At 47.2% G+C, this 52,349-nt stretch carries 38 protein-coding genes; 21 read left to right on the forward strand and 17 right to left on the reverse strand.

Annotation, left to right across the window (positions count from 1 at the left end; genetic code table 11):
* From QUB77_RS00005 to tilS, 4 genes are all read left to right on the forward strand, one after another.
* Positions 1 to 1,620: CHAT domain-containing protein (locus tag QUB77_RS00005; protein ID WP_333169311.1), on the forward strand; the 1,620-nt coding region annotated here is incomplete at its 5' end.
* A 144-nt stretch (positions 1,621 to 1,764) separates the two neighbouring features.
* Positions 1,765 to 2,835, forward strand: coding sequence for a c-type cytochrome biogenesis protein CcsB (gene ccsB, locus QUB77_RS00010; protein ID WP_333169313.1), 1,071 nt, complete (start codon positions 1,765 to 1,767; stop codon positions 2,833 to 2,835).
* 289 nt (positions 2,836 to 3,124) lie between these two features.
* Positions 3,125 to 3,550 (forward strand): KGK domain-containing protein, encoded by a 426-nt coding sequence (locus QUB77_RS00015; protein ID WP_333169315.1) that lies wholly within the window; start codon positions 3,125 to 3,127, stop codon positions 3,548 to 3,550.
* A gap of 127 nt (positions 3,551 to 3,677) precedes the next feature.
* On the forward strand, positions 3,678 to 4,823 hold the full coding sequence (gene tilS, locus QUB77_RS00020) for a tRNA lysidine(34) synthetase TilS (RefSeq protein ID WP_333169317.1): 1,146 nt from the start codon (positions 3,678 to 3,680) through the stop codon (positions 4,821 to 4,823).
* On the opposite strand, the gene hmpF is transcribed toward tilS, so the two are convergent.
* Positions 4,820 to 6,565 carry a pilus motility taxis protein HmpF gene (hmpF, locus tag QUB77_RS00025; RefSeq protein WP_333169318.1) on the reverse strand — a complete coding sequence of 582 codons (1,746 nt, stop codon included), beginning with the start codon at positions 6,563 to 6,565 and terminating at the stop codon, positions 4,820 to 4,822. The two genes, tilS and hmpF, sit on opposite strands and share 4 nt — an antisense overlap.
* Before the next feature lie 1,287 nt (positions 6,566 to 7,852).
* Here hmpF and QUB77_RS00030 point away from each other — a divergent pair.
* The 9 genes from QUB77_RS00030 to QUB77_RS00070 all read left to right on the forward strand — a co-directional run bounded on the left by QUB77_RS00030 (position 7,853) and on the right by QUB77_RS00070 (position 22,051).
* On the forward strand, positions 7,853 to 8,062 hold the full coding sequence (locus tag QUB77_RS00030) for a hypothetical protein (RefSeq protein ID WP_333322770.1): 210 nt from the start codon (positions 7,853 to 7,855) through the stop codon (positions 8,060 to 8,062).
* Positions 8,050 to 8,292: a hypothetical protein gene (locus tag QUB77_RS00035; protein WP_333169322.1), complete on the forward strand. Its 243-nt coding sequence runs from the start codon at positions 8,050 to 8,052 to the stop codon at positions 8,290 to 8,292. Before QUB77_RS00030 ends, QUB77_RS00035 begins: the two co-directional genes overlap by 13 nt.
* Before the next feature lie 206 nt (positions 8,293 to 8,498).
* On the forward strand, positions 8,499 to 9,722 hold the full coding sequence (locus QUB77_RS00040) for a response regulator (protein ID WP_333169325.1): 1,224 nt from the start codon (positions 8,499 to 8,501) through the stop codon (positions 9,720 to 9,722).
* Positions 9,723 to 10,226: 504 nt separating this feature from the next.
* Complete coding sequence (locus tag QUB77_RS00045) at positions 10,227 to 10,412, forward strand: hypothetical protein (protein WP_333137133.1); 186 nt, start codon at positions 10,227 to 10,229, stop codon at positions 10,410 to 10,412.
* 22 nt (positions 10,413 to 10,434) lie between these two features.
* Positions 10,435 to 10,968 (forward strand): chemotaxis protein CheW, encoded by a 534-nt coding sequence (locus tag QUB77_RS00050; RefSeq protein ID WP_190661936.1) that lies wholly within the window; start codon positions 10,435 to 10,437, stop codon positions 10,966 to 10,968.
* A 147-nt stretch (positions 10,969 to 11,115) separates the two neighbouring features.
* Entirely contained in the window at positions 11,116 to 14,211 is a 3,096-nt protein-coding gene (locus QUB77_RS00055; RefSeq protein WP_333169327.1) for a methyl-accepting chemotaxis protein, read from the forward strand.
* A gap of 57 nt (positions 14,212 to 14,268) precedes the next feature.
* The gene (locus QUB77_RS00060; protein ID WP_333169329.1) at positions 14,269 to 15,171 is read left to right on the forward strand and encodes an HNH endonuclease; all 903 of its coding nucleotides are present in this window, start codon (positions 14,269 to 14,271) and stop codon (positions 15,169 to 15,171) included.
* A 51-nt stretch (positions 15,172 to 15,222) separates the two neighbouring features.
* On the forward strand, positions 15,223 to 20,535 hold the full coding sequence (locus QUB77_RS00065) for a response regulator (protein WP_333169331.1): 5,313 nt from the start codon (positions 15,223 to 15,225) through the stop codon (positions 20,533 to 20,535).
* A 172-nt stretch (positions 20,536 to 20,707) separates the two neighbouring features.
* On the forward strand, positions 20,708 to 22,051 hold the full coding sequence (locus QUB77_RS00070; RefSeq protein WP_333169332.1) for a Rid family detoxifying hydrolase: 1,344 nt from the start codon (positions 20,708 to 20,710) through the stop codon (positions 22,049 to 22,051).
* Positions 22,052 to 22,410: 359 nt separating this feature from the next.
* On the opposite strand, the gene QUB77_RS00075 is transcribed toward QUB77_RS00070, so the two are convergent.
* On the reverse strand, positions 22,411 to 24,564 hold the full coding sequence (locus QUB77_RS00075) for a polyribonucleotide nucleotidyltransferase (RefSeq protein ID WP_333097397.1): 2,154 nt from the start codon (positions 24,562 to 24,564) through the stop codon (positions 22,411 to 22,413).
* 459 nt (positions 24,565 to 25,023) lie between these two features.
* Between QUB77_RS00075 and QUB77_RS00080 the strand changes: the two genes are divergently transcribed.
* From QUB77_RS00080 to QUB77_RS00090, 3 genes are all read left to right on the forward strand, one after another.
* Positions 25,024 to 29,946, forward strand: coding sequence for an SNF2-related protein (locus tag QUB77_RS00080; protein WP_333169335.1), 4,923 nt, complete (start codon positions 25,024 to 25,026; stop codon positions 29,944 to 29,946).
* Positions 29,947 to 30,216: 270 nt separating this feature from the next.
* Positions 30,217 to 30,387, forward strand: coding sequence for a hypothetical protein (locus QUB77_RS00085; RefSeq protein WP_333169337.1), 171 nt, complete (start codon positions 30,217 to 30,219; stop codon positions 30,385 to 30,387).
* 20 nt (positions 30,388 to 30,407) lie between these two features.
* Positions 30,408 to 31,235: an SWIM zinc finger family protein gene (locus QUB77_RS00090; protein ID WP_333169338.1), complete on the forward strand. Its 828-nt coding sequence runs from the start codon at positions 30,408 to 30,410 to the stop codon at positions 31,233 to 31,235.
* A gap of 151 nt (positions 31,236 to 31,386) precedes the next feature.
* Here the strand turns inward: QUB77_RS00090 and QUB77_RS00095 are convergent, their stop codons facing one another.
* On the reverse strand, positions 31,387 to 32,025 hold the full coding sequence (locus QUB77_RS00095; protein ID WP_333169340.1) for an HAD-IA family hydrolase: 639 nt from the start codon (positions 32,023 to 32,025) through the stop codon (positions 31,387 to 31,389).
* Between the two features lie 254 nt (positions 32,026 to 32,279).
* Complete coding sequence (queG, locus tag QUB77_RS00100) at positions 32,280 to 33,245, reverse strand: tRNA epoxyqueuosine(34) reductase QueG (RefSeq protein WP_333169343.1); 966 nt, start codon at positions 33,243 to 33,245, stop codon at positions 32,280 to 32,282.
* A 275-nt stretch (positions 33,246 to 33,520) separates the two neighbouring features.
* Here queG and QUB77_RS00105 point away from each other — a divergent pair, with 275 nt between their 5' ends.
* Positions 33,521 to 34,483: an orange carotenoid protein N-terminal domain-containing protein gene (locus QUB77_RS00105; RefSeq protein WP_333169344.1), complete on the forward strand. Its 963-nt coding sequence runs from the start codon at positions 33,521 to 33,523 to the stop codon at positions 34,481 to 34,483.
* Positions 34,484 to 34,970: 487 nt separating this feature from the next.
* Positions 34,971 to 35,405: a nuclear transport factor 2 family protein gene (locus QUB77_RS00110; protein ID WP_333169346.1), complete on the forward strand. Its 435-nt coding sequence runs from the start codon at positions 34,971 to 34,973 to the stop codon at positions 35,403 to 35,405.
* 345 nt (positions 35,406 to 35,750) lie between these two features.
* Here the strand turns inward: QUB77_RS00110 and QUB77_RS00115 are convergent, their stop codons facing one another.
* From QUB77_RS00115 to rsmH, 3 genes are all read right to left on the reverse strand, one after another.
* Positions 35,751 to 36,173: an ATP-binding protein gene (locus QUB77_RS00115; protein ID WP_015177027.1), complete on the reverse strand. Its 423-nt coding sequence runs from the start codon at positions 36,171 to 36,173 to the stop codon at positions 35,751 to 35,753.
* A gap of 492 nt (positions 36,174 to 36,665) precedes the next feature.
* Positions 36,666 to 38,339 carry a SpoIIE family protein phosphatase gene (locus tag QUB77_RS00120; protein ID WP_333169350.1) on the reverse strand — a complete coding sequence of 558 codons (1,674 nt, stop codon included), beginning with the start codon at positions 38,337 to 38,339 and terminating at the stop codon, positions 36,666 to 36,668.
* 565 nt (positions 38,340 to 38,904) lie between these two features.
* A complete protein-coding gene (gene rsmH, locus QUB77_RS00125; RefSeq protein ID WP_333169353.1) occupies positions 38,905 to 39,756 on the reverse strand; it encodes a 16S rRNA (cytosine(1402)-N(4))-methyltransferase RsmH in 852 nt (283 codons plus the stop codon).
* Between the two features lie 108 nt (positions 39,757 to 39,864).
* On the opposite strand from rsmH, the gene QUB77_RS00130 reads away from it, so the two are divergent.
* Both QUB77_RS00130 and QUB77_RS00135 read left to right on the forward strand, forming a co-directional pair.
* Complete coding sequence (locus tag QUB77_RS00130) at positions 39,865 to 41,049, forward strand: NAD(P)H-quinone oxidoreductase subunit H (RefSeq protein WP_333169356.1); 1,185 nt, start codon at positions 39,865 to 39,867, stop codon at positions 41,047 to 41,049.
* A gap of 243 nt (positions 41,050 to 41,292) precedes the next feature.
* On the forward strand, positions 41,293 to 42,525 hold the full coding sequence (locus QUB77_RS00135) for a class I SAM-dependent methyltransferase (protein WP_333169359.1): 1,233 nt from the start codon (positions 41,293 to 41,295) through the stop codon (positions 42,523 to 42,525).
* A gap of 51 nt (positions 42,526 to 42,576) precedes the next feature.
* On the opposite strand, the gene QUB77_RS00140 is transcribed toward QUB77_RS00135, so the two are convergent.
* From QUB77_RS00140 to QUB77_RS00170, 7 genes are all read right to left on the reverse strand, one after another.
* Positions 42,577 to 43,224 (reverse strand): hypothetical protein, encoded by a 648-nt coding sequence (locus QUB77_RS00140; RefSeq protein ID WP_333169362.1) that lies wholly within the window; start codon positions 43,222 to 43,224, stop codon positions 42,577 to 42,579.
* Positions 43,225 to 43,279: 55 nt separating this feature from the next.
* A complete protein-coding gene (locus QUB77_RS00145; protein ID WP_333066370.1) occupies positions 43,280 to 43,693 on the reverse strand; it encodes a hypothetical protein in 414 nt (137 codons plus the stop codon).
* 40 nt (positions 43,694 to 43,733) lie between these two features.
* Entirely contained in the window at positions 43,734 to 44,888 is a 1,155-nt protein-coding gene (locus tag QUB77_RS00150) for a DNA cytosine methyltransferase (RefSeq protein WP_333169365.1), read from the reverse strand.
* Between the two features lie 96 nt (positions 44,889 to 44,984).
* Entirely contained in the window at positions 44,985 to 45,776 is a 792-nt protein-coding gene (locus QUB77_RS00155; protein ID WP_333169367.1) for a Uma2 family endonuclease, read from the reverse strand.
* A gap of 269 nt (positions 45,777 to 46,045) precedes the next feature.
* Positions 46,046 to 47,323 (reverse strand): histidine--tRNA ligase, encoded by a 1,278-nt coding sequence (gene hisS, locus QUB77_RS00160; RefSeq protein WP_333169369.1) that lies wholly within the window; start codon positions 47,321 to 47,323, stop codon positions 46,046 to 46,048.
* Between the two features lie 102 nt (positions 47,324 to 47,425).
* Positions 47,426 to 47,707: a hypothetical protein gene (locus tag QUB77_RS00165; protein ID WP_333169941.1), complete on the reverse strand. Its 282-nt coding sequence runs from the start codon at positions 47,705 to 47,707 to the stop codon at positions 47,426 to 47,428.
* A gap of 34 nt (positions 47,708 to 47,741) precedes the next feature.
* Positions 47,742 to 48,017: a photosynthetic electron transport-dependent transcriptional regulator PedR gene (locus tag QUB77_RS00170; protein ID WP_006633901.1), complete on the reverse strand. Its 276-nt coding sequence runs from the start codon at positions 48,015 to 48,017 to the stop codon at positions 47,742 to 47,744.
* 443 nt (positions 48,018 to 48,460) lie between these two features.
* On the opposite strand from QUB77_RS00170, the gene QUB77_RS00175 reads away from it, so the two are divergent.
* Positions 48,461 to 49,438 carry a carbohydrate kinase gene (locus QUB77_RS00175; protein WP_333169371.1) on the forward strand — a complete coding sequence of 326 codons (978 nt, stop codon included), beginning with the start codon at positions 48,461 to 48,463 and terminating at the stop codon, positions 49,436 to 49,438.
* A gap of 334 nt (positions 49,439 to 49,772) precedes the next feature.
* On the opposite strand, the gene QUB77_RS00180 is transcribed toward QUB77_RS00175, so the two are convergent.
* The 3 genes from QUB77_RS00180 to QUB77_RS00190 form a co-directional block, all read right to left on the reverse strand.
* Positions 49,773 to 50,261, reverse strand: a complete 489-nt coding sequence (locus tag QUB77_RS00180; protein WP_333169942.1) for a gluconokinase — start codon at positions 50,259 to 50,261, stop codon at positions 49,773 to 49,775.
* Positions 50,262 to 50,483: 222 nt separating this feature from the next.
* Positions 50,484 to 51,245: a DNA-binding protein gene (locus QUB77_RS00185; RefSeq protein ID WP_333169374.1), complete on the reverse strand. Its 762-nt coding sequence runs from the start codon at positions 51,243 to 51,245 to the stop codon at positions 50,484 to 50,486.
* A 438-nt stretch (positions 51,246 to 51,683) separates the two neighbouring features.
* Positions 51,684 to 52,058, reverse strand: coding sequence for an REP-associated tyrosine transposase (locus QUB77_RS00190; RefSeq protein ID WP_333169376.1), 375 nt, complete (start codon positions 52,056 to 52,058; stop codon positions 51,684 to 51,686).
* Positions 52,059 to 52,349: the final 291 nt, after the last annotated feature.

A 52,349-nucleotide genomic window follows, 5' to 3' on the forward strand; every position in this document is an offset into this window, starting at 1 on the left:
GCCCCCGGCTCAAATTTGCCGATCGCACAACCGATTACTCAAAATCCAGCCCCCGGCTCAAATTTGCCGATCGCACAACCGATTACTCAAAATCCAGCCCCCGGCTCAAATTTGCCGATCGCACAGCCGATTACTCAAAATCCAGTGGTTGCGCCTGCTGCAGCGCCCATAAATCTCGCACCGATACCGACACCGGAGCTCGCAGCCAACCAGCCACCCGGCATCAATCGTTTATTTTCCCCCAGCTTGCAACAGCAAAACCAGATATCTAATTCATTGCAACAGCGCAATTCACCTCCGGCGTCTGGGAATCTTGACGCTTCCAAGTTGCCACCTAACCTCGGCGCCGTTATTTTTCCCGTCGAGGAGAGATTTACCAACGAGTTTGTCGATTACCTAAATTTGCCATCAACAAATGCGATCGCCACCCTAGAAGATGCCCAAAATACCCTTCGCAGTGTCCAACAAGCCACAGGCATCAAACCAGCTCTCATTTATATCAGCTTTGTACCCAGGGGTTCTACAGTCGATCGGCCTTACAGCAGTTCCCCCGTTTTGCGCGTAGAAAAGCAAATTCAAGCCTCTGACGAACTGGAAATGATGGTGATCACCCCGGAAGGTGTGCCCGTTCGCCAGCGCGTCCCTGGAACCTCTCGCGCCCAGGTAATGGAAGCGGTTGGGAAATTTCGCGATGAACTGACTAATCCGGTAAAGCGCAACACTAAAAGTTATTTGCCCTTGGCTCAGCAACTCTACCAGTGGATGATAGCGCCGCTCGAAGCAGAACTGCAAGCCAAAGGCATTGAGAATTTATCTTTTATCTCAGATGTGGGGTTGCGATCGATACCGATGGGCGCCCTGCACGACGGCAAAGGCTTTCTGGTAGAGCGTTACAGTGTTGGATCGATGCCGAGTCTGAGTTTGACGGATACCAGCCCCGCCAATTTCAAAAATACCCAAGTTCTGGCAATGGGGGCGTCGCAATTTCCAGAGATGAGTCCTTTACCTGCGGTGGAAATAGAAGTATCGACAATCACCCCGCAGCAGTGGCCGGGTAAGTCTTTCTTGAATGAAGCTTTCACCCTGGCCAATTTGAAATCGCAGCGCCAGCAGCAGCCTTTTGGGATGATTCACTTGGCTACTCACGCCGAATTTCGATCGGGAGATCCCAGCGAATCCTTTATTCAGTTGTGGGATACTAAATTGCGTTTGGATCAGTTGCGGCAAATGAATTGGCACAGCCCGCAAGTTGAAATGTTAGTTTTGAGTGCTTGCAAGACTGCTGTGGGCGATCGAGAAGCCGAGTTAGGCTTTGGCGGGTTAGCCGTGCAAGCCGGGGTTAAATCGGCTATGGCGACTCTTTGGTATGTCAGCGACGAGGGCAGTTTAGGATTGATGGCGGAGTTTTACGGGCAGTTAAAAACTGCTCCGATTAAAGCAGAAGCACTCCGGCAAGCGCAATTAGCGATGTTGCGCCAAGAGGTGCGAATTGAAGGGGGGATGCTACACACTTCTGTTGGCAATCTGCCCCTACCCCCGGAATTGGCAAACGTGCGGAGTCAGAATTTCTCTCATCCTTATTATTGGTCTGCTTTTAGAATGATTGGCAATCCTTGGTGAGTCGATCCCCCACTCGCACATAAACAACCGCCAACCACTCATAATTGCCACAAAAATTCAAAATCCCAAACCCAAAACTGCCCAACCCCAGTACGATCGATCTAGTTAGCAAAAATAAGTAAAAACACTACCGGAGTAATTTTTATGGATCTGGTCGTACTCCAGAACTGGCTGGACAACATCTCCTTTGCCGTTTTGTTCTCCACAATGCTCATTTACTGGTTTGGCGCAGCATTCCCCGGCATTCCCTATCTGTCGGCCCTAGGCACCGCAGGAATGGCCGTCGCCAACCTATCCATCGCCGCTTTACTCGGTTCTCGATGGATAGAAGCCGGCTACTTCCCCTTAAGCAATCTCTACGAATCCCTATTTTTCCTAGTTTGGGGAATCACCGCCATCCACCTAGTCGCGGAAAACATGAGTCGTTCCCGCTTGGTAGGAGTAGCCACATCCCCCGTAGCAATGGCAATATCCGCCTTTGCAGCCCTGACTCTGCCCGCCACCATGCAATCTGCAGAGCCCCTAGTACCCGCCCTCAAATCAAACTGGCTGATGATGCACGTTAGCGTCATGATGCTCAGTTACTCAACTTTAATGGTAGGAGCGTTACTGGCGATCGCCTTTTTAATCGTCACCCGCGGCCAAAAAATCGAACTCACCGGTAGTTCCTTCGGCACCAACAGCAACCGCAACGGCAACTACCGCCTCCAACGCCCTCAAAACCCCGAACCTCAAATTGCAGAAACCACCGCCGACAGCGCATTAGCTTTCAGCGAACCCTCTTTCAACTCCAACAATAACGGTTTGGGCACCACCGCAGTGCTCGAATTAGCCACCGTTCAAACCCCATCAACAGCCCCAACTCAAACCGCAGAACTTCTCTCGCCCCAGCGATTGAATCTAGCAGAAACTCTTGATAACATTAGCTATCGCATCATCGGTTTAGGATTCCCCTTACTGACAGTTGGCATTATTGCCGGTGCAGTTTGGGCTAACGAAGCTTGGGGATCATACTGGAGTTGGGACCCGAAAGAAACTTGGGCGCTAATTACTTGGTTGGTATTTGCTGCTTACCTGCACGCCCGCATTACTCGTGGCTGGCAGGGAAGACGCCCAGCAATTTTAGCCGCTACAGGTTTTGTGGTAGTTTGGATTTGCTATCTAGGCGTTAATCTGTTAGGCAAAGGTTTACATTCCTACGGTTGGTTTTTCTAATTCCAGATCCACCAATGGGCCACAGAAGAACAGGATAAGTCAAAGAATCGGGATTAATATCATCTCCGGTTGTAGGGTGGGCAATTCCCACCTTACTCAACCAGCGACATTCTAATAATTAACTCCCTCTTCCTTCTTCCCTTTTTTATCCGAGAAGGTTCGCCGAAGGCCCTTCTTCCTTCTTATAACTTCGGTCTTCCTGACCTCCGTTACATCCGTTACATCCGTTACATCCGTTACAAAATCAGTTGCCGAACTGCCCTCATTCATTAAAATAAGGACAATTAATATGGACGAATCGCCAATAGTTCCCCAAGAAAACGATGTTGTGTCTGCCCCTACCAGCGCTTTGATGTATCAATGTACATTCAAAGTCAGCGAATTTATGGCAATTATGCAGGCGAAATTGGTAGACGAAAAATTATTCTCAGAGGGCCTGGATTGCGAGTTATTAAGTGCTGGCAAAGACTGGACTAAAGGAAAACTTAGAATGCGTCTGGAGTTCATTCCGCTCGAACCTGAAATCAAAGAGCAAAAAGCCCTTCCTGCCGCTGCCGAAAGATCGGACACCGTGCAAAACTACGCCGTAGATAGCTCTAATCAAACCGATATAGATGAGCCATTAAATCAATGTGACTCAACAGAAATAAGTAATCATTTTCCTATTTCTAGGTATCCAGACCGCGACCCCCAAAGTATAGGAATGTGGAGCTAGGAAGGCAAAGACTGAGAGATTGCGAGAGGGGGAGACTCCCCCTTATTTACTCAAAATCCATCGGTTAAATCCCGAACACTACTCGTTGTCTAACTTCCTTATTTTTGCTTAAATAAAAACTGCTCTCATGCCTGAATCTTCCAATTGGACGCACCTGCACGCTCTAGTTCACAGGACGCTGCTGTACAGACAAATATTGCCATCTAATCAGCGCTTGCTAGTAGCAGTATCCGGCGGACAAGATTCTCTGTGTTTAATTAAATTACTGCTAGATTTGCAGCCAAAATGGGGGTGGAACCTAGCGATCGCACACTGCGATCACCGTTGGCGTTCTGACTCGCAAGCGTCCGCCAATCATGTAGAACAATTAGCTAAAAACTGGGGAATATCCTACTCTTTGAAAACAGCCTCGGACATTCCCAAAACAGAAGCAGCGGCCAGAAAGTGGCGATATCAAGCTTTAACCGACATTGCGATCGCCCACAACTACCCCTACATTGTTACAGGCCACACCGCCAGCGATCGCGCCGAAACACTCCTCTACAACCTGATTCGCGGCAGTGGCGCCGACGGACTTTCTGCCCTCACCTGGACGCGACCCCTGCTCGATTTTCGATTGCCGATTGCCGATTTTAGATTGGGGAATTCCGGCGAAAATCACAACTCCAAAATATCTGCCGATTTTAGATTGGAACATCAGGATGAAAATTCCCAATCGAAAATACAAAATCTAAAATCTAAAATCTATTTAGTTCGTCCCTTGCTGGAAATAACTCGATCGCAAACAGGTCAATTTTGTCAAGAGCAAAAACTACCTATTTGGGAAGATTACACAAATCAAGACTTGCAATATAGTCGCAACCGCATTCGATCGGAATTATTGCCTTATTTGGAAACTCATTTCAACCCAAAAGCCCAACAAGCGCTAGCTCAAACAGCCGAACTCCTCCGCGCCGACGTAGAATATCTGGAACTTGCAGCCAGCGACTTGCTACACCGAGCAATGTCTCCAATTGCAGACAGCCCGCAGGTGAATTTTCAACTTCCCGTCAAGTTAAATCGCCCGATTTTGCGGGAAGCACCCCTGGCCTTGCAGCGACGGGCAATGCGGCAAATACTGCAACAAATATTGCCCTCGGCGCCGAGTTTTGAAAGCGTAGAAAAACTAACCCGCTTAATCGTAGCGCCCAACCGATCGCAAACCGATCCATTTCCTGGAGGAGCGATCGGTCGAGTCGAACACCCTTGGATAATTTTAGATATTAAATTTTAACCTGTTATCAAACCCGAAAGGACTTGCCGCAAATCAGAAACTACCCGATCTTGCTCGTCTCCCGTCTGCTGCACGCGATCGAGTTCCGTCGCCACAGCTTCGAGCTTTTGGCGTAGCGCATTCAAATTGTCCTGCACCGGCTGCAACATTTCTTGATAAACATTAATCCTGCCCCAGAGTTGTGCCACTGCACCTTTCTGGTTGAACAAATTCTGCTCTAACTGCTTGAGTTCGTAGCGTTTCGCCTCACTTTCCCCATTTTTGCGGTTGACATTGGCCTCAATTTGGGATATAGCTTCCCGCACCTGCTGAATTTCGTTTTCCAGTCTTTGCAATTCTTGGCTTTGCTGCTGCCGCTGAGTATTGAGCTGTGCCACAATCGGCCCCAAATCAATATCTCCTCGCTCTTGTTTGGGAGCATTAGCAGTACCCAGCCGCCGCCACAGCACCGCCTGATGCTGCTTCAAAACATCTTCCCGTTCCTGCAACCGGAGGCGCTGTCCCACCAGAGTTTCGTTTAACATCTGATAACTTTCGAGTTCATCTGCCATTTCATTTTCCAAAGCCATGCGATCGTACTCGCTAGCAGCTTGAATTTTCCCTTGCAGCTCCTCGATTGTCTCCCGCTGCAGAGTCAACTCCTCCTCTTGATCGTTAACAAACCGGAACACCTTTTCCAAATCGTGTTGCAGGTGTTGCACCAGCCCCTGTAACTCATCAACAGGCATCTTCTCTAAAGCTGACACATCTACTTTTTGCTCCGTACCCGCAGCACCCGAAGCAGATGCGAGGCTGGAAACTTGCTGGTAAAGATCCTCAACAGCCCGCACCTGCAAAGACACGGACTGAGCCTGGTCCTGCTTCGCGCTGAGGGTACTTTGCTGCCCTTTAAGCTCCGCCCGAGCCCCGGCCAAAGCATCTTGAGATTGGTACCACTCTTGCCAGCGGTTTTGGAGGCTCTGATTTTGTCGATCGACCTCTTCTTGTTGCTGTTGAGCTATGCTTTGTTTTTGCTCCAACTGCTGCCAGTGCTGATCCAGAATTGCCTGTTGAGCGCCCACCGCACCAAAAGACTGATTCAGTTGTTCCCGCACCCCTTGGGCAGAAGCAATTGCCCCTCCCAGCTTCTGCATCAACTCCTGAATCCTCTGCGTCTGTTGCTCATCAACTACTGCCCCCTGCGGAACCTCAGACTGCTGCTGGGCCACCCGTTGCTGCTCGCCCCGCAACTGTTCCCAAGCCGTCTCAATTTCCACACGACTGCGATCTACTTCTTCTCGCAGTCGGTTAGCTTCATCTCTAGTATTTTCAATTTCTGAGCGCTGAGCCTCCAGTCGCTCCAACTCCTCTTCCATTTGAGCCAACTGCTCTTCGCGGGCTTGCATTTCCATTTCCCGGCGATTGAGTTCCTGACTCGAAAACGTCAGAGAAGCCTTCCACTGTTCAATTTCCTCTTCCTTATCCTTAAACTTGTCCTGCAATCGCGAGAAATTTTGCAGAATGCTCACCAACTGGCGGGCCGCCTCCTGAATCCGCTGCACTTGCTTGCTAGCGCTCAGCTCAACCAGCACGAGCGTGCCGTCGTTAAACTTATTAGCTTCCTCAACTGGGATCGCGTCATCGCCTGGTACCGCGCTCCAGTTATGTTCGCCCCGCTGACAAGCTAGCAGTTTCAGTTCAGCCTTACCGCCACCGAGACCAAAGCCGCTTCTCTGTTTTTGTACTTCCGCTAGATACAGCACACTAATAGTCCTCTGCTTCGTAAAACCTATCCCAACTTACTTTAAGTTACTTAAAGGCCTAAAAGATAAGTGGTGTTTACTTCCTACGCTGTTGGGTAGACGGCTAATCCCAAGATAAGTAGGCTATCCCCCTTAAGCCAAAGGTTCTTGACTAAACATAGCACTGCGTGTGATCTTTAGTCAACTTACCTAAAGTAAACAAGTATAGGCAAGTAAGGATAACTTTTTGCCACTTAAGTCTTACTTTTTGGTATCGTTTGCCCAATCGGGGGATAGCATTTTTTTCTAACTTTTCTTCAGATACATTTAATCCGGTAAATCCAGGATTGCGCCTCGATCTACTGTGTATGGCAGATCAGGCATCGCTTTTAGCGAGCCATGATAGGGAGGTATCTCTCAAAGCTTTCAACACAATATTGAAAGCGCTATTCAATGCGTTACGCTTTTGGGAGCTGAGCCGTTACGCTTACTAGGAAACTTTTTCGCTTAGTCCCATGCTTCGGCGCTGGTTTCAAACGGTAGCCTATCCTATTACATACTACCACTCTCTACCGCTATCTTCTAAGAGTTTACAAGAATTCGTTTACTATACGAAAACAGCACTCACGCATAGCACGTTCTCACGGGAGAACTTCCAGAAAGTACGGCCGCCGCCAGTTGTCTGGAGGAAGGAGAGAGAAGTACCAATCCCGCTTGATTCAATACTAGCTCTCACTGCGGAGACTGCCATAGCCCAAACCTGAAAAAGGTCAGTCCTTTAACCTCCCCACGTCTAAAGCCGGGGGATTCTTGCCCACCTTCTAGACGACAATGGGACATTCAAATATGGCTCTACTCACTCAAAGAACTTTACTTCTCCCGGAGCGCAGACTTGCTGAGTCCTTCCTATTTTTAAGGTTGAACGTGACCTATGCTGCAATTATTTGCCCTTTCACTATTCCGAATTAATCGGATTAGTGCATTGCCGGGGTTGCTCGCCGTCTAGGATATTTCAATGGGTTGAAAGTTATTCTTACTCTGGCGAATCGCTCTGTGCCAATCATACCACTCTGGTTTTAGCAACACAATCGTTTCACGAGACTTAAAGGCCCCTACCGAGTGATCCCCAGGTCTAACTCCCCTGTCGTTAGCCCAGGGCTTGCCTCTGGCGCTTAGATCCAAAAGTTTGTATGGATTTTACAACGCTTTAGTTATGGATCGATCGCCACAAAAGCCCTCGCTGCCCCCCAGCCTGCGCCTTGCTCCGGCGGACTAGGGATTTGAACCGCGCTGCCTTAGAATAAGGTAATGACGCGAGCCTATGACGCTCGCCACGGGCGAGCAAAAAGGTCGATCGGCACTGAGGGTTTTCCTGACAATTGCCAACAACGGTTCATTTTGACAGCACCTAATTTTAGGGCTGTGGCAAACCCAAAAAAACCTCGATCGCAACTCATCCAACCCAACAGACTAGCCTCAAGTTCCCATCGGGGCTTGATTGGCACTTGCTGCTGGTAGCAGCGGTAAAACCAGAGAATCCTCGGTATTTTGAAGTTGCCCTACGCCAAGATGTGTTGGATAAACTGACGGCATACTCAGCCAAAAACTTCAAAACTTTGGCTATCGAAGACTTGAACCAGTCGGGAATGCCAGCGTTGCACACTCGAAGAACCCGTGCCATCGTGCGATATGGATTCTACGAGTTTAAGCAACGCCGTGGGAATACTAAGGTGAAACTCTACACTTAGAGAATGCCGCGAGTTTCGCGGTTTCAGCTTGTGGACTGGTAGCGCGGCCGAGGAGCAGCAGCAAGTATCGCCCTTTCGTCAATTCCCAATTGTGAGATCGGCATCAGCGCGTAAATTATTGACGGAAACTAAAGTCAATCTTTTCGCCAGCACATAGTCTTTCCGAGCTCAGACGCCAACGGTTTTAAGGAGGACACTTTAGCTGCATGCAGGGAAATTTGAGTGAAATAGACATCCGCAGCATCCTGCAATTGATTGAGTTAGGTCAGCGAACCGGAGAACTGTTCGTAGAGGCCTACACCTCCACCGGCAGCAGCACGGGTACTCAACCTACCTCGCGCTCCCTTGCAGGACAATCCTGGTATGTCTTCTGCTTCAACGGTCAGATTATTTACGCTACCCAGAGTGCGGGCAGTTTGTTTCGCTTGCGCGACTACCTGCGCCGCTACAAAGCAGATACCGCCCTCGACAAAATCCAAGTTCCCTATATGGCATCTACCAATGCCCCAGAATACGGCTACCTATGGGCCCTGCTAGAAAACCACATCCTCACCCCAGCTCAAGGCCGCAACATCATCCAGAGCATGATCCACGAAACCCTATTTGACTTGCTCAGTCTCCACCAGGGTTCCTTCACTTTTGAAATGGGCCCAGCTTTGGCTCCTCAACTGACCAGCTTAGAAATTAGCTCGCTGCTGGCCAAGATTGTCAAACAGGTGCAGCAGTGGAAGCAGTTTCACCCTCACATTCAGTCGCCCAACCAATGCCCGGTGATTTCAGACCCCTCCGAGCTGCGAGTCGCGCTGCCTGTCAATACCTTTAATACTCTCAGACGCTGGGCCGACGGGCACACTTCGATCCGCCAAATGGCGCGCTACCTCAACCGAGACGTGCTCACTGTCGCTAAGGCGATTTACCCATTTGTGCAGCAGGGATTGGTGCAAGTATTTTACGAACCCTCTGTTGCCCCGGCCAATAATAAAAAAGAATGGTCGTCCCCAGAAACCAAAGTTCCGAGAGTTGTCTGTATTGACGACGACAATACTATTCGCAAAACAGTTGAGTCAATTTTAAATGAACACGGTTACGAAGCTACTACGATCGGCAATCCCCTCCAAGCATTGAGTTTGGTTTTTCAACTCAAACCCGATTTAATTCTGTGTGACATCGCCATGCCGGAACTCGACGGGTACGAAATTTGCGCTATGCTGCGTAGTTCTAGCGCTTTCCGGCAGACGCCGATCGTTATGCTGACGGGCATCGACGGATTTATCGACCGCGTTAAAGCCCGCATGGCAGGAGCTACAGACTTTTACACCAAACCTTTTGGTGAAAGCGAGTTATTGATGCTGGTAGAAAAATATGTAGGTCCGGGCTACCCTCGAGTCAATCTCTCGGAAAGATTATTAGACCGATCGCTAGAAGATTAATTAGAAGAAAAATAAATATCGCACCCATGCCATGATGGGAGCTTGTTTGTACCTGCGGTTAGATCGAGTCTCGGCTGCCACAAAGAGAAAGCTGGGGGTACTATTGGCGATCGCACCATAAACTAGAATGTATTAATCCGCGCGCTGGCATAAGGGCGTCGGTAAAACTCTGTTCAATTTCTAGGCCCAAGTGGGTCTAACACGCTCAAAGTGCAAATATAATATACTTGTTCTCCACTTGCAGCCGCTCCGAAAAACTGATGCACAGAGCTACTTATTGCTAGGTATTTCTGTACAAAGTCAGAGAGTGCAATTGTCAGTCTTAAGTGACTCCGTTCATGATTGTCGCGACACCAGCCAGGTCAACAACTCCTCGCTAATCCGAGTATCGGTTTAGCATTGATCGCAGAAATTACCCAGAGTTTTACCAATTGAGACGGCGGTGGGAGTACAAAGTGAAGCTTTAGGGGTTTCAAATTAATTGTTCGTAGTCGATTGGAGCTAATGTGCCAGCAAAGGTCGCGCGAATTTATTGATGGCAGTCAATTATTGACGGAGCAAATTTATTGCCAAGGATCTCAGGCAGTCGCGCCATTCACCCCTTGGCTGTGTCAAGCTTGGCTGTGTCAAGTTTCGACCATCGAAGTTCGATCGGGTTATTCTTGGCGGGAAACCTCAACAATTTGCTAGAAATGCAGGTGTCAGAATTATGATTAGCGGTAGCCCAGACTTTATATTACCAGGACTAGGCGTAGATCCGGCTCCGGAATTCCAAGAACTAGAAACTCCCGAAGGCGAGCTGCACCTGCGGTTCTACGTTCCTTCGGGGAACGAGTTCGCACTGCCAGCGACAGGGATTAGAGAGGTACTATCCCCTTCCCCAGACCGCATGACACCGATCCCCAACGTTTCCTCTTTGCTTTTAGGTACGCTAAATATGAGAGGACGAGTGATTTGGGTGGCAGACCTCGGCCAATTTCTGGGAGACCAAACACCTCTGAACACAGATAGACCCGAAATCCCGATCGTGGCTGTGGAAGACCAAGACACGATTTTGGGGCTGGCAGTCGATCGAATTGTGGGGATGGACTGGCTCGACGTAGAGCAACTGCACTCTCAGAACAATGCACCAGACGGCATGATTCCATTTCTGAGGGGAGAATGGATGTTAGGTGCACAAGCTCAGAAAGTGCTCCGACTGCTAGATCAAGTGAAAATTCTGCGCTCGGCGCGGTGGGCAGCGTGAAATCGATTTTAGATTTGCGATTTGCGATTTTCGATTGGGGTCTAACCATCAACAGTCACACAAATTGAGGCGCGCATCTAAACATTCAATTCAAGATAAAAATCTCAAATCTCAAATCTAAAATCTAAAATCCAAAGAGGGCGGCAAATGGCAACAAGTACCAACTTTCAGCAGGACTACCAACGGGCAGAAGCGGCCTACATGGATGGCAATTATTCAGAAGCCGCAGCCCTAGTTTATCAATTAGTAGAAGATTTTCCCGAAGACCCCAGCGCTCGCCTGCTGTGCGGACACATTTACTGCTACGGACTGCAACAGTATGAGGTGGCGCGGGAACAGTACACGGTTGTGCTAGGCCTGAGTGACGACCCAAGTTTGGTGGAACACGCTCACAACGGAATTACTTACACAGACCAATTTTTATCTGGAGAGCTGCAAACGGAAAATTTCGAGGCTTTGTCTGCTGAAACTGAATTAGAATTCTACCCAGACTTATCTCTTGATGAAGGGTTAGAAGACCCGGATTTGGGACTTTTCCAAGGAAATTCACCCTCCCTTTCCTATACAAGTCAATCCCCCGACGACATGGAAAACGAGGACTTGGCAGACTTGGGCATGAGTGGCTTGGGGTGGGAAGCAGAAGACGACGATCGCGCAGGCTTAGTCCCAGATTTAACCTCACATTCTAACCCCTTTGGTGGCGACAGCGGCGGAATGGCAGCTTATGCTGAGACCTCCGACTCGCTAGACGACATAGACGAGTTTGCCGACTCGGGCTTTGGAGACCCTTTTGCCTTAGATGATGGAGGGTTTGATGCTGCTGACGTGTCTAGCAGCAAAGCGTCTGGGAAAAGCACACCTTACTCAGGAGATTCGTTTTCCGAAGCTCCGACTCAGATGCTCAACGGTCAAAGTTTTGCCTCTTCAGAAACCGGGAATTCCTTCGACTCGAACCAACTAGACTCCCCCATCGGGCACTCGGACAATTTTGGCGAACCTTTTGCTGGGCTCGATTTGCCAGACGAATTCGACGATAACTCCGACTACGACTACCAATCCCCGCCCCAGAGTGGCCAAAATTACGGTCATAACGCACCTGGGGCCGAAGAGGAAGACCCGTTTGCCGAGGCGATGCCCTCGTCGGGTTTTGGGTCTTCTCGACCTCAAAACAAACAGCCGAATAACGGGTCGGACTACTCGTCAAACTATTCGCTGGCGGAAGACGAAACGCTGTTGATGGGAGGTGCTGTCCCCAACTCTCACTCGTCAAGGTCGAGCCGGGGACAATTTAATTCAGTCGATCGAGGTTCCGCCAACAGCAACGGTTACAGTGACTCGGAACCCCCGGCATTTAGCTCTAGAGACAACTTCGAGTTAGATGCTTTTGAAGACGACGCTTTTAGCGATTCTTTCTCTTTCGACGAAAACGAACAAGCGACAGCTTTCGGGGCGTCCGACAAGAACAACAGCGGCTGGTCGTCAAAAGCAGGGAACGGTCAAGAACACAGCGACTTTTTAGACGAATTTGACGAGTTTGACGATTTGGGCAATTTGCCTGACTTTGATATCTCCGAAGATGCCACCAGTTCGATCCTGACTAGAGGTAACACCAATTTCGGCAACTCGACCAGCGGCATGATGGGAACGACAGGCAGCAGCCTGGACTTTGACAACAGCGATGGCTCAGCAATTCGAGATGACGAAATATTTAGCATAAGCGGCCCGGCTGATACGTCTGTGCCGACTTTTTCTCCCACCGAAACAGAAGCGGTCGATACTTCGGTAACAGTAGAACAGGGGGGACTGGCTTTCTTGGAAAATGCCCCTTTGTTTACAAAACAGTTGTACACGGCAATCGGGGCGGGACTGGTTTCTCTGGTAGCTGTGGCTTTCGTCACGAACATTGCCTCCTATCAAGCTCTGCGGCAAGACAAACCGGAGGCGATCGTTTACCTGCGCCAAACAGGCTGGGTAATGACCGCAGCAGCAGGCTTTACCAGCTTTTTAACTTCTTGGGGCATCGGCCAGTTGATCGCCAAGCAGGTACGCAAGTCGTCGGATAATTTGCAAGCTCAGTTCGATGCGGTATCTCAAGGAACTTTGGATGCTCGCGCTACCGTTTACTCGGAAGATGAATTTGGCAAAATGGCTGCTAAATTCAACCATATGGCGAAGGTCATCCAAACCACGATTAGCGATACCAGGCGCAAGTCTGACGAGCAGGAACAGGCAAAAGAAGACTTGCAGCGCCAAGTGATTCGCTTGCTAGACGACGTGGAAGGAGCTGCCCGGGGTGACTTGACGGTGACTGCGGAAGTGACCGCAGACGTTTTGGGTGCTGTGGCTGACTCGTTTAACTTGACAATTCAAAATCTCCGCGAAATTGTCCATCAGGTGAAGCAGGCGGCTCGGGAGGTCAGCAAAGGCGCTACGGATAGTGCTAAGTTTGCGGGCGATTTGTCTTCCGATGCGCTGCGGCAAGCTGAGGAACTGGCTGCAACGCTGAATTCGGTGCAAGTCCTCACCGACGCGATTCAGCGGGTCGCAGAAAGCGCTAGAGAGGCGGAAGAAGTGGCGCGGGGCGCGGCGGCAACGGCTCTGAAAGGGGGCGAGGCTGTGGAGCGCACGGTGGCCGGGATTTTGGAAATTCGAGAAACTGTAGCAGAAACCACGAGAAAAGTCAAGAGGTTGGCGGAAGCTTCTCAAGAAATTTCTAAGATTGTGGCTTTAATTGCGACGATCGCCTCTCGGACGAATTTGTTGGCTCTCAACGCCAGTATTGAGGCGGCGAGAGCTGGGGAAGCGGGCAGGGGTTTCGCGATCGTGGCAGATGAGGTGCGACAATTGGCAGACCGATCGGCTAAGTCTTTGAAAGAGATCGAACAGATCGTGATGCAAATTCAAAGCGAAACCGGCGCGGTAATGACGGCGATGGAAGAAGGGACGCAGCAGGTTATTGAGGGGACAAAATTGGCAGAACAGGCGAAGCGGTCGCTTGAAGATATCATTCAAGTAACTAACCGAATTGACGTGTTAGTGCGATCGATTACTGCCGACACTGTAGAGCAAAACGAAACAGCTCGCGCGGTCGCCAGTGTGATGCAGGCTGTCGAATTAACTGCTCAGGAAACGTCCCAAGAAGCGCAGCGAGTTTCGGGTGCTTTGCAAAATTTGGTGGGCGTTGCTCGCGACCTTTTGACATCGGTGGAAAGATTCCGAGTAGAAACAGCAGAAAGACAATAATCAATTGTCTAATGCTTTTTTTGCGGGCTGATTTACAATCCGATTAGTGTGGCAATAATGGCATACAAAAAGCAACCTCGCAGTCTTGAAAGCGCTGCGAGGCTGCCAATCCAACACCTAAAGGAAGTAGGAGTTGCACAGATGGACGACAACATAGTAGAGGTTATTCCTGGCATATTTGGTGAAATACAGCCGACGGGCTGTATTATCTGTACCCTATCAAAAAACAGCAGGGGCTATGCCAACAAAAGACTTCGCATTAACGGTGAATGGAAAACGCTGACTGTTCACCGTTTAGTATTAGAAAATATTTTAGGTCGTCCGATTAGACCGGAATACTTTGCTTGCCACACTTGCGATGTCCGCAACTGCATTAATCCCAACCATTTATGGGAAGGTTCTAGACTAGACAATTCTCAAGATAGGTTTAAAAAAGGACGCATTAAAGATGTCGGAAGTACATCTGCGCCGAAACCTCAAAAACAACTGCGAGACCAAGAAATAATTCCCGGTATTAGGGCCGAAATACAGCCGAACGGCTGCATGATTTGTACCTTGGCTAAAAGAAGTGATGGTTACGCCATTAAAGGTACTAAAATTAATGGTAAAACAAAAAGTTTCTACGCTCACAGACTTGTACTGGAACACAAACTGGGACGGCCTGTTAAACCCGGTTATTTTGCGTGTCACAGTTGCGACGATCGCGGTTGTGTCAATCCTGACCATTTGTGGGAAGGAACTCCCGCCGATAACTCCCGCGATTCTATAGAAAAAAATCGCTTTCCTTTCGTTCCTGGCAATATCTGCCCTAAGCGCAAACTAAAACCCGAACAAGTGCGGGAGATTCGCTATCTTTTAAGTGAGGGCATATCGAAAACAAAAATAGCCAGGACATTTGCGATATCTCGCAGTCAGATTATTCTCTTGGCAAGGGGCGAGATCTACAGAGAGCTTCTCTAGAACTACTAACATAGACCCAATACAATAACGCTTAAAATCAGGAATAAAACTATGCTGCCGGAGCAACAACAGAGGATAATGGGCTACTTTATTGAGGAGGCAAAAGACCACCTCAATACGATCGAACAAGGCTTGCTGAATCTGCAAACCACGATCGAAGACCCAGAACTGGTCAACGAAGTATTTAGGGCCGCTCACTCTGTCAAAGGAGGAGCAGCAATGCTGGGGCTAACCAGCATTCAACAAACAGCTCACCGACTAGAAGATAGTTTTAAAGTTTTAAAAGAGTGCAGCGTTAAAGTAGACCAACAGCTAGAGTCCCTTTTCCTGCGAATTTTTGACACATTGCAAGGGCTGTTAGAGCAACTGTCGGGGCCTTTTGGACTGACAGAAGAATTGGGAGAACAGATGGTTCGAGAATTAGAACCAGTATTTGAAGAACTCAACGGGCACTTGGGGGGACTCGTTGGACACGGAGAACACCATGCAGACGAGAGCTACGCGATGTCAGTACCCGAACCAGTTATGGCGGGGATGGGAGTCGGGGCGTTGGCCTCATCAAGGAGTATTCAGGATTCGCGGTCAGTTTACGCACCTGATGCCAGAGCAACAGAAGACAGCGCGCTGCTGCTAGTATTTGACTCAGACGTGCCGGCGAGGATGCGGGAACTCCTGCAAGAGTTCAAACAGCCCGAGGGGCCAGAAAGCAGGCGACAACTCAAGAATATTTGTCGGAATTTGCTCCGGGCAGGGGAAGAATTTGAACTGCCCTGCTGGATAGAATTGATCAAAGCTGTATCCAAGGCGATCGCCAACCCAGAAAATAGCTACCGTACCTTAGCCGCAATAATCATAAGAGACATCAAACAAGCGCAAGAACTGGTAATTTCTGGTCTAGAATCGTCGATCGCACCAAGCGCAAAACTTCTGGCGCTGCAGCCGGCTGTTCTGGTTCCAGAAACGGATTTTGAAGATCTGCTCGCCTTCGCTCAACCGAGTAAATCCGGGACAAATGTGGTTTCTGTTGAGGATGAGGCGTGGGATATGGTGGGATCGGGCGATGCCACGGATGGATTGAACAAGTTGCTGCCGACTATTTCTGGGCTGAGTATAGACGAGCTGTTCGACCAACTAGACAGTGGCGACAGCAACGATGACAGTGGCATTCGATCCGTCCAGTTCGACGAGGAGTCCGCCTTCGCAGACTCGGATATGGAGACGGGTGCTTTTAGAGGCTCGACCCGCAGCGGCCCGGAAGTGGGCGCGGCAGAACTCAACACTTTAGCTGACTTGTTTGACGGCGAGTCCCCGGAGCTCGACGGCGCTTGGGAAGAAGAAGAAGACCTCGACTATGCACAGTCTTCTGGGATATCGGCGGCGGGAATGCTGGGGTCAGACGATGACAATTCCGGCGATTTTACTGATTTGTTGTTTGACGAATACGATGCGGAAACTTCCGAAACGAACACGAAGCCTCCGATTGACGACCTGACGAGTTTGTTTGGGGAGGATTTGCTGTTTGGAGAAGAGGCAGATGGCTCGGCAGTAGCTGCCGGTCAGAAAAATGGGGGTTCGAGCCAGCGGTTAACTCGCAAACAACTTAAAACAGGTAACGGTAGGAACGGTTTGGAGCGGCGAGAGGACACGGTGGCCCCAGCCAGGGGACAAGCGGACGAAGATGCTCTCGGTACGCTTTTGGACGAAGTGGCGGCCCAAACTTCTGCTGGTGTTACGGACAATGATGATTTCGATAACTTGTTCGGCGATTTAGGCTTATCTGAGGCAACGGGTGCGCCGGCAGTTTCTTCGGAGTCTTCTCTGAAATCGGAGGCTTTAGACCGAGAATCGAAGGAGCCGGCAGCAGGGGGGGGCAATAAGGATTCATCGGATGCCGAAGCGTCTGCTCTCCCTGAAATGGATGATTTCGAGTTGTTCTCTGAGGTTGGCGAGGACTCGGATTTGAGCGAGCTGTTGGGGATTACTTCTAATTTCCTTTCTTCAGAAGACGAAGGCGGGGAGAACGGGGGCGATCGAGATCGAGCTGCAGGCATCCCACAAAATGAGGAAATGGGCAACGTTCTTAACATGACATCAAATTCTGATTTAGATATCTCTGCGGATGAAAACTGGCTAGAAGATGCTTTCGGCCTGGAAGACGAGTCTGTGCAATCGCTCAACCTGGAACTCGACGATACGGATTTAGATGCGCTGTTTGGAGATATGACCTCGGGTTCGATTTCTGAGGATGAACAGACTGTGCGGGATGGGCAAGGATCGGCTACTTCCCGAGAAGCGGCGGATTTGACTGAGCTGTTCGGTTCTGTACCTACCGGTACTGAGTATGACGGAGAAGCTTCGGGGCAAGCCCGTGGGGGTTGGCGGAATGATGGGGATTCAGAATTGCTGAGTGCGGATGCGGGAGTTGATGAGGGCGACTTGGGGAGTTTGTTCGAGAACAATGGTGCCGCTGTTTCCGACCAAGACTTGACAAATTCGGCAGAGGTTGAACTTGGGGCTTTGTCCGACGATCGTCCTGAGTCGGAAATTTCAAATGTCGAATCTGATGAGGGCGCAGTTTTCGATTTCTTAGAGGATATGTTTGCCGAAGGCATGGTGCAGCAGCCAGATGCTGGATCGGCGCCAGATGACGGCGCTGCTGTGGAGGTGAAGGAGTTGTCTGCCCAGCCTGCCGAGGGTTTGGCAGGCGGGGTGGGTGTGGATTTGTTCGATCGAGCCGAAACAGATGGCGCCGGGGAGTCTGAGGGCGAAGATGATTTGTTTGATGCCCTAGAAACGGATTTTTTAAGTGCGGATTTAGAGCCACTGCCTGCAGAATCTCTCGATGGTATGTTGGAGGGCGATGCTGATTTGCTCTCGGCGATGGAAACCGGGGCTACTCTCAACAACCAAGAGTTGGAGGGTTTTGATGATTTGTTGGATTCGATCGATGCTGAGGTTCTGGTGACTTCGGAACTGACGACGGGCTTTTGGGACGCTGAGGACGAGTCGGCCGAGGCCGATTCCTCGGAGTTAGATGAGGGGTCGCTGGCAGACTTTTTTGGCGATGGCGAATCAGACGATGAGGATGCCGAAGGCAATTTTGACGATTTAGAAGCACTGTTAATTGCAGGGGGTGCTGGAGCTGTCATAGCAGGTTCTGGGAGCACAAATCAGAGTCCGGTAAATACAGAAGTTTTCTCGGATCTCGAAGAACTCCTCAGCGAGAGCGCAACTATGCCGGAAATTCCTGCACCGGCAACAACTGCTAGTAAAGCTCCGCGCGCTGCAGCCGATGAGAGCGACGACGAATTTGGCGATTTGGAAAAACTGCTGGAAGATCCCAAGGACAGCGGCCGCCAAGGGGAAGGCAATATGGGGCCGTCGGCGATCAACAGACCCAGGCGCAATATGAAGAAGGGCGGGTTCGGCGACCAGACGATGCGGGTGCCAATCAAGCAACTGGACAACCTCAGCAATTTGATGGGGGAACTGGTTGTGAACCGCAACAGTTTGGAGCAAGACCAAGAACGGATGCGGCAGTTTTTGGACAATTTGCTCCACCAGGTGGCGCTGCTGAGCGATGTGAGCCAGCGGACTCAGGATTTCTACGAGCGGAGTCTTTTGGAGATTGCTTTGCTGGCAAACCGCCAGGGACACCGATCGGCCTGGCGCTCTGAGGATTCGGCTCATACCCGGGAAAGTGCCTGGAGACCAGAGGAAATGGACAGGTTTACTCCTTTCCACAGTTTGGCTCAAGAGATTATTGAGCTGATCGTGCGGGTGCGGGAGTCGGCGGCGGACATCGAGTTTTTGGTGGATGAGGCGGATCAGGTGACTCGCCAACTGCGACAAGTCACTACTCAACTGCAAGAAGGTTTGACTCGCGCCCGGATGAAGCAGTTTGCGGAGACGACGGACAGGCTGTTCCGGGCGGTGCGGGAAATTGCGATTAAGTGCGGGAAGCAGGCTCAGTTGCAGGTTGAGGGTAAGGATATTCAGATCGACAAGATGATTGTGGATCAGCTTTATGACCCGATGACTCATTTGGTGAACAATGCGATTACTCACGGGATCGAAGCGCCGGAGGTGCGTCTGGCGGCTGGGAAGCCTGCTGTCGGCAGGATTACGATTCGCGCTTTCCACCAAGGGAACCAAACCGTGGTTTCGGTTTCTGATGACGGGGCGGGAATTGACCCGCAAAAGGTGAAGGCGAAGGCAATTAAGCAGGGTATGCTGACGGCGGCTCAGGCTCAGAGGATGTCTCGCTCGGAAGTTTACGATTTGCTGTTTATGCCGGGTTTCAGCACTCAGGAACAGGCGACGGAGTACGCCGGCCGGGGGGTCGGTATGAATGTGGTGCAGACTTGCTTGCAGGATATTCGGGGCACTGTGTCGATCGATTCAACCATCGGTAAGGGGACTGTGTTTACCATCCGTTTACCTCTGGTGTTGAGCATTTCTAAGGCTCTGACTTGCATTAGCGATCGAGCTCGCATTGCTTTCCCGATGGATGGGGTCGAGGATATGATCGATGTGCCTCGCGATCAGGTGACGACGGGGGCGGACGGTTTGCCTTGCATTGAGTGGCGGGGTCAAAGCTTGCCGTTCCGGCCGCTGCGGGATTTGCTGGCTTACAACCGCCATTTGGGCCGGGGCAGTGTTTACGGGTTTAATACTGACGATGACATGATTTCGGTGATCGTGCTGCGGTCTGCTGGCAATTTCTTGGCGGTGCAGGTGGATCAGGTTTCGACGGAACAGGAAATTGTGATCAAGCCGTTGGAGGGGCCGGTGCCGAAGCCGATCGGGATTGCTGGGGCCACGGTGCTCGGGGACGGCCGGATCGTGGCAATTGCGGACGTTCTGGAGCTGATCGATTTGGCTACCGGAAGGCTGCGGAAGGACACTGGCGGTACGCTTTGGGATGAGAGCGAGAAGGCTACTAAGGAGGCGGAAATCGAGAAGACTGAGCCGACTGTGCTGATTGTGGATGACTCGATTACGGTGCGATCGCTCTTGTCGATTACTTTCGAGAAGTCTGGCTATCGTGTGGAAGAAGCTCGCGACGGTAAGGAAGCTTGGGAAAAGATGAAATCTGGTCTGCCTTGCGATATCGTTTTCTGCGATATTGAGATGCCGAGAATGGACGGTTTGGAACTACTTTCTCGGATGCAGAAGGATGCGGTTTTGTGTGAATTGCCGATCGCGATGTTAACTTCTCGCGGTGCTGACAGACACCGCCAAATGGCTTACAGTTTGGGCGCGAAAGGTTATTTCACTAAGCCTTATTTGGAGGAGCAATTGCTTGATGCTGCTTCTCGGATGTTGAAAGGTGAGGTTGTTGGTGCTCCGGTTGGTGTGTAATGTGTAAATGTGCGTTTATCTGCGGTTAAAAAAGGTAATTTGTTAACCGCAGATAAGAATTGATAAACACAGATTAACGCAGATAATTTCTAATTTATCTGCGTTAATCTGTGTTTATCTGCCTATATCTGCGGTTAACAAAGGGAAATTTTTAACCGCAGATAAAAATGGATTGACGCGGATTGACGCAGATTTAGTTCGCGCTTTCGGTTTTGGTGGTAGGCTGGGAAAGTGGGGTGTAGCGGAAGGGCGATCGAGGTTATTTATGAAAGCTGAAGAACTTTTAGAAAGATACGCTAAAGGCGATCGTCAATTTGCAAAAGCACAGTTAAGTGGGGCAGACCTTAAAGGTGCTGATTTGAGTGGCATCAACTTAGACAATGCAAATCTTTCAGGTGCAGATTTGAGTGAAGCAATTCTAACAGGTGCATACCTTCAAAGTACAAACTTCAGTAAAGCATCGCTGAGAGGTGCTAATTTAAGTTGCGCCATTGCTGGCTCAGCGAATCTCAACTGGGCCGACCTTAGCGGTGCAGATTTGACCAGGGCAAACTTTAGTAGTGCTATTTTAAATTATGCTGACTTAGAGCGGGCAACTCTGATAGGAGCAAACTTAAATAATGCTAAATTAGGTCGCACCAATTTAGACGAAGCAAATTTGAGCGGTGCAAGTCTAGATAGTACGGACATACGTCTAGCTTCTTTGTATAAAGCAAACCTAAGTAAAGCGAATCTGAATAAGGCTGATTTGACTGAGGCAGATTTGCGGGAAGCTGACTTAACTATGGCAAATTTGAATGAGACAAATTTGACTGAGGTAAAACTTCAAAAAGCTAAGTTTCCGAAAGCTATTCTGCACGGTGTTGATCTGTCAAGAATGAATTTGACTAATGCAAATCTAGAAAGAGCCAATCTGCGAGGAGCGAACTTAATGAGAGCAAATCTAACTACAGCAAGTTTAAAAAGGGCAGACTTGACTGAGGCTCAAATCTATGGCTGGAATATCAAAAATGCAGACTTAACTGGTACAATAATGCCCGATGGAGAAATATACCAGCCCGAAACCTCTGACGGAGAAATCTACCAGCCCGAATCCTCCGAAACATTATCCCAAAAAGAGACATCTATGACTCGCAAAATTATTCGTACTGACAAAGCACCCGCCCCCGTGGGCCCTTACAATCAAGCCATTGCCGCAACGGGCACTATGCTGTTTGTAGCCGGTCAAATTGCGATCGACATTAGACTAAACGATATTGTCTACACCGACGACGTGGCAAAACAAACCGAACAAGTCATGGCAAATCTCGAAGCCATTCTCACAGAAGCCGGCGCTACTTGGTTGGATGTGGTAAAAACTACGGTTTTCCTCAAAGATATGAATGATTTTGCCGCTGTGAATGCGGTTTATGCGAAATATTTTGATGCGGAAACAGCACCGGCGCGCGCTTGTGTGGAGGTTTCGCGTTTGCCGAAAGATGTGTTAGTAGAGATTGACTGTATTGCTGTGATTTGATTTCATCTTCTTTGAGAAACCAGGCTTTTTCAATAAGCCTGGTTTCTGGATATTTGGTTTTTTTTAATATTTCTGAGTGATTTAACCGCAGAGGGCGCAGAGGGCGCTGAGAAAGAGGGGAGAGAGATGAATAATTTGAACGTTTACTTATAGCAACCGCCGAGGGTAAAGTGCGCGACTTTATTAACTTCTACAGCCGATCGCACTTTTGTGGATCTGTCGCTGTCGCGCACCTACTCCCAAATCAATCTGAAACAATCAGATTTAATCTCAATTAGCAATTAGCAATTACTAATCATTAGTTAGCAATTAGCAATTAGCAATTACTCTACAAGTAATTACCAATTACCAACCGTAAACTATTTATTCAGCGCTTCGCGGGCGGCTACCGCTTCGTCGGGATGAATATTCAAGCGGGTCAAATTAATTCGACCTTTATTGTCAATTTCTCGCACTTTGACAATTACTTCATCGTTTACAGCTAACTCGTCTTCCACTTTGCCAACGCGGTAGTCTGCTAACTGGGAAATGTGAATCATTCCTTCTTTTCCGGGCAAAATTTCCACAAAAGCGCCGATCGGAATAATTCGAGTTACGCGGCCGACATACACGTCTCCTGCATTCAACTTGCGCGTCATGCCTTGGACAATGTTGTAAGCCCGCTGAGCTTTTTCGCTGTCGTTACCAGCAATTGTCACGGTTCCGTCGTCTTCGATGTCAATTTTGACACCAGTTTCTTCGGTGATGGCTTTGATCGTTTTGCCACCAGGCCCAATTACCAAACCGATAAATTCTGGATCGATTTTCAGGGTTAGCAAACGAGGTGCAAACGGCGACATTTCCTTGCGGGGAGTGTCGATGGTTGACAGCATTCTTTCTAGAATGTGCAGTCTCGCCGGTTTGGCTTGGCGGATGGCGGTGGCAATCACATCTAAGGGCAAACCTTTGATTTTCATATCCATCTGCAAAGCAGTAATCCCGGTGTCGGTACCTGCTACTTTGAAGTCCATGTCGCCTAAAAAGTCTTCAATTGCCTGAATGTCAGTCAAAATTCGGACTTCATCGCCTTCTTTAATTAAGCCCATTGCCGCGCCGCTGACGGGTTGGGAAAGGGGAACGCCTGCATCCATTAATGCTAGCGTTGAGGCGCAAACTGAACCCATTGACGTGGAACCGTCGGAAGAAAGGATTTCTGAAACTACGCGAATCACGTAGGGGAAATCTTCTTTGGATGGCAAAACCGGCAGCAAAGCGCGTTCTGCGAGGGCTCCGTGACCGATTTCTCGGCGGCCGGGCGATCGCATCGGCTTGGTTTCTCCTACCGAAAACGGCGGGAAATTGTAGTGATGCAGGTAGCGTTTGTCTTGCTGCGGGTGCAAGTCGTCTCCTAAGTCTTGGGCGTCGCCCGGGGTTCCCAGGGTAGCTGCGGACAAGACTTGGGTTAACCCCCGATTAAACAACGCACAGCCGTGTACTCGCGACGGCAGCACGCCTACGCGACAAGAAACGGGTCGCACCTCGTCTAGCTTGCGACCGTCTACGCGGATGCCATCTTCGAGGATCTGCTTCCGCATCATTTTTTTGGTAACGTCTTTGAAAACGTTGCCGATCGCCTTGCTGTTGGCAGTGGCGGCTACTTTTACCGGGTCCTCTTCCGGGAGTTCGGCGATCGCAGCTTCGACTTCATTTGCCTTAACTTCGTCTAATGCTGCATTCCGTATTGTTTTGTCTTTTTCAAATCTTGACAAAATGATGCGGATGGGTTCTTGGGCGCGATCGCGAATGAAGGTTTCCAGGGCCGAATCTTGCGATGGCCGTTCCTCTACCACCAAATCGATGCCCAATTCCGCCATAATTTCGCGCTGGGCTTGAATCAAGTCACAGGCTGCTTCATAACCGAAGTCGATCGCCTCGATGATATCCTGTTCGGGCAACTGGTTGGCGCCGGCTTCTACCATGATTACTCCGTCAGGAGAACCAGCTACCACGAGATCCAACTCGCCTTCTTTGATTTCGCTGTAGGTGGGGTTGATAATGAAATCGTCCCCTACCAAACCGACTCGCACCGCCGCCATCGGCCCGTAAAACGGCATTTTTGCCAGCAGTATCGCTACGGAAGCCCCCGTCACCGCCAAAACGTCCGGTGGCACTTGTTCGTCCATCGAAACCGTTGTGGCTACAACTTGGATGTCATCTCGCAGCCAGCTTGGAAATAGCGGACGCAGCGGTCGATCGATCAAACGGCCAGTCAAAGTTACTTTTTCTGGGGGACGCCCTTCCCTTCGCAAAAATCCACCGGGAATTTTACCGCCAGCGTAGAGTCTCTCTTCGTAATCCACCAACAGGGGCAGGAAATCAATTCCTTCTCTCCCCTGCGATCGAGTCGCTGTCACCAAAACCGCCGTGTCACCCGACTGAATCAAAACTGCACCGCCTGCTTGAGGCGCTAGTAAACCAATCTTCAGTCTAATATCCCGTCCATCGAAGGATATTGACTTGTCTATCTCTACCATGTAGCACTGCTTCCTTATCTACCACATTCTTTCTCTGTCGGGATCGTAACATTACCACAGGATGTTTGAGAGTCCGACACCAAAAGACAGGGATAATCGCCTCGCGATCGACTGTCTGCGTCTGGCTTGTAAGCATTTATACTAAAAAATTATTTTTTGCAGTCAAAGGTGGATTCTCCGGTCGATTCTCCGGTCGATCGTCCGCTAAACGCCTTCCATAGATGGTACGATCAATTTTCGTTTGGGAATTGGGACGTTGAAGGAAGAAGGAACAGGGATTTAGTTATCTAAGTCAGGGAATAAGCCGTAAGGTGTGTCATCAGTACCTAAATATACAGGTTCTACCTAATTCCTATCAGGCTTAAAATTACCTCGGTTTGTTTTAAATAAAATTTTCATAAATCCCTATAAATGCTGTAGTCAACCTCGCACTTAAATACAAATATCAGGGTAAAAAATATGGCAATTTTACACGGCAGTTGGCTCATAGAGAATGAAAAAAGTTGCTTATTTATTTGGGGAGAAACTTGGCGAAAAATTGGTGCTATTGAAGCTAGGGAATCGGGGATAAATTTACCGCATCCCTTAGCAATGACCGAATCGGAATTTAAGACTTTCCTAAATTCCTTGCAGCAGTCGGGAAAACTGGATTGGCAATTACCGGAAACCGCAGAAACTCTACCGGAAAAAAGCAAAAAAACTAGGCGATCGCCCAAAACTCAAAACGCAGCAGAAATTAGCCCACCCAACTCCTCAATTAAAAGGGAAATTCGGGCGATCGCACTTCCCACCCAAATCTCAGAAGCGAACGCAAATCTGATGCCGCAGCACTCAGCAGCAGCACTGGAGCAACCGGCCAAAATCGAGGAAATTTACCTTTATCCCTGGCAAGTTGAGGGTTTTTGTCTCAACCCTCAAGCAGCTTTTGTTTTCTTGCAATCACTACCGCTTAACAGCACGGAACCAGACTCTTTTGTCGGCTCAGATTTGCGTTTTTGGTCTCATATTGCTAGGTGGAGTTTGGATTTGTTGGCAAGATGCAAATTTTTGCCGGGATTGGAGAAACAGTCCGACGGTTCTGCTATTGCCAAATGGCAACCGTTGTTAGATAGTTCTACAGATAAACTCCGCCTTGCCACTTTTGTCAAGCAAATGCCGACGGCTTGCAGAACATATCAATCGAAGGAAGGTTCGGCAGCGGATTTTGTAACGGATGTAACGGATGTCAGTCCGATGTCCGTCGGAAGAAGGAAGAAGGAAGAAGGAAGTTCGGCAACGGATTCTGTAACGGATGTAACGGATGTAACGGATGTCAGTCGGATGTCCGTCAGAAGAAGGAAGAAGGAAGAAGGAAGTTCGGCAACGGATTCTGTAACGGATTCTGTAACGGATGTCAGTCCGATGTCCGTCGGCAGAAGGAAGAAGGAAGAAGGAAGAGGGGAAAAGGAAGAAGAATTCAGTCAATTGCCTTTAGCGGTGGATTTGCCGATGGGGGCGGAGGAATTGGTGTTAGGCTTTTTGAGCAGTATTGTAGATAGTCAAGTGCGAGGGGCTGGTAGCTCTACTTTAGAGATCAAAACAGTTTCTCCTGTGCGCGACTGGCTGCAAGCTTTGCAGCAGGAATCGGGGATAGTTCAAGTAGAAACAGCAGCATTGGAAAACTTGGCAACCAAGCTGAGTGCTTGGACTGCACCGCTGCAAAACCAATTATCTCAACAAAGTCAATTTCGCACTTGCTTTCAACTCATACCACCAGCGCCCGGTAAAGCCAATTGGAATTTAAATTATTGCTTGCAAGCAGCAGATGACACCGAATTTTTGGTGGACGCGACAACTGTTTGGAACAACTCAGTCGAGCGTTTGGCTTATGCGGGGCGAACAATAGAATTACCTCAAGAAACTTTGCTCAGCGGCTTGGGTTTAGCCTCGAAACTTTATCCGTTAATTGAACCGAGTTTGCAAGCACAGCGGCCTCAATCTTGCCAATTAAATCCGCTGCAAGCTTACGAGTTTATTAAGTCTGTAGCTTGGCGGTTTGCTGATAGCGGGTTGGGCGTAGTTTTGCCGCCGAGTTTGACAAAGACGGATGGTTGGGCGAGTCGTTTGGGTTTGAGCATTCAAGCGGAAACTCCGAAAGTGACTCCGGCGAAAGGTGGGGTGGGATTGCAAAGTCTGCTAAATTTTAAGTGGGAATTGACGATCGGCGGACAGCGCATTTCTAAGGCCGAATTTGACAGATTGACCGCGTTGAATTCGCCTTTGGTGGAAATTAACGGCGAGTGGGTGGAGTTGCGCGCGCCGGATGTGAAAGCGGCTCAAACTTTTTTTGCCAGCCGCAAAGAGCAAATGACTCTTTCTTTGGAGGATGCTTTGCGTTTGGCGTCGGGCGATACTCAGATGATCGAGAAATTGCCTGTGGTGAATTTTGAGGCTACGGGTCAACTTCAGGAATTGTTGAATACTTTGAGCGATAATCAAGCGGTAAGTGCGATCGCAACTCCGGCTAGTTTCCGAGGACAATTGCGGCCTTATCAAGCCCTAGGAGCAGGCTGGTTAGCATTCTTAGAACGGTGGGGTTTGGGTGCTTGTCTGGCGGACGATATGGGTTTGGGAAAGTGCATTTTACCACATTCTTTGCTTTTTCTTAATGGTTTTTTACAAAAAGCTGAAAAAATATGGGAAGCTTATGCCGGAAAAACAGAATTCGACGGTGAGGGCTTTTGGTCTGAACCTAACGAGCAATTACTGGTAAATTCCATAAATCAGGAAACAGGCAAAATTGTACAGGCTACTGTTCGACGGCTTTACCGCCAGCAAGTGCAAGAAAAGTTGAGAACAATCAAACTACAAGATGGTAGCAGCATCACAATTACCCGTCGCCACAAATTGTTAGGACGCGATGGCTGGACAAATGACCTCAAGGTGGGAGATTATGTTTGCGTTCCTGCTAAATTGTATTGGGAAGGAAAACCGGAAGATCCCGATTTAGTCAAGTTTCTGGCTTGGCAGATTGCTGAGGGATATGAGCAGCGCGATCAAGCAATGCTCACCATAACGCAGAAAGATGTGGCAGTTCTTGAAGAATTGCGTTTCACACTTCACCAATTAAGCAAAAAGTATGGGATAAAAATAAATAATCCTGCTGTTCGTACTCCCGGTAAGCAAAGAGCAGCATATTTAGCTGTGTGTAGTCGATCGTACCAAAGCTTTCTTGAGGCTAAAGGCTACGAGTGGGGGAAGCTGTCAGCCGAAAAAAGCTTCCCGCAATTCATCATGCAAGCCAATCTTGACAGCATACGGATTTTACTCAAAAACTACTTTGATGCTGAAGGTTCTGTCTTTCTTAACACGCGAACTATCGAAATTAGCACCGCTTCGCCTTTAATCATCCAACAACTTTCTACATTGCTGCGGCGCTTTGGAATTTGGCTGCGTATCGCCACTAAGCAGAAACGCGCCACCAATGGCAGCGGGATTTTTCGCACCTATTATATCGGTACTTTCGGCGGTAACTCAGCGCGCATATTTTTGCAGGAAATTGGCTTCGGTTCTCCCGAAAAACAGCGTAAATTAGAGCAGATTTGCGAATCGGCTTGCAACACCAATGTTGAGGGAATTCCTGCTTCCGATATCGTCGCTCGTGCAGTGGAAATTACAAAATTACCATTGCGCCATTTTGGAATGCACAACCCCGTTTACATCAACGGTTCTCAGGAGTTTTCCCACAGGAGTCTGGCAAGGGTAGTCGCTGGGATGGAAAATATTTTAAATGGGTCTGCCGAACAAGAATACCGTCAGCTAAAGCCTTCAAAGTGGACGAATCAGACTCTAGAAGCTTATGCAAATTTAGACACACAACAGCTAGATACAATCAGAGAAGGCTTACAACTTTTTCTAGACCAAGAAGTTTTTTATTGCCGGATAGAGCAAATTGAGGATTTTGAGTACCGTGGGTGGGTTTATGATTTTGAGGTGAGCAAGCATCACAATTTTGTTGCCAATAATATCTTGTGCCACAATACTATTCAGCTTATTACTTTTCTCCTGCACTTACAGGAACAAGATTCTCTAGAAGCGCCAACATTACTGGTTTGTCCGACATCGGTATTGGGCAACTGGGAGCGCGAAGTCAAGAAATTTGGCCCGACGCTAAAGGTGTTAGTTCACCACGGAGACAAGCGCGCTAAAGGCAAAGCATTTGCGGCTGAAATTAAAGGAAAGGATTTAATAATTACCAGTTACGCCTTGGTGTTTCGTGATGCGAAGGAATTTCAAGGCCTTAAATGGCAAGGATTGGTTTTGGATGAAGCGCAAAATATTAAAAATTCCGAGGCTAAGCAGTCGCAAGCGGTGCGGCAAATCGAGGCATCTTTTAGAATTGCGCTGACAGGAACTCCGGTGGAAAATAGACTGCAAGAATTGTGGTCAATTTTGGAGTTTCTCAATCCTGGCTATTTGGGGCCGCGCAATTTCTTTCAGCGCCGATTTGCAATTCCGATCGAGAAATACGGCGATCGAGAATCATTGCAGAGTTTGCGATCGCTCGTTCGGCCTTTCATCCTCCGCCGCCTGAAAACAGACAAAGAAATCATCCAAGATTTGCCCGAAAAACAGGAGATCACTGTATTTTGCGGGCTGGCGGCTCAACAGGCGGCATTATATCAGAAAATAGTCGAAGAGTCAATAACTGAATTAGAGTCAGCCGAAGGCATTCAGCGCCGGGGAATGATTCTGGCTTTGCTGGTAAAACTCAAGCAACTTTGCAACCATCCGGCTCTTGTGAAAGCCGAAGCTAAGCCGAAAGAATTGGAGATTAAGAGTCAGGAATCGGGGAAATTGCAGCGGTTGGTGGAAATGTTAGAAGAGGTGCTCGCTGAGGGCGATCGGGCTTTAATTTTTACTCAATTTGCAGAATGGGGAAAACTCCTGAAACCGCATCTAGAACAGCATTTAGGGCGAGAAGTTTTGTTCTTGTACGGAGGAATTCGGCAACAGCAGCGGGAAGAAATGATCGATCGCTTCCAGCACGACCCCCAAGGCCCGCCGATTATGATTTTATCTTTAAAAGCTGGCGGCACAGGTTTGAACTTAACCAGAGCAACCCACGTTTTCCACTATGACAGATGGTGGAATCCGGCAGTAGAAAATCAGGCCACTGACCGCGTATTTCGCATCGGTCAAACTCGCAACGTGCAAGTGCACAAATTTGTCTGCACGGGTACGTTAGAGGAGAAAATACACGATATGATTGAAAGCAAAAAAGCTCTAGCCGAACAAGTTGTCAGCGCCGGCGAAAACTGGCTCACCGAGCTAGATACAGACCAACTTCGCAATTTACTAATTCTCGATCGCAATGCTATTATAGAAACAGAAGAAGAATAATATGATTAATTACCAATTCCCAACAGCACGACACGGATGTCACGGATACACGGATAGCTTTTTTTTCCTTTCTGACCGAAAGCATCCAGGATACAAGCCCCCGAATTCATTCCGAAAGCAGACTCAGTACCCAGAAATAAAAAACCTGTATCCGAGAAACTTGCCCCCCGAGTTTATCCGTGGGGTCAATTCTTCAAATCTAAAATCTAAAATCTAAAATCTAAAATCGATTGACTCCAGCATCCCAATTACCTGTGTGGCCAATGCCCGATGCCCAATTCCCAATTCCCGATTGAAGCCAGAAGGAAGAAGGAAGAGGGAAGAAGGAAGAGGGTAAGAGAAGGAGATAGGGAAAATTCCCTGTTTGGCCAAGGCCCGATTCCCAATTCCCAATTCCCGATTGCCGATTGCCGATTCCCAATTCCCAAATCTAAAATCTAAAATCTAAAATCTAAAATCGAATGATTGACAGAGAATGGTGGACACAACAGTGGTTAGATTTAATCAATACCTACCGCTTCAAAAAGCGCTTAGAACGTGGCTGGCAGTACGCGCGCGAAGGTAAAGTTCTCAGCATTAAATTTCCCAATCAAGAAGTAATTGCCGTAGTTCAAGGAACAGATCCCAAACCCTATCAAGTTTCTTTAGGGCTCGACACATTGAGCGATGAAGATTGGGATTATGTGATTGAAAATATGTCGCAAAGAGCAGTTTTTTCAGCTAAGTTACTAGCAGGAGAAATGCCGCACAATATTGAAGATGTATTTGCAGCAGCAGGCAAAACGCTATTTCCGTTAAGTTTGTCAGATATTCGATCGCGCTGTAGCTGTCCTGACCCCAAAAATCCTTGCAAACACATCAGTGCAGTATACTACTTATTGGGCGATCGCTTCAGCGAAGACCCCTTCGTACTCTTTCAATTGCGAGGCAGAACCAAAGAGCAAATCTTGACAGCACTTCGTCAAAGACGAGGTACGCAAGGAGAGGAAAATTCCCAACTCAACTCCGGCGAAAATTCCCCCACAGCGAATTCTAAATTGCCAAAGGTCGATCGCTTTTGGGAATACAACCAGCAGCTAGAATCATCTTTAGTAGTTATTGTACCGCCGCCCAGCAGCGAAACAGTATTAGATATCTTAGGCCCAATTCCCCTCGCAACCGACGGAAAAGGAACCGCTAGCAAATCCTCGCCCGCATCAGACGCACTGAAGCAGCATTTTAGCAAAATCTACCAAGCAGTTAGCCAGCAAGCAGTTTTAGCAGCACTGAAACGGGGCGAAGGAGATTAACATAATTTATCCGCAGACAGGATAGTAGGGAATATGACCGATCACAAATCAGGCTTTCATACCCCTTTGATTCTTTAGTTTCTCTCTGCTGGAACGAGAGTTTTTCTAGAATAGATTGCAACCGAGAAGTCTTACTTTTTGCGATTTCAGTTTACAGTTCCCGCAAATTACTCATAATCTCTATCAATTCCTGGGGGCGTTGAATCAAAAAATCGGGATTGTGTGCAGCCAAAGCCTCCTGAGAATTAAAACCCCAAGCTACAGCCATTACCTTAATTCCTGTTTTTCTAGCAGCTTCTATATCTCTAATCTCATCTCCCACATAAACGACTTGTTTAGGATTTATATGTTCTCTTTTTAACCAGCTATTAATAACTTTATGTTTACCAAAAGTTGACCCAGAGTAAATAAATGTGAAAGTGTCTTGCAAACCATTTTTTTCCAGCGATGCCAAGACGTTTTCTCGGGAATTAGATGTGATAATGCCCAGTTGAAATCCTAGTTTTTTTAACTCCAGTAAAACTTCTTTAATTCCCGGAAATAATTGAATGTTGGGAATTTCGCTTCGTAACTCTGCTTTCAACATTCTAATCAACAGTGGGAATTTGAAGATAGAAATGCCAGAATACTGAAGGAGTTGCCAAGAAGTTAAATTGCTCAGTTGAGCGATTTGCTCTTTAGTTGCAGACTTAAAGCCTAATTCTACTGACAAACGGTTGGTGATGCTCAGAAGAATATCGATTGTATCTGCTAAAGTACCGTCAAAATCAAAAATAATTACTTTGGTCATTGGACAATAGCAAATAAGGAACGGGGGAGCATACAATTTTAGATTTTAGATTTTAGATTTTAGCTGGGAATTACTTACTGTATAATATATTGACTATTGGCGCTCCGTTTTAGATTTTAAATTTTAGATTTTAGATTTTAGATGGGGAATGACTTAGTGCATAATATATTGACTATTGGCGCTGCGTAAATACCCTAGGGGTATTATCTATAGGGTAAGGTTCCCCCTAAGCACCCTGACGAACATCTCAACTTTTAAGGGTTAATTTGATTGGCTTTGGCATTTCGCCGCAGCATTTCGGGTTTAATGCGCCGCAGCGCCGAAGCGGTAAATCTGCGGTTCCATTCCTCGTCGGAAATGTCCGCTAATTCTGCAAGTGTCGGTGCTATGTTTTCAGGATAAGGCTCAAACTCTGCCACATCAGTTGGTTTCGCAAATCGCTGATTCCAAGGACAAACATCCTGACAAATATCGCAACCTGCTACCCAACCTTGTAAATTAGATGCAATTTCGTCGGGCAATTTTTCGGCTCGATTCTCGATCGTGTGATAGGCTATACATCGATCGGCATTCACCACAAAAGGCTCAGTAATTGCCCCCGTCGGACAGGCCTCAATGCAGCGAGTACAAGTACCGCAATGTTCCGTATGAGACTCATCGGGCGCTAACTCCAAATTAGTCAAAATTTCGCCCAAAAACACCCAAGAACCGTATTCGCGCGAAATTACATTACCATTTTTGGCAATCCAACCAATCCCGGCACGTTGCGCCCACATTTTATCCTGAACCGGCCCGGTATCAGCATAATACCGCGCTTCAATTCCCTCGCCTTGCGATCGCACCCAATTTGCCAAAACCTTCAGTTTTTTGTGCAAAATTCTGTGGTAATCCCGCCCCCAACCGTAGCGAGAGATTTTAGCGTATTCGCTCCCTGCCTCGACCCCCCCCTCACAAGGGGGATTTGAGGGGCGTTGGTGAGGTGTGTAGTAGTTGATGGCGACACATATTAATGACTGCACCTCTGGCATTATCAATCGAATATCCTGCCGTTTCGGATTTGCCATCCACGCCATATCCGCCTGATAACCCTTGTCCAGCCAAGCCTGCAATCTTTGTTTTTCTATATCGAAATCCGCGTCTTTTGAGGCTATCCCGACTTTGTGAAATCCCAACTCAAGGGCTTTTTGCTTCACCAAAATGCTGCTAATTGGCGCTTTCATTTGATACCAGGCAAATATTTACCTTTTGTATTGACTATTTTGATTTTATATGATAAAGAAATTTTTAACGATCGGTTTCCTAAATAACCTAATTCGGCGCACAGTCTAGTGACGGCGATCGCAATTTACCAAACCATTGATCATAGTTTTATAACTCAGCTATATGTAATTTATATTTGCAAAAATTAACAGAACGTTACATGATGTTAATCAAGGGAGCTTGAGGTTTCCTAACTCAAGTACCTCACTAAAACCACAAATCCCACAGCATATACATGGCAGTTAGCATTCAATCCGCTCAATCTATCTTCTCAAACACCGAGATTGCTAGCGTTGTTCCGGCTACCACCGAAGCCTTCTACAAACTCAGCGTTGAAGACCAACTAGCCTTGCTCTGGTATGCCTACACCGAAATGGGCGTTTCCATCACCGCAGCAGCTCCGGGAGTAGCCAGCATGGCGCTTGTCGAAGGCATCCTCAGCGAAATCAAGCAAATGTCGCCGGCAGCTCAAAGCAAAACCATGTTTGACCTAGCCAGCAACGCCGACACAACCATAGGTCGGATTTACACTTCCTTGCGCGTCAACACCAAACTCGGTTTCTGGTACGAGTTGGGACAGTTGATGAAACAGGGCCTTGTCGCTCCGATCCCCGCTGGCTATCAAATGTCTCCCGAAGCCACCGCAGTTCTCGAAACCATCAAGAAACTCGATCCAGGCCAGCAAATTACCGTACTTCGGAATACCGTAGTTCACATGGGCTACGACCCCGATTTCAGCCAAGAGTACGGCAAACGCTCTGCCCCCCGCAGCACTCCCACCGCTCCAGAAGAGCGGGTGAAAACCCAAATTGAGGGTATTAGCGAGCAGACTGTCCTCAACTACATCGACTACATGAACGCCTTCGACTTCACCCCAGCCGTCGGTTTATTTGCAGAAGAAGGTGCCCTGCAACCGCCTTTCCAAAAGCCGATCGTCGGTCGCGAAGCTATCCTCAACTATATGCGGGAAGAGTGCGTCGGACTGAAAATGATGCCCCAGCAAGGCGTCTCGGAACCCGCCGAAGATGGCTACCGACAAGTGAAAGTCACCGGTAAAGTCGAAACTCCCTGGTTCGGATCGAATGTGGGAATGAACATTGCATGGCGGTTTTTGCTCGATCCCCAAGGTCAAATTTTCTTTGTGGCGATCGACTTGTTGGCATCTCCTAAAGAATTGCTCAATTTGATCCGCAAATAGAATATTCTTGTTTGCTCTGTTAAACAGGCTTGCCCAGAAACCCAGATGCCATTAGGTGTCTGGGTTTATATCATTTTAGATTTTAGATTTTAAATTTTAGATTCAAGAATTTAAGGATGGAAAATGACTGATTGTATCAGGGTTTACAGCTTGGCTACACGGGAGCATCTCATATTTGTAAAAACACTTCTTCGGGCTCCTTCTTTCTTCCTTCTGACTCTTTCCTCCTGGCCCCTGGCTCCTGGCTCCTAACTCCAATTTTGGGATTAGCTGCTTTCATTGAGATGCTCCCGCCTACACTTGTATTTTTTGAAAGTAGGATTGATTTTGGTCGATCGCTCTGAAAGCTGCGTTCGACGCTCTGCGGTTCCCGATTCCTCCTTTTTTCGGAGAATTATTTTCCTACCCCTACTTATATCTTTTGAGGGATTTGCTGCGACAAAGAGAATGATTACAGTATACTCATTCATTTGAAATCACTTGTTTTATGACCGCCACAACTCGACCTATTTTAACTAACTCTATAAAGATTGCAGGCATCACAATGCCAGGGATACTGCAATATTTTGAAACTTTAAACGCGGGGGACTTTGAAGCGACGGCTAATTTATTTGCCGATGATGGGGTTATGCACGCGCCGTTTGAAGATCCAATTATCGGCAGGATTGCGATCGCCACTTATCTAAAAAAAGAAGCACGAGGAATGCAGCTAGACCCCCAGAAAGGTGTCAGCCAAATTTTAGAAGATGGCAAAGTAGAAGTTCAGGTCAGCGGTCGGGTGCAAACTTCCGCATTTGGTGTTAATGTCGGATGGCTATTCTTGCTCAATTCTGACCAAAAAATCCTTTCTGTCACCGTCAAACTGTTAGCTTCTCCCCAAGAATTGCTAAGTCTGCGGTCACAGAAAAAATTTGATGTTTAATAAACTGTTTGAGCTTTAAATTGCCTATTTTGGTTTGACCTGTCGATCGCACGTAATAGCTAAAGTGGTGCGATCGACAGGTTAAGCGGCTTTTTATGGCCATAATGAGGTAGAAACCGGGTTTTTATCCCCATCTTTGGTGAAGAGCCACTCACGGTATAAAAATCCCGCTTCTGCGGTATTTGTGCGATCGGGACTTTACCCCTACAATCTTAAAGTCTCGTGTTGGGCTGACCCTACTGCACGAAAAATTGGCTGTCACCGCAGCGTGCGACAGACAGCCAAAGCGAGTCTCAAAGTGCATTGTCAATCACTAATCACTTATGACTAATGACTAACGACTAATTAAGATTTTTCCGGCAAACTCGCTTCCAACTTTAGACAGTTGCGACCGTCTATTTGCAAACTGTAGTCCACCCGATCCATAAGTCTGCTCATAATCAGCCAGCCGTAGCCGCTTTCCTGTTTAGCTTCCGGCCTCGGGGGATTGTAAGTATCCATTTCGTAACCTTTACCGTAATCCCAAATTTCTAAACCAATATCCCTATTTTTTAAATTCAAACGAATTAACACGGGCAAATTGGGTTGATCTTTGTGAGCATGGCGGATCACGTTAGAATAGGCTTCTGCTAACACCAAGCGCAAACGATTCGACTGACGTGGCCAATCGACGTGCTCTCCTAGCTCTACTTCTAAACTGCTCAGCAACCAATTTTCAACAATTGTTAAAAACCGCAAGTCGCTTGGCACATGAAGCTCAGTATTCATAAAAAAATCCCGTAAGTTTGAAAACCCTGTGTCTTCCAGGTATGAAATACGACGAGCCGAATGGATTCGGCCTCAATACTTGTCGCTAATCGGGGGATACTAGCCTTTTGTGTTTAAAAATCAGGCATTCGTCATTCGGCAGAAGGCAGAAGTTAAGAGTATAGTTGAAAACTTTAGTTATGGGTCTAAAGCCCATTAACAATTGATAATTATACCGAGACTGCAAGCAGCGAGGTATAAAAAATCTTTGTTTCAATCCCCGGCTTTTAAGCTGTGGTTTTTTCTGACCAATGCCTTCTACCTTAACCTTTTACAGGTGTTTAATCCCCTCGGAAAGCGATTCAGGAAACTAGCAGCGCCATCGCCGGCTAGGTTTTTTACTGTTGACGATAACGCCGTCCTTTGCAGGACTACTCTGTGGGCCGTCAACCAGCAGTGCTTAAGTTTTTTCGGCTCTCACCCCCGACTAGGCGTCGGGAGTCGCTGACAGATTCAAAGAACCTCCAGAGAGAGTATGGTTTGGTCGTCTTCCTGAACGGGATTGTCGGCTCGGATGTGAGCCAACAAATTGTCCAAGTTGAAAGAACCAGGTTCCTGAATCAAGAGTTGCCAAAGCCCTTCTTGTTGTAGCATAGAACGGGTTGGTACACCCCCTGCGACCGCTTCAGTGGTCACGCTAGCTTCAGTAATTCCGTCACTCGTCAGCAGAAATACATCTCCTGACTTTAATTCAATCGTACCTGCTTTGCCTCTCCAAACTGGTAGTATCCCCAAGGGAATGCCACGAGCTTTCAGGAAATTCGGCTCGGCTGGCGTTTTACCGCTAGCGGCTTGAGCTTTCACCTCCGAGTGAGACCACACAATCGGGTAAATGTGACCGGCATTAGCAAACGCGAGGTGTCCCGTTGACGGAGTGTAACGAGCTACAACCATTGTAATAAAATGGTTGTTGCCGATCAGGTCGTCAGACATACTGCTATTCATGTTCTGCATAACTTGATCGGGCTCTGGAGAAACTTCTTGGGAAAGTTCCCGCCGCATCACCGAAATCGCGCTCGCCATAAATAGAGCCGCCGGAACTCCCTTACCCGAAACATCTCCCACCGCTATCCAAATATCCCCTTGGGAGTGGACGTAGACTTCAAAAAAGTCGCCACCAACTTCCCGCGCGGGATAGCAGCAAGCTTGCACTCTGACTGTTTCAAAATCCGGCCAACTTTGGCGCAACAAGTTTGTTTGGATTTGGCGAGCCACTTCCAACTCGTTTTGCATCTGCTTGGCTAAATCCAGAGTTCGCTGGTAGAGCTTAGCTTGAGACAGGGCGAGAGCAGCTTGAGCTGCTACACCTTCTATTAACTCTATATCTTCTGCCGACCAAGGGTTAGTACCGCCAATCTGGGACAAAGCCAGTACCGCCAGCAATTCTTGCTGGTAAGTCAGGGGCACAGCAATCTCAACCGAGTTACCATGCCCCCCACTGTTTGAGTTCACTTGAGTTTGGCGGGTGGCTACAGCTTGAACCAGCAAATTTTCATCAAAAGAAAAGCTACTGGCATCGTCGGTTTGGGCTTGGTAGGGGAAGGTACTCGGCAATAGTCGATCGCTCTCTACCGGCCGCAGCATACAATAGTTGGCCTCAAAAGTTTGACCTACGGTTTGAACAATAGTTTGTACCATACTAGAGTAATCTAGCGACCCGCGAATGACGCTCATTACCTCATTGAAAAGAGATTCCTTGCGTAAAGCGCGGCGCAATGCAACGCTGCGCTGCTTGTAGTATTTGTAAGTTTCTGAGGCTTGATTGATCACCAATTTGAGTTCTTCTGGATTCCACGGTTTGGTGATGTATTTGAAAACTTGACCTGAGTTGATGGCCTCAACCAAATCTTCAACATCGGTGTATCCCGTTAGCAGAATCCGAATCGTATCGGGAAATCGCTCGACTGTTTTCCCCAAAAACTCGGTGCCATTCATTTCTGGCATCCGCTGGTCAGATATAATCACAGCCATCTCGCCCTGTTCGTCTAGAACTTCCAGGGCGCTGAGGGCGCTATCTGCTTTGTAAACCTGAAAGTCGCGTCGAAACGTCCGGTACAATAAATCCAAGTTGTCGGGTTCGTCATCGACTACCATCAGTTTCAGCTTGCTTCCATCTCCCCGACTCATCTTTCTTCCCCCTTGAAAACCCCCACCATAGCTGTAATCAGCAAGGTGGCGGGAGGAAAAGGGGGGCTGGATATATGCAACATATCAGTTACGTCAAGTTGAGTTAAAGAAACCCGTTTTACCTCAAGGTGAGCATTCCTTTCGCACCATCTGTTCGCACAACAGATGAGAGGCTTTCGATACTGTAACCCGCCTCGGTAGGCCGCTTCAATAGGGAAAATTCCCGAGTCAGCTTTCACGCTGTGATACGAGCAATCACCTTGTTAGCAGTCGGTACTTTTCTAAACACACCAGCATTCAAAACGGCTAATTAATGCTCTGATTCCAGAGTTCTTAACTAGCTGGGCACTGTCCTCGGTGTGAATTTTAACATTTACTACTAACGCAGGTATTGCTACCTAAGTCTGGTCAACACCGGCTGTATTTCAAGCCCCACTGTACCCGGAGGGTTAGTGGTGGGTTGTTGGCGCTATTCCCTAGATCTTTGCCGAATCGTACTTGATTGCTGCATGCAAGTCTCCCTAATCTCTGAACTTTTTGCAGCAAGCATATTACTACTGCCGAATCAAGTTATTCTTTCTGCCAGTCTGAGCTTAGCAGAACGAGAGCGGGGATTTCTAGCGACTTCTTCGGATTGCGGCCCGATCGGCTTTTTTGTCAGTACCTGCAAACTGGGTGTTCCTCTGAGTTGGTGCTTGACTGGTCGGTCTTCCAGACTGTGAAATGTAATGATTCCGATTCTCCCACCTGGTTTTAACCACCTGGGCGCTTGGTTGAGGAAAGTTTCTAAAGAAGCGAGTTCGGAGTTGACAGCTATCCTTAAAGCTTGGAAAGTACGGGTGGCCGGATGGATTCTGCCGTTGCGCTGCTTGGGGGGGAAGCTGGAGGCGATCGCCCCTGCAAGTTCTGTTGTAGTTTGAAAAGGACGCCCTTGCACAATCCGCCTTGCGATGCGCCGCGACAGCCGCTCCTCGCCGTACTTGTAAATAATATCTGCTAGTTTAACTTCTTCCCAGTGGTTTATAATCTCTTGGGCTGTCAAAGATTGCTGCTGGTTCATACGCATATCTAGTTGAGCTGGGTGGCGAAAACTAAATCCTCGTTCTGGTGTATCGAACTGAGCAGAGCTGACGCCCAAGTCTGCTATGATACCATCAAACTCGGCCTCTGAGGACTGATATTCAGCAAAGTTGCCGTGCCAAAACTCCACGGGCGAGTTGGCAAATCGGGCTTGGCAAAAACGGATGGCTTGTTCGTCGCGGTCGATCGCCACCACTGTAACATCTGGCGCCGCCGCTAAAATCAAACTCGTGTGTCCCCCGCCCCCAAGCGTCGCGTCCAAATAGTGCCCGCCTGCACGCACAGCCAAACCCGCCATTAATTCTTGACCCAAAACTGGAACGTGATAGGTGTCCATACTGACATCTGATCCAGGGGTATGCTTCTCAGAGAGCTCGATATCCTTCATAATCTATAAAGCGAAACAAAAATCAACAATAGTCAGTAATCATTAATTCATTTAATTATGTCAAGAATTGAGACTAGAACCGAACCGATGGTGCTCAACATGGGGCCGCACCACCCATCCATGCACGGGGTACTCCGGCTAATCGTCACCCTAGACGGGGAAGATGTGGTGGACTGCGAGCCAGTTTTGGGCTATCTGCACCGGGGGATGGAAAAAATTGCCGAAAACCGCACCAACGTGATGTACGTGCCCTACGTGAGCCGCTGGGACTACGCTGCGGGGATGTTTAACGAAGCGGTAACAGTCAATGCACCGGAAAAGTTGGCAAATATTGCTGTCCCCAAACGGGCTAGTTATATTCGGGTAATTATGCTGGAGTTGAACCGGATTGCTAACCACTTGATGTGGGTAGGGCCGTTTTTGGCGGACGTGGGGGCGCAAACTCCGTTTTTCTATACTATGCGCGATCGCGAACCAATTCTCGACTTGTGGGAAGCAGCGACCGGTTATCGCATGGTTAATAATAACTATTTCCGCATTGGCGGAGTTGCCGCCGATTTGCCCTACGGTTGGGTAGATAAGTGCCAAGATTTCTGCGATTATTTTGTTCCCAAAATTGACGAATACGAACGTTTAATTACCAACAATCCAATCTTTCGCCGCCGGATTGAAGGGCTGGGTACTATTTCTCGCAACGAAGCGATTAACTGGGGACTTTCCGGCCCCATGTTGCGCGGTTCCGGCGTAAATTGGGATTTGCGGAAAGTTGACCATTACGAATGTTATGACGACTTCGACTGGGAAGTCTGTACCGAAGCTGCTGGCGATTGTTTAGCCCGGTATTTAGTACGGATTCGGGAGATGCGCGAGTCTGTTAAGATTATCTATCAAGCCTTGAAAGGACTCCCCGGCGGCCCTTACGAGAATTTGGAAGCTAAGCGCTTAGAAAGCGGGCCCAAATCAGATTGGAATGGTTTTGACTATCAGTTTATTGGCAAAAAAGTTGCCCCGACTTTTAAGATTCCCAAGGGCGAACATTATGTCCGCGTTGAAAGCGGCAAGGGTGAGTTGGGGATTTATATTATCGGGGATGATAGTGTGTTTCCTTGGCGCTGGAAGATTCGGGCTGCGGATTTTAATAATTTGCAGATTTTGCCTCACATTGTGCGCGGCGTGAAGATTGCGGATTTGGTGGCGATTTTGGGGAGTATCGACATTATTATGGGCTCGGTTGACAGGTAGTTTTGGTCGGTTTTTATCAGAGAATTTAACCCGGTTTTTTTGTGGAAACCGGGTTGAATTTTTTTTAACCGCAGATGAACGCGGATAAACGCGGATGGATATCGATTAATATTGCTATTAACGTCGGTAAAATGTACCTTATTTCTCTCTTCTCTCTTCCTCTGTGCCCTCTGCGCCCTCTGCAGTTAATAAAAAAATCTCTTCTTCACAAATGAAATAACATCAACTTTGATTCGATAAATTATGAAAGCTCAGCAATCAGATATCAATGACAGCAACCCGGAACTCTGTGCTTTAATCGGCGAAAGAATTGCCGCCAGCCCGCAGCGGTGTATTACTTTTGCTGAATATATGAATTTGGCATTATATCATCCGCAGCACGGATATTATAATAGCGATCGCCCGTCGATCGGCAAACAAGGCGATTTTATCACGTCGCCTCATTGGGGTGCTGATTTTGCGGAGGTTTTGGCAGAGCAGTTTGTGGAAATGTGGGAATTTCTCGTTAGCGGAGCCCTCGAAGAGGATCGCCCTTTCAATTTCGCGATCGTAGAAATGGGCGCTGGGCGGGGAACTTTCGCCGAAAATGTGCTGCAATATCTGCAACGGCAACATCCCGACTTATTTAAAACTTTAACATACATAATTGTTGAAATTTCGCCAACACTTCAAGCCGAACAACGCCAAAGATTAAGTGAAATAAAGTGTGTTAAGTGGTGCAATTGGGATGAGATAGTTAATAATTCAATTGTCGGTTGTTTCTTTTCTAACGAGTTAGTGGATGCTTTGCCCGTGCATCAATTCATTCTGGAAGAAGGGCAAGTTAGGGAGATTTACGTTGCCGCAGAAACTCCCAAAAATGAAAAAGAAGAGATAAACTTTATTGAAGTAACTGGCGAAGTTTCCACGCCTAAAATTGCCGAATATTTGGATTTTGTAAGCATCGATTTGTCTGCTAGTGTTTACGGGGATGGTTATCGCAGTGAGGTGAATTTGGCGGCTTTGGACTGGATGAGTACAGTTGCTCAAAAGTTGCAGCGGGGATATTTGTTAACTATTGATTACGGTTATCCGGCGCACCGCTATTACAATCCGAGGCGCCGTGAGGGGACGCTACAGTGTTATTATCTGCACCGATATCACAATAATCCTTATATTAATGTGGGGCGGCAGGATTTAACGGCTCATGTTAATTTTACGGCGCTGGAAAGGCAGGGTGAATTGTGCGGTTTGGATGTGGTAGGGTTTACTCAGCAGGCTTTGTTTTTGATGGCGTTGGGTTTGGGCGATCGTATTGCTTCTCTGTCTACAAATGATGCGGAAGCATTGGATGTGGCAACGTTTTTGCGACGCCGGGAGGCTTTGCATCAATTGATCGATCCGATGGGTTTGGGGGGTTTTGGGGTTTTGGTGCAGTCGAAGGGGTTGAGGGAGGAGGAAAAAGTGCGCTCAATCACAGGTTTCACAGTGCCTTAAGTTAACTAGAATCAGCAACACGCACTCTTTTCCAATTACTTTTGTCATCACTTAAGCGCACTGACTCAGCGGCGGAAATTCCCATTTTCCCGAATATAAAGTAGATGGTAGCTTTAAACAATAGGCAGCAGGAATCACGTCAATTAACCACCAATTAAACATATCTCGTTGAGCCGCAGCAAAACCAGAAATAGCATCTCCGGTAATGGCATCATACAAAATATCCAAGATGGCATTGTAGGCTGTTTTGGTGTTGAGTGTTCGCAGCAAGCCGTAGAAGATATTATAAGCTTCGTCAGTAGCTTGATATTTTCCAATTTGGTTGATATTAGGAAACAACGTATCAGCCCAACTTTCTGGGATTTCACAACTATCCTTCAGCCAACAAGATACAATTGCTTCAACGATATCAGCTTTGTGTTCTTCAGGAAAGTAATGTTTAATGGTCGGTTTAGCTGCTAATGCTATTCCATAAGCCATATAGACGTATCGCTGATGGGATATTGCATCATTAGGCATTCCAAAGGCTGTCATTACTTCTACAAAGGCTTCTTCTACATTGCACTTTCCACCTCGTTCGTATAAATCGTCATATTTTCTGTCCCAAACCGTCTGAAGTGTTTGCTCTAATTGCTCTGGAATAATTGAGTTGCTGGGCAATTTAAAATCGGTGTAGTAGCCTATGTCAAACTCGAACATTGACTTTTCTTCGTTATGTATTTTGATTTTTTAGAGCGAGAGCTATCGCTCCCTCTTAAAATTCTAAGTAGTAGTCAGAATCGGACAATTTATAGAGACGGATATAGTCTCTGCCGTAATTTTGCAATGTCTGGCTCGTGACAGGCTCAAATTGCTGCAATGCACCACTTTGTTCTAACTTACCTTTGATCCAGCGACCTAGAATTTTTAAGTCTTCCTTAGATCTAAAGTTTTTGTGATTATCGCCTTGAGTGCGACAGGGAAAATTTGAACCATCATCAGTATAGGCGGTAAAATCCCCCTGGGGATAAACAGGATTATTTGTTGTTGCTGTATCTACTATAATTTCAACTTCATACCAATCTCTAGGGATAACCTTCCCGGTCGATTTACTTTCTCTTCCTTTTCCGAAAAAAGCATTTAGATTGGATTTTTGCTGAGCATCAACCCTGGATAAAGATATATCCACATAGGGCGTTGCGGGAGTTATGGCAGGTATGGACATTAAGTTACCTCACTTCACTAAAAAGTAAATTTAATTGTAATTGCTGTTGTGAAGCCTCTAATTCTGCGTGTTGTAATCGTTCCTTAATTGACATCATTTGCAACTTTTGATTTAACGTGTATAAATCTACTTTCGGATAATCCCCTTTAAATAGCGGAATCAGAGATTCAACCACGTCAACTATTCCATCTGGGGGAACTGCATTGCCAATTTGTCTTCTTACTTCAGTAATAGAACCTTCAAAAACAAAATCATCGGGAAAGGTTTGCAACCTAGCTCTTTCACGATTTGTCAATGAACGGGGTTCGGGATAATGATATCCCCAAGTACCACCACCACCACCAGCAATAATTGTAGCACAGGGTTTATCTGGATGAATTCGCCGATAAACGTGACTGATCATGCCTTTTACGTAATATGGACTATCCTTGGGAATATCAGTAAAATTCCCTCCGGGGTTAATTAGACTCAAAATTTCAATGGTTCGAGGCTGAATTTTCTGATGTTCCTGATTATATTTCACTTTTTCCACATTTTTGAGTGCTTCACCTGCTGTTCGATAGGGATATTTACGATTTTGTCCGTATTTGGGCTGAGGATGCACAAAGTTAAATTCTGTATCCATCCGAATGCCAACTAATAAAACTCTTTGGCGAAATTGGGGAACTCCGTAATCCGCAAAGTTGTAGAGTTTAGGTTTAACTAAGTAGCCCGGTGCGATACTTTCAAAGTCAGAGATTATTTGTTTTATTGCTTGATAATTATTGGCACTTAATAAACCTTTGACATTTTCTGCTACAAAAGCTTTGGGCTTTTTCTTGTTTACAAAATCGAGAAAGTATGTATATAAATTGCCTCTGGTTCCTTCAAGGCCGGGACGTTTCCAAATCATGGAAAAGTCTTGACAAGGAAACCCTCCTATACATATTTCTGCTTCGGGAACTTGTGCAATATCTATATTTTCTATGCTGTCGTTGACGATGACATCAGCAATGTTTCTGCTGAAAGTTTTGCAGGCGTATTTATTGGAGTCTATCGCCCAAACAACTTCAAATCCGGCTTTGTGGAAGGGTAAGTCCATGCCGCCACAACCTGAAAACAATGATATCAGTTGCGGTTTGGTTTTCCAGGCGATCGGCTTGAGACGTTCGATTAACATATTAGTTCGCATTAGGACAAGGGCGGGCTGGATGCCTGCACCACAAGATACTAATTATACCAAAACATCATGGTATTCGACTCATCAATTGATATTTCACTCTTCGTCATCTAACTCGATCCCGGCTTGACGCAGTTTTTCGGCCAATTTTTCAGCGCGCAGTCGTTCGCGATCGGCCCGCTGGCGTTCTTGTTCTACTCGCTGGCGTTCTTCTTCTACTCTTTCCTCAGACCACAGCAACAACTCGCCTTCAGAATTCCACCACCTCAACCAACAGCCTGTTCTCCCTTCGTGGGTTCCTTCCCAAATACCTAAAAATAGGTTTAATCCCGGTATCCAATAACGTCCGTTTTCATCAGGTTTTTGCAAGTTGTAGTGATCTGATTCTAAAGCGTAAACTTCTAAATGAGCTGTTTTTGCTCGGAATATGACGTATCTGGGAACTTTGATTACTTGCTCGTAAAAATACCACTTTCCCACCCGCGAGGTAAATTCAACGGAGTATTCTTCTCCATAGGTTTCTGAAAGAAACTCCATCACGATTTGGGGGATGGTTCCTTCTGTGTGTGGCGTGTAACTACGGCGGACTTGAGAGACATTTTTGGGATTGACGGGTTTCACGTACATCCAATCGGGTGCTTTGCAGATAATACGCTGTTCGTCACTGGTTGAACCTGGGAAACTTATGCCGGCACACAAGGCAAAGTTGGAAACAATTAAGGCATCCTGCATTAATTCAGGAAATGCTGTTAGCGGCTGGCGCAAAGCGGCGGCTAACAATGGTTGGCTTTCGTCTTCCACGGGGTCGTCTGGTAGTTGAAAATCTTCTGGTAGTAGCGGCCAGGTGATTGTGAGTTTTGTTTCTGGGTTTTTAGTTGCTACAGACATAGTTTATCAGAGGTTAAATGTTTTAATGCTTAAATTATATCTCTTGGTTTTTGGGATTAATGTTAATGGCTTAATGACGAGGCAGAGCCTCTGGATCTGCGTTACCGGGCAGAGCCTGGTAACGACTTAAGCCGGCAGTCCGCCAGGGAATGAATTCCCTGGCTAATAGCTAAAGTCCTCTTAAGAGGACTGAGAAGAAGACGGTTAAAATAATTAGTCCTCTTCAGAGGACTTTAGCTTTGAGGCAGGGAATTCATTCCCTGCCGGACTTAATATGCAGCTATGATCTTCTGCTGTAGTTCGTTTGTCATTGCTAGTAGTTCAGATTGCCCGATCGCACTTTGTTCACCACTCGCCAACCACTTCAATTGTACAGTTTCGTTTTCAGCTTCCGCATCTCCCAAAACTAAACACGCAACTGCACCACTGCGATCGGCTCTTTTAAACTGTTTCCCGAAGGCACTGCCGCTCAAATCTATCTCGACGCTAAACCCCGCACTTCGCAATTTTTGAGCTAACAATACCGATTGCTGTTCTGCTTTTTCGCCCCTGGATACCAAGTAAAAATCCAACTTGGGTGCGGGCAAAGGTTGCAACTTTTGCAGCAGGATAATCAACCTTTCGATACCCATTGCCCAACCGACTGCCGCCGTATCTGGGCCGCCCAATTCCTTTACTAAACCGTCGTAGCGGCCGCCTCCGCAAACTGTTGCTTGCGCTCCCAAATCCTCGGATATAATTTCAAATGCGGTGTAGGTATAGTAATCTAAACCGCGCACTAATCTGGGATTTAACTGATAGCTAATGCCTAAATTTGTGAGCATAAGCTGCACTTGCTCGAAGTGATCTCGCGATTCCTCTCCCAAATATTCTAAAATACTCGGCGCACCAGCTACAATTTCTTGAGTGCGCTGATTTTTGCTGTCCAAAATCCGCAGCGGATTGCGAGTCAAGCGGTCTTGAGAATCGGCGTCTAATTCGTCTTTGTACGGTGTAAAATAATCTATTAATGCTTGCCGATAATTTTGTCTGTCTTCCTTATTTCCGACAGAATTAATATCGAGTCGCAAATTTTTTAAACCGAGGGTTTGCAGGATATCGCAGGCGATCGCAATTACCTCGACATCCGCACGAGGATCGGCAGTTCCCAAAACTTCTACGCCAATTTGGTGAAATTGCCGCATCCGTCCCTGCTGAGGACGTTCGTAGCGAAACATCGGCCCCGCGTACCAAAGACGCTGCAATCCACCTTGAGCTTCTAAACTATTTTGAATAAAAGCTCGCACTACTCCGGCTGTGCCTTCTGGACGCAAAGTAATCGATCGATCGCCCTTATCCTTAAAAGTATACATTTCCTTCCCCACAACATCGGTAGCTTCGCCGATGCCGCGTTCAAATAAAGATGTCTGTTCAAAAATTGGCGTCCGAATTTCTCGATAAGCCGCTTTTTTCAAAATTGTTCTAGCCGCTTCTTCGACATTTTGCCAATATCGAATTTCATCGGGCAAAATATCGCGCGTTCCCGTTAAAGTTTTAATTGCACTCATTTTGTTAGTCAGTAGTTAGTAGGCATTAATCATTAGTTATTAATCATTAGTTATTAGTTAACCGTCAACCGTCAACAGTCAACAGCTAACAATTCCCAATAACTAATGACTTAATAATTCCCAGGCTCCGTAACGATCGCCATAATAAGCCAAAATGCGATCGACCCGCTCGCGACCTGCCAAATCGAACCCTTCAGGATACTGTATCCACAAACCCCCAACTTGGCTGTCGTAGTAATCAAACCGCTGCGACTGCTGCGGAATTAAACCGGTTTGCACCCCTTCAACTTGACGCAAATGGATCGCCACTTCGCGATACACCGCCAGCGGCAATCTAGGGCATTGAATTTGATAGCGGAGTTGTTTTTCTTGTGCCGTTTGCATCATTTCTTTGCCTGTACCCAACCAGAACCCCTACTTAAGATACTTCTTTATCGATCGGCCGCGGTAAAGGGCAGCAGTTAATATTGTCCAAACATACCTTTCCCCACTGCAACGCCCAGCGTACAAGCGTAACTCGATTGTCAGCGCGCGTCTTGTTCAAGATATTGCTAATGTGGTTGTCAACTGTACGCTTGCTAATCTCTAACTTTTCGGCAATTTTCTCATTAGTCAATCCCGCTGCTACTAACTCTACCACTTGCAATTCTCTGTCCGACAGGGTGACAGGGGTTCCAGAGACAATCCCACTCATAAATTTTTCCTATGTCTGCATATTTACCTATCTACAATTCTAAAGGATGAGGGATCGAGTATGAAGAGAAAATTAAATTTGCTGTGCTAATCTTTCGGGCCCGAAGCACCAACTCGCTTGGAGAATCGCCAGGAGTGCAAACCCAGCGCGCACAAGGCAAGACGGGCAGCCACCACTGCTTGTGCGTCGGGTGGCGGATGCTGCCTTTACCTACGCCCATCTGACATCCGGGCCCAACCTGCAGATGTTTGCGCCTAAAACAACTAACTGATACGCCCGCACTATTCTTCAGCCTTAAGGGAGTAACTGCCAGTATCAGTAAGTCTGATATTATAGGAGCAGCCATAAAAAAATAGCTTGCAATTTTTCTGGGATGGGTTAAAAATCATTATTGACCTGTCTACTGCTGGTCTAAAATCTCAAATCTCAAATCTAAAATTTCTATGACTTATCCTCGCGTTCTGTGTCTGGGTGAAGTTTTATTTGATTGTTTAGCAGACAAACCAGGAGTATCTCTCGAAGAGGTAGAATCTTGGACGGCATATCCCGGCGGTGCTCCTGCTAATGTTGCCTGTGCTTTGGTTAAATTGGGGACGGCGGCGGGATTTATCGGTGCTGTAGGTGGGGATGAATTGGGGAATTCCCTAGTGCAGGTATTGCAAGAAGTAGGGGTTGATATCGCTGGAGTGCAGCGACATCCAAGTGCGCCGACGCGACAAGTTTATGTCTTGCGGAATGAAGCAGGCGATCGAAATTTTGCCGGTTTTGGTGAATTTGATACTGCGGATTTTGCCGACACCCGCCTCCTTGCTGCACAACTACCCGAAGTGCTGTTTGAAAATGCCGAATATTTAGTGCTAGGTACTTTAGAATTAGCTTATCCTGAAAGTCGAGAGGCGATCGCCAGAGCGATCGAACTAGCAGAACAGTACGACGTTAAAATTATACTTGACATCAATTGGCGTCCCGTATTTTGGCCAAATCCAGACGAAGCAAAAGCGCGCATTAGAAAAATATTAAAAAAAGTTGATTTTGTCAAGTTATCTGAGGAAGAAGCGGAATGGTTTTTTGACACTACCGACGCAGGAGCTATTACCTACCGCCTCGATTCTGTAGAAGGCGTTTTGGTGACTGCGGGCGAGAAAGGTTGCGCCTATTGTATCTCGGAAAATGAAGGAAAAATCCCCGCCTTTGCAGTAGATGTTGAGGATACAACAGGTGCAGGCGACGCATTTCTGGCTGGTTTGGTGCGGCAGTTGTGCAAGCATGGAATTAAGAATCTAGCCGATCCCGAAATAGCCCAAAAAATTGTAACTTATGCCAGTGCGGTAGGTGCGATGACAGCGATGAAACCTGGGGCAATTAGATCTCAACCAACCGCTGCTGAAGTAGAAGCTTTCTTGTATTTGTACAAAAATTAGGACGGCAAACCTATCAGCAGGGAAACGGAGAGGGCGCTAAATATGGTTCAGAAAGCCGGTTAATCCGAAAAAAAAATAACTTTTATACTACTAAATATAGGTAAAATTAAACTCTCAATAATAGTCGGCGTTTGAAATCGCTACTATACAAACTCTCCTCATAGCTGACAGAAACTAATAAATCAAGGGATATTTAATCCAGATTTGGTATTAAACTGTTGTGCATTAAAATTATATGTTGAGGACGCTCTTTCCTGAGCACCCCACAAGAGTAAAGATTTATTTTACTATGCAATTTAAATGCGGATTAGCCTAGAGGCTTTATTGTGGGCAATTAACCAGGCATCAGATGAATTTTAATTTGGCGCAATATCACCTCTAACGGCTGCGAAGCATCTATGATAATTGCATCTTCCGGTTCTTCGAGACTGTCTAACTGACTTAACAGCAAGTCGGCTTTCATGTAGTGATTTTCGCGATTTGTTAACCTTGTGGCTAATAGCTGAAAAGAAGCTTTTAGATAAACTATCTTCATTCGCTTTGGGTCTTGGTAGAGCATTTGGCGGTAAGATGTTTTTAAAGCAGAACAAGCCAAAACCACATTTTTATTTTCTAACAGCCACCTGTTTATTGTAGCTTGCAATTGTAATAGCCAAGGAAGGCGATCCGCATCTTCTAAAGGAATGCCGCGACTCATTTTCTCGATATTAGCTGATGGGTGAAAATCGTCGGCATCGCTGAAATCCCAGTTGAGAGATTGCGCCAGCAACTTGCCAACAGTAGTTTTGCCTGAACCGGAGACTCCCATCACGATTGTAATCATCACGTTTATTTACCGAATACTTGCAATTTTATCGAGTTGTGCGATCGACAAACCAGGTTTCTTAAGTTGCCCCATGAATCATACAATTATAAACAATTCAACAAACCCAGTCTATTTCTAATTCTAGAACACTTTTATTACCGAGTGGGTCTAAGGAGTTCACAATAATTAACTTGGCTTCTTCCCTAACTTGGAGATGAGAATTTTACTTCTTGTTGCTGATTATCCGATCGTACTTGCAGCTAAAACATCACTGCTAATCGGCTGGTACATCGGGCCTTTGAAGGGTCGAAAGCCTTGCTGGCAATCGGCAGTCATCTTGCACAGCAAGCGGAACTGTAGCGGAGTTGGGGGTTGGTTGAGGCGATCGACTTCTACGCGAATCAATTCTGGATGCTGCGAAATAATTTCAAAAATATCATCCACAAGATAGCGCTGACAATAGCCGACAATCCAGTGATCTTTAGTACACAGAAGCAGACGGGAAGCGCGCGGATTTTTAAATTCGTGGGCTAAATACAAAAATTCGCCCACTTGAAGCCGATTAATCCGTTCAATTGCCGACTTTGAAAGGTATCGCAATCCATCTGCAAAAAAATGGATACAATAACGTCCATTTTCATCAGGTTCGGGACAAGGGAACACCTCAAATCTATCAGTTGCCCGTTTGCCTCCGCTACGCGCCAATAAAGCAATTGGGTCATGTTCGTCTTCAGGGATATTCAACCACTGTACAAATTCCTGGTAGTCAGGGCGCGATCGCGCCATCACTCGATTAGAAAACAAAGAAAAAAGTTTCTGTGAAGTGTAAACATTATTGAAATCCGGGAAAGATGGCAAAGGCAGAAACCCGCACTTAAGTTTCGCCTCTAAAACACCATTTGTATAATTGAACTGGTATTCTTTACCGTTAAATGTCAATCGACCAATTGGAAACCAAGAACCGCTGTCCGGGCTTTGCCAAGCCAAAAATAGTGTTTTCAAAGCAAATCTCCTGTCAATTCAAGCAGTGCACACCTTACACAATGATCGGGTTGCGCCATGCGGCGCACATTACCAGAAAGAATTGGTTGAAAGCCCCAACCATAAGCGGGAGAAGTTAAAATAAGACTATTCATTACTCCAATCCTCGGACTTCCAGGTAGAGGTCGCTGTCAACTGTCAACTGAACGCTATAAGTAGCCTGTCAAACCAATTTTTACGTAAGTCCTGTGAATTTATTCTCCTAGTCTATAGGAAATGGCATCAAAATTTAGTATTTTTGGCTTTCTGCCATTACAACTAAAGCACCCATCAACTGAATAAACATCTTTTTTAACCCATAAGCTAAAGCTGGAATAAGACCACAAATGCGGACAAGAACTTAAATTATGCTTAACAGGGTTGTAGTGAATATAGTTTAAATGCTGTTCAAAATCATCTTCATCGCAGATAGATAGTATGTTCCCAAAAGCGCCGATGCCAAACATCACTTTCTCGACGCTTACGACGCGAAAAGGAGACATTTTGAGCCAAAGTTCCTTGACCGCGCAAAGATTGTGTAAATAAAACTTTTATCCGTCCAAGACGTTTGGGATAGGCAGTATCATTAGGAGGTAATTTCCACAAAAAATGGATATGGTCGGGCAATACAACTGCCCCAACAATTTCAAAAGGTTGTTCTGATTTAATCGCCGCTACAGCGTTGCGGAGTCGCGAGACATTTTCTGACTCTGAAAATAGCGGTGTGCGATTGTAGGTAACAAGCGTTAGGAAGAAAGTTCCACCAGGAAGGTAAAATCGGCGATAGTTTGGCATTAATATCGTCCTCTTACTTTTTTATAGGGCATCTTACACTCATCTCTGCGGGTGCGCAGTGCGCACCTTACATTCATCTCGTAGGGTGCGCATTGCGCACCTTCCAGGGGCCTGCGGGTGCGCAGTGCGCACCTTACATTCATCTCGTAGGGTGCGCATTGCGCACCTTCCAGGGGCCTCCTACATTCATCTCGTAGGGTGCGCACTGGGCACTTTCCAGGGGCCTGCGGGTGCGCAGTGCGCACCTTACATTCATCTCGTAGGGTGCGCATTGCGCACCTTCCAGGGGCC

It is taken from the genome of Microcoleus sp. AT9b-C3, from assembly GCF_036705485.1.
In the GTDB taxonomy this organism is placed as follows: Bacteria; Cyanobacteriota; Cyanobacteriia; order Cyanobacteriales; family Microcoleaceae; genus Microcoleus.

Excerpts from the sequence above, each read along its gene's own strand:
- ccsB (WP_333169313.1), top strand. The coding sequence starts at position 1,765 with ATGGATCTGGTCGTACTCCAGAACTGGCTGGACAACATCTCCTTTGCC.
- QUB77_RS00015 (WP_333169315.1), top strand. The coding sequence starts at position 3,125 with ATGGACGAATCGCCAATAGTTCCCCAAGAAAACGATGTTGTGTCTGCC.
- tilS (WP_333169317.1), top strand. The coding sequence starts at position 3,678 with ATGCCTGAATCTTCCAATTGGACGCACCTGCACGCTCTAGTTCACAGG.
- QUB77_RS00030 (WP_333322770.1), top strand. The coding sequence starts at position 7,853 with ATGACGCGAGCCTATGACGCTCGCCACGGGCGAGCAAAAAGGTCGATC.
- QUB77_RS00040 (WP_333169325.1), top strand. The coding sequence starts at position 8,499 with ATGCAGGGAAATTTGAGTGAAATAGACATCCGCAGCATCCTGCAATTG.
- QUB77_RS00045 (WP_333137133.1), top strand. The coding sequence starts at position 10,227 with ATGTGCCAGCAAAGGTCGCGCGAATTTATTGATGGCAGTCAATTATTG.
- QUB77_RS00055 (WP_333169327.1), top strand. The coding sequence starts at position 11,116 with ATGGCAACAAGTACCAACTTTCAGCAGGACTACCAACGGGCAGAAGCG.
- QUB77_RS00060 (WP_333169329.1), top strand. The coding sequence starts at position 14,269 with ATGGCATACAAAAAGCAACCTCGCAGTCTTGAAAGCGCTGCGAGGCTG.
- QUB77_RS00065 (WP_333169331.1), top strand. The coding sequence starts at position 15,223 with ATGCTGCCGGAGCAACAACAGAGGATAATGGGCTACTTTATTGAGGAG.
- QUB77_RS00075 (WP_333097397.1), bottom strand. The coding sequence starts at position 24,564 with ATGGTAGAGATAGACAAGTCAATATCCTTCGATGGACGGGATATTAGA.
- QUB77_RS00080 (WP_333169335.1), top strand. The coding sequence starts at position 25,024 with ATGGCAATTTTACACGGCAGTTGGCTCATAGAGAATGAAAAAAGTTGC.
- QUB77_RS00085 (WP_333169337.1), top strand. The coding sequence starts at position 30,217 with ATGCCCAATTCCCAATTCCCGATTGAAGCCAGAAGGAAGAAGGAAGAG.
- QUB77_RS00090 (WP_333169338.1), top strand. The coding sequence starts at position 30,408 with ATGATTGACAGAGAATGGTGGACACAACAGTGGTTAGATTTAATCAAT.
- QUB77_RS00095 (WP_333169340.1), bottom strand. The coding sequence starts at position 32,025 with ATGACCAAAGTAATTATTTTTGATTTTGACGGTACTTTAGCAGATACA.
- queG (WP_333169343.1), bottom strand. The coding sequence starts at position 33,245 with ATGAAAGCGCCAATTAGCAGCATTTTGGTGAAGCAAAAAGCCCTTGAG.
- QUB77_RS00105 (WP_333169344.1), top strand. The coding sequence starts at position 33,521 with ATGGCAGTTAGCATTCAATCCGCTCAATCTATCTTCTCAAACACCGAG.
- QUB77_RS00110 (WP_333169346.1), top strand. The coding sequence starts at position 34,971 with ATGACCGCCACAACTCGACCTATTTTAACTAACTCTATAAAGATTGCA.
- QUB77_RS00115 (WP_015177027.1), bottom strand. The coding sequence starts at position 36,173 with ATGAATACTGAGCTTCATGTGCCAAGCGACTTGCGGTTTTTAACAATT.
- QUB77_RS00120 (WP_333169350.1), bottom strand. The coding sequence starts at position 38,339 with ATGAGTCGGGGAGATGGAAGCAAGCTGAAACTGATGGTAGTCGATGAC.
- rsmH (WP_333169353.1), bottom strand. The coding sequence starts at position 39,756 with ATGGACACCTATCACGTTCCAGTTTTGGGTCAAGAATTAATGGCGGGT.
- QUB77_RS00130 (WP_333169356.1), top strand. The coding sequence starts at position 39,865 with ATGTCAAGAATTGAGACTAGAACCGAACCGATGGTGCTCAACATGGGG.
- QUB77_RS00135 (WP_333169359.1), top strand. The coding sequence starts at position 41,293 with ATGAAAGCTCAGCAATCAGATATCAATGACAGCAACCCGGAACTCTGT.
- QUB77_RS00140 (WP_333169362.1), bottom strand. The coding sequence starts at position 43,224 with ATGTTCGAGTTTGACATAGGCTACTACACCGATTTTAAATTGCCCAGC.
- QUB77_RS00150 (WP_333169365.1), bottom strand. The coding sequence starts at position 44,888 with ATGTTAATCGAACGTCTCAAGCCGATCGCCTGGAAAACCAAACCGCAA.
- QUB77_RS00155 (WP_333169367.1), bottom strand. The coding sequence starts at position 45,776 with ATGTCTGTAGCAACTAAAAACCCAGAAACAAAACTCACAATCACCTGG.
- hisS (WP_333169369.1), bottom strand. The coding sequence starts at position 47,323 with ATGAGTGCAATTAAAACTTTAACGGGAACGCGCGATATTTTGCCCGAT.
- QUB77_RS00165 (WP_333169941.1), bottom strand. The coding sequence starts at position 47,707 with ATGCAAACGGCACAAGAAAAACAACTCCGCTATCAAATTCAATGCCCT.
- QUB77_RS00170 (WP_006633901.1), bottom strand. The coding sequence starts at position 48,017 with ATGAGTGGGATTGTCTCTGGAACCCCTGTCACCCTGTCGGACAGAGAA.
- QUB77_RS00175 (WP_333169371.1), top strand. The coding sequence starts at position 48,461 with ATGACTTATCCTCGCGTTCTGTGTCTGGGTGAAGTTTTATTTGATTGT.
- QUB77_RS00180 (WP_333169942.1), bottom strand. The coding sequence starts at position 50,261 with ATGATTACAATCGTGATGGGAGTCTCCGGTTCAGGCAAAACTACTGTT.
- QUB77_RS00190 (WP_333169376.1), bottom strand. The coding sequence starts at position 52,058 with ATGCCAAACTATCGCCGATTTTACCTTCCTGGTGGAACTTTCTTCCTA.